Source organism: Streptomyces sp. NPDC050534, from assembly GCF_044457745.1.
Classification (GTDB): Bacteria; Actinomycetota; Actinomycetes; order Streptomycetales; family Streptomycetaceae; genus Streptomyces.
On record NZ_JBITHF010000012.1, the window covers coordinates 224792 to 279163 of the forward strand.

Below are 54372 nucleotides of genomic sequence, written 5' to 3' on the forward strand. Positions count from 1 at the left end.
AGGTCGTCCTGCCAGTGAGCGTCCCGGAAGGCGATGCCGGTCTCGTCCAGCAGCGTCAGCCGCGAGGCCCGTGAGACGACGAGGTCCACGCTCTCGCCGGCGTCGAGGAGTGCGCGCAGCACCGACGCGGCATATGGCGTGCCGGAGGCGCCGGAGACCCCTACGATCCAAGGCGTACGCAGCGTCTCTCCTGGCTTGACTGGGTTCACAACACCGAGCCTATCCGGCGTCGCAGCATGGGAACCGGCCAAGGGGGTCCGGTCGTTCCCCGGAGGGGACGAGCGAGCAGTGGGGGACGCCATGCCGGGTACGGAGCTCGAGTGGTCACGCACCGACCGTGCGAAGGCCGCGGCCAAGCTGATGGTGGGCTGGGTCGCGCTGCTGTGGCTGCTGGAAGTGGTCGACGTGGCGAGCGGCCACGCGCTGGACGGCCTGGGCATCACCCCGCGCGAACCGTCCGAGCTGGTCGACGTCGTACCCGCCGCGTTCATCCACTTCGGCTTCGCCCATGTGGCCGCCAACAGCGTGCCGCTGCTGGTCATGGGCTTCCTTGCGGCCCTGGGCGGCCTGCGCCGGTTCGCCGCCCTCTGCCTCGCGATCATCGTCGCCGACGGACTCGGTGTGTGGCTCATGGCTCCGGCGCACACCAACACCGCGGGCGCCTCCGGCCTCATCTTCGGCCTCTTCGGCTTCCTGCTGGTCAACGGCTTCGTGGAGCGCCGCCCGCTCGGCGTCGTGGTCGGCCTGCTCGTGGGGGCGGTCTGGGGCGGCTCGATCCTGCTGGGCCTGTCCCCGCTCCAGACGGGCGTGAGCTGGCAGGCCCATCTGATCGGCCTGGCGGCGGGCGTGGCGGCGGCGTTCTGGTTCGGCCGTCGCGGCACGCCCAGGGCGCTCATACGGTGAGTCCTGCGCACCCTGTCCGGTGATGTCCGGTGGGAAACGCGCCCTCCCGGTGGGGTGGCGCACCCCCTCCCGGTCACCGTGGCCCACTCAGCCGACGCCGCGAAGACGGTTCAGAAGGTCAGCCCGCGCACCAGCAGATCCAGCAGCGCGCACACGAACAGGGCGATCCCGATGAACCCGTTGACGCTGAAGAACGCCCTGTTGAGGCGGGACAGGTCGTGCGGGCGGACGATGTTGTGCTCGTAGACGAAGGCGCCGGCGACGATCATCAGGCCGATCCAGAAGAAGGCGCCGGCGTCCGTCGTCACCGCGTACGTGACGAGCAGGGCCATGACCGCGATGTGGCAGACGCGGGCGCCCCAGATGGCGGCCGGGATGCCGAAGCGGGCCGGGACCGACAGGACGCCGATGCTGCGGTCGGTCTCGACGTCCTGGCAGGCGTAGATCAGGTCGAAGCCGCCGATCCAGATGCCGACGGCGAGGCCGAGGATCGTGGCGTCCCAGGACCACTCGCCGGTGATCGCGAGCCAGCCGCCGATCGGGCCCATCGCCTGGGCGATGCCGAGGATGGCCTGCGGGAAGTTCGTGAACCGCTTGCCGTAGGGGTAGACCACCATCGGGATCACCGCGATGGGGGCCAGGGCGAAGCAGAGGGGGTTGAGCAGGGCCGCCGAGCCCAGGAAGATCACGACCGCGATCAGCGCGCCCGTCCAGGCGTGCTTGACCGACATCGCGCCGGTGACCAGCTCGCGTTGCGCGGTCCGCGGGTTACGGGCGTCGATCTCGCGGTCGATGATCCGGTTGACCGCCATCGCGAAGGTGCGCAGGCCCACCATGCAGACGGTGACCAGGAGCAGCCGCCCCCAGTGGATGTTCCGGTCCCACTCGAACATCGCGGTGAGAGCGGCGATGTAGGCGAAGGGCAGGGCGAACACCGAGTGCTCGATCATCACCAGCCGCAGGAACGCCTTGGTTCTTCCTGGCTGCGGGATCGCGGCAGAGGCGCTGCTCACAAGCCGTACTCCTTCCATCGGCGGTCGACCTTCGCCGCCGTCTGAGGATCGGACAGGACCATGTCGGGCCAGCCGCCGTCGCGCGTGTAGCCCTCCTCGGGCCACTTCTTCGTCGCGTCGATCCCGGCCTTCCCTCCCCAGAACTGCTGGTAGGAGGCGTGGTCGAGATGGTCGACGGGGCCTTCGACGACGCTGAGATCACGGGCGTAGTCCGTGTTGCCGAGGGCGCGCCAGGCGACCTCGTGCAGATCGTGGACGTCGCAGTCGGAGTCCACCACCACGATCAGCTTCGTCAGGGACATCATGTGTGCCCCCCATACAGCGTGCATCACCTTTTGGGCGTGCTTGGGGTATTTCTTGTCGATCGAGACGATCGCGCAGTTGTGGAAGCCGCCGGCTTCCGGCAGGTGGTAGTCCACGATGTCCGGCACGATGATCTTCAGCAGCGGGAGGAAGAACCGCTCCGTCGCACGCCCCAGCGGTCCGTCCTCCGTCGGAGGGCGGCCTACGACGATCGACTGAAGCAGCGGCCGCTTGCGCATCGTCACGCAGTCGATGGTCAGTGCGGGGAACGGCTCCTGCGGCGTGTAGAAGCCGGTGTGGTCGCCGAAGGGCCCCTCGGGCAGCATCTCGCCGGGCTCCAGCCAGCCCTCGATGACCACCTCGGCCTGCGCCGGGACCTGCAGCGGGACGGTCTTGCAGTCGACCATCTCGATCCGCCTGCCGGCGATGAACCCGGCGAAGAGGTACTCGTCGATGTCGCCGGGGAGCGGGGCCGTGGAGGCGTAGGTCACCGCGGGCGGGCAGCCGAAGGCGATCGCGACCGGCAGCCGCTCGCCCCTGCGCGCCGCCACCTGGTAGTGGTTGCGGCTGTCCTTGTGGATCTGCCAGTGCATGCCGATGGTGCGGCGGTCGTGGCGCTGGAGGCGGTACAGCCCGAGGTTGCGGATGCCGGTCTCGGGGTCCTTGGTGTGCGTGAGGCCGAGGTTGAAGAAGGAGCCGCCGTCCTGGGGCCAGGTGAACAGCGCGGGCAGGGCGTCGAGGTCGACGTCGTCGCCGGTGAGCACGACCTCCTGCACGGGGGCGTCCTTCACCTTCTTCGGCGGTACGTGCGTCATCGCGCCGAGCTTGCCGAAGGCCTCGCGCACGCCGACGAAGCCGTGCGGCAGTTCGGGGCGCAGCAGTCCGCCGATCCGGTCGGAGATCTCTCCGTACGACTTCAGGCCCAGCGCCTTCAGGAGCCGGCGGTCGGTGCCGAAGACGTTCATCGCGAGGGGCATGGACGAGCCCTTCACGTTCTCGAAGAGCAGCGCAGGGCCGCCCGCCTTCTGCACCCGGTCGACGATCTCCCCGACCTCCAGGTACGGATCGACCTCGGCCTTGACGCGCTTGAGGTCGCCCTCGCGTTCCAGTGCCCTGAGCAGGGAGCGAAGATCGTCGTAAGCCATGCGTCCCAGTATCGGCCACCCGCTACCCTGACCCCGTCACCGGGGCTGGAAAGCGCCTCGCCACCGTCTGTTGGGGGATCGCGCCACCATGCTCAGGTATCTGCCGTTCCTGCTGGTCCTGGCACTGTGGGTCTTCGCTTTCCTCGACTGCCTGAACACCCCCGAGGAGCAGGTGCGCGGGCTGCCCAAGGTGGTGTGGGTGCTCATCATCCTGTTCTTCGGCGAGGTGCTGGTCGGCCCGATCGCCTGGCTCGTGGCGGGCAAGGTCCGACACGCCCCCGCGGGCGGCGCCACGCCCTCCGAGTGGCACCGCAGCCACCGCACCCGGTTCGTCGCCCCGGACGACAACCCCGAGTTCCTGAAATCCCTCCGCGAGGTGACCGAGAAGGACGAGGCCCTCCTCAAGGACTGGGAGGCGGACCTGCGCCGCCGCGGGGAGGAGCTGCGGCGGCGGGAGCAGGGGAAGCAGGAGAACGGGGACAAGGAGCAGTAGTCCGCCGGCCGGCGGTCAGCGGCTCGGCGCCGTCGCCGTACTCGCCCCTGACGTATCCGCTGCCGGCTTCTCCGTCCCGCTCGGCGGGGTGCCGCCGCGAGTCCGGTGCGGGGCAGCGGACTTGCTGCCTCCGGGGTCCACCTTCAGCCCGCCGTCGGTGTGACCGGCGCTCAGGGCGTCGACATACATGCCCGTGGCCACCAGCAGGGCGACGGTCGCTCCGGCCGACGCGATCCAGGTGCGCTTGCTCATGTCCCCTCCGTCCGTTGCCTTCGGGACTGTGACGCCGGCGGGGGTGGAGACGTTCAGGCGGCCGGATCGTCCCGCAGCACCAGGGCCAGCAGTCCCGGGAACCGCGCGTCGAACTCCGCCCTGCGCAGCCGGTTGACCCGGCGGGCGCCCTCGTCGCGCTGCTCCACCAGCCCGGCGCCCCGCAGTACCGCGAAGTGGTGGCTGAGGGCCGCCTTGCCGACCGGTACGTCGAAGCTGCCGCAACTGCGGGTCCAGTCGGCCGAAGCCGCCAACTCCCTTACGAGGGTGATGCGTACGGGGTCGGCGAGGGCGGCGAGCGCGGTGAGGACGGGCACCTCGCCGGGGTGCGTGTGGCCGGGGGCGGCCCGATGACCGGTGGTGCGCTGCGCCACGCCCTGCTCCTTGCCGAGAATTCACTTGCCCGGGACTCGTTGGCCGGGGACTCACCGGCCCGGGATTCGTTCGCCGGGTTTCCGCTTGCCGAGTGTTCGATGAAAACCATACACTCACGAGTGTTCGCTTCACATCGAACACTCGTGAGGAGTGCTGTCATGCGCGCGGTGGAGTTCCAGGAGTACGGCGGACCCGAGGTGCTGAAGGTCGTGGAGGCGGAAATCCCTGAGCCCGGCCCCGGCCAGGTGAGCGTCGACGTGGCGTACACCGGCGTGAACTTCGCGGACCTCAAGGCGCGCAGCGAGGGGTATCGCGTGCCCCAACTCCCGTTCGTACCGGGCCTGGAGGCGTCCGGCCGGGTCCGTGCGGTCGGCGAGGGCGTCACCGGGCTGTCCGTCGGGCAGGAGGTGACGGCCCTGACGGAGGGCGGCGCCTACGCGGACGTCGTGCTCGCGCACGCCTCGACCGTGTTCCCGGTCCCGGCCGGGGTCGGCCTGCGTACGGCGGCGACGCTGCCCACCGTGCTGCCGACGGCGTACGCCCTCGTCCATTCCGTCGGCCGGCTCCAGCCCGGCGAGACGGTGCTCGTGCAGGGCGCGGCGGGTGGAGTCGGCACCGTGGCCGGGCAGTTGGCGAAGGCGGCGGGCGCTGGGGCGGTGTACGGAGTGGTGTCGGGCGCGGCCAAGGCGGACTACGCACGCGAGCAGGGGTACGACGAGGTGTTCGTCGGCGAGTTCGCCGAGGCGGTGCGGGCCGCCACCGGAGGCCGCGGCGTCGACCTCGCGCTGGATCCCGTCGGCGGCGAGACCCTCCGCCTCAGCCTCGCCTCGCTCGCGGTCTTCGGGCGCCTGGTCTCCTTCGGCAACGCGAGCTCGGCACCGGCCTGGACCGTGGGGCAGCCCGAGCTGTACCCCTCCGGCGTCTCGGTGGGCGGCTTCTCGATCCTGACCCTGGCGAAGACGGCCCCCGGCGAGCTGCGCACCCTCGCAGAGCGGGCCTTCGCCAAGGCCCTGGACGGCACGGTGTCGCTGCCGGTCACCGCCGAGTTCGGCCTGGAGGAGGCTGCGGAGGCGCATCGCCTGATGGGCACGCGCACCAGCACGGGCAAGCTCCTGCTCAGGGTGAACGGCCGGTAGCGGCGGTGAACGGCCGGTAGCGGCGGTGAACGGCCGGTAGCGGCTCAGCCCTCCGGGCCCGCCTCCAGCCAGGTCAGCTGGAGGTCGTCGAGCAGCGACTGCCCCGGCCGTCCCGAGGACTGCGCGTTGATCTCCACCTGGACCGTCGCCCAGCACGCGAGGCTCATGGCGAGGACCCGCAGTCCGTCCGTGCCGTACCGGTCCAGGACGTCGTCGGCGCAGTCCAGGGCCTCCTGGGCGACGCGTTCGGCGGGATAGGTGCCGACCGCACGGCGCAGAAGATCGATGGACAGGCGGGAGACCTCCGGAGCGATGGCGGACAGATGCTGGTCCTCTTCTTCGTCCACGTCGTCACACTAGGGGACGGAGTCGATCTCGTACGGTTTCCGCCATGAATCTGCCACTTGGTGAAGATCCGGCAACGGGCGAGGGCGGGCCCGGAGCGTGTCCGTAACGTTCGGACGGATGAGAAACGCCGACCGCCTCCGCCCCGTCGACCTGGCCCGGCTGGCCGGCGTCTCGACCCAGCAGGTCCGCAACTACGAGGACGCGGGCGTGCTTCCCCCGGCCGCCCGCACCGCGTCCGGCTACCGCACCTTCACGGACGTCCACCGGCGCGCCCTGCTGACGTACCGCGCACTGGTGAAGGGGTACGGCCCGACGGCGGCGGCCCACATCATGCGGACCGTGCACGCCGGCGACGTCCCCGGCGCCCTCGCCCTGGTGGACGCCACGCATGCCGCCCTGCACACGGAGCGGACCGATCTGGGCGCGGCGACCGCGGCGCTGGAGGCGCTGGCGCGTGCGGAACCCCAGCCGCTGCCCGCTCCCGGCGCGCTGCGCGTCGGGGAGGTCGCCGCGCTGCTCGGCGTACGGCCGTCCGCGCTCAGGGTGTGGGAGGCGGCCGGGCTGCTCACGCCCGGGCGGGAGCGCGGGACGCGGTATCGCACGTACGGCCCGGCGGACGTGCGCGACGCGCGGCTGATCCAGACGCTGCGCCGCAGCCGCTACCCCCTCGACCAGATCCGCCCGGTCCTGGAGGGACTGCGCCGCGAGGGCGGCAGCGAGGCGCTGCGGGCGGCGATCACCGCGCGCAGGCAGGCGCTGACGGAGCGGACGCGGGCGATGCTCGAAGGGGCGGGGGCGCTGTACGAGTACCTGACGGCCGGCGCCTGACCGCGGCGAAGCGGCTGGACAATTCGCGGGGAATTTTGGCACGGTGAGGCGCACCGGCCCGTAATCGAACACGTGGCCGATGATGCCGAAAGGGAGGCTTCGTGTCCCTCGCCTTCTACGCAGCGCAGAGCACCTTCTCCGACCCCGGCGAACTCGTGGCCCGTTACGCCGACTTGCCGCATGACCCGGCCCAACTCGCCCGTATCACACGCGACTTGCTAATCCACCGCCTGGAAGACGGCATCTTCGGCCACACCCACCCGGTCGACCGCCTGCACGACGACGCCGAGACCCGCTACGTCGACGACATCCTGCGCGTCCTCGTCTCGCGCGACGACGCCCCACTGACCCGACGGCGCGAGCCGGCCGACCGGTTCGTCGGGACCTGCCGGGACTTCGCGCTGCTGCACTGCTCGTTCCTGCGCCACGCCGGCGTCCCCGCCCGTACCCGGAGCGGCTTCGCCGACTACTTCGGGGACGGCGGCTTCCATGCCGACCACGTCGTCACCGAGTACTGGGACGGGGAACGCGGCTGGCTGCTCGCCGACCCCGAACTCGCCGACCCCTTCGTCACCGGCCACTGGAACGTGGACTTCGACCCGATGGACGTCCCGCGCGACCGCTTCCTCGTCGCGGGCGAGGCATGGCGGGCGATCCGGGAGGAGGGCGCGGACCCGGAGACCTTCGGACTGCACCCGCCGGAGCAGGGCCCGTTCTGGGGCGAGCGGTTCGTCTCGGGCAACATCCGGCTCGACCTGGCCGCGCTGAACAAGGTGGAGCCACTGCTCTGGGACGTCTGGGGCGAGGCCGAGGGTGAACCCGGAGAGCCCCTGCCCGAACCGGCCCGCCTCTTCTACGACCGCGTCGCCCCCGTCGTCAGCGGTGACGTCTCCTTCGACGCGGCACGCACGCTCTTCGCCGAGGACGACGTCCTGCGCACGCCGAAGACGGTGACGTGCTACGCGCCCTTCAACGGGCCCAGCCGGGTGACGCTGCGCTGACGCCCACCCGGGGCCGAAGCGCCCGGCGTTGCCCCGGCGCCCCGCCCACCGGACAGTGGGAGACATGGATCAGGCACAGGCACGCAGCTGGCTCACCACCGCCGTCGAGGAGGCCCGCGCCGGACGCGCGGAGGGCGGCATCCCGATCGGCGCCGCGCTCTACGGCGCCGACGGCACCCTCCTCGGCCGCGGCCGCAACCGGCGCGTCCAGGACGACGACCCCTCGACGCACGCGGAGACGGCCGCGTTCCGCGCGGCGGGACGGCAGCGCACGTACCGCGGGACGACCATGGTCACCACGCTCTCGCCGTGCTGGTACTGCTCCGGTCTGGTCCGCCAGTTCGGCATCTCGCGGGTCGTGGTCGGCGAGGCCGTGACCTTCCACGGCGGGCACGACTGGCTGGCCGGGCACGGCGTGGAGATCGTGCTGCTCGACGACCCCGAGTGCGTCGGGATGATGCGCGACTTCATCGAGAAGGAACCGGCACTGTGGAATGAGGACATCGGTGAGTGACACCCCCGCTCCGCGTATCCCGGCCGTCGACCTGCGGCACTGGACGTCCGGCGGCCCCGACGACCGCGCCCGGATCGCCCGCACCGTCGACGAGGGCCTGCAGACCGCCGGATTCCTGCTGGTCACCGGCCACGGTGTGGACCCGGGGCTGCGCTCACGCATCCGGGAGTCGGCCCGTGCCTTCTTCCGCATGCCGGCAAGGACGAAGAGGGCCTACGAGGCGAAGGTCGGCGGCCGCGGCTGGCTCGGACCAGGCGCGGAGGCCAACGGCCACGCGGAGGGTACCGAGACCCCGCCGGACCTGAAGGAGTCGCTGACCTTCGCCACCCACGAGCCCTTCGAGGACCCGGTCGTCAACGCGGAGTGGTACGCGCCCAACGTGTGGCCCGCCGAGGTGCCGGAACTGAAGGGGCTGTGCCAGGAGTACCTGGAGCGGATGGCCGGGCTGGAGAAGCAGCTGCTGGCCCTGCTCGGCGAGGCCCTCGGGGTCGGGCCGGACTTCTTCGCCCGGCACATGGACCACCCGACGTACGGCTTCAACATCAACTGGTACCCGGGCACGGAGGTCGTCGGCGAGCCGCAGCCGGGGCAGTTCCGCATCGGCCCGCACACCGACTTCGGCACGGTGACCATCCTCGACCGGCAGGCCGGCCGGGGCGGTCTTCAGGTCCACACGGACGCGGGCGGCTGGGAGGACGCGCCGTACGACCCCGCGGCCTTCACCGTCAACATCGGTGATCTGCTGGCCCGTTGGACCGGCGACCGCTGGCGCTCGGGGCGGCACCGGGTGCTGCCGCCGCCCGCGGACGCGCCCGCCGAAGAGCTGATGTCCCTGGTCTACTTCGGCGAGTGCACCCCGGGCACCCTGGTGGAGTCCCTGCCCGCGCCGGTGGGGCGGGTGGCGCACCCGCCCGTCGACTCGCACGTGTACCTGCGCGCGAAGCTGGACTCGATCACCGTGGGCTGAGCCCGACGGCTCGCCCGGCTCACACGCCCGCGTAGGAGTGCTTGCCGGAGACGAAGATGTTGACGCCGTAGTAGTTGAACAGCCAGCAGCCGAAGGCGATCAGGGCCAGGTAGGCGGCCTTGCGGCCCTTCCAGCCGGCGGTGGCGCGGGCGTGCAGGTAGCAGGCGTAGGCGACCCAGGTGATGAACGCCCAGGTCTCCTTCGGGTCCCAGCCCCAGTAGCGGCCCCAGGCCGACTCGGCCCAGATCGCGCCCGCGATGATCGTGAACGTCCACAGCGGGAAGACCGCGGCGTTCAGGCGGTAGGCGAACTTGTCCAGGGACGAGGACGCGGGCAGGCGCTCCAGGAACGACGTCGCGAAGCGGCCGGGCGTGCCGCCGTTCTCCAGCTTGGTCTCGTAGGAGTCCTTGAAGAGGTAGAGCAGCGTGCCCGCCGCGCCCACGTAGAAGACCGCGCCGCACAGGATGGCGGTGGAGACGTGGATGTAGAGCCAGTACGAGTGGAGGGCGGGAACCAACTGGTCACTGGCGGTGTACAAGACAGTGACGGCGATGCCGAGGTCGAGGAGGACCGTCGTGACCAGGAACAGGCCGAGCCAGCGGACGTTCTTCTTCAGCGCCAGCAGCGTGAGGTACACACCGACGGCGACGGTGGAGAAGGTGATGTTGAACTCGTACATGTTGCCCCACGGCGCCCGCTGCACCGAGGCCGCCCGGGCGATCACGCCGACGAGGTGGACGACGAAGGCGAGCACCGTGAGCGAGATGGCGATACGCCCGTAGAGGTCGCCCTGCTCGTCCCCGCCGTGCGCCCCGGGCCCGTCGGGCACGTCACGGGAGCCGGCCGAGGACCGTACGACGACCTTGGGCCGCTCGAGCACGGCCGTGCCGCCCGCCGTCTTCACGGTGACGGCCGGGGCGGCCCCCTTGCCCTTCCCCGTCGTGGTCAGCGCGGCCGCGGTGCGGGCGACCTTGCTGCGGCTGCCGAAGAGCCATTCGGCGATATAGGCGAAGAAGGCCAGGGTGTAGACGGCCATCGCGGAGTAGATCAGCGTGTTGCTGATGTTCGCGAGGTGTTCGTTGGCGGCCGTGGCCAACTCGGTCGGGGCGGCGAAAGTCACGTCGTCTCAGCCCTTTCGGCAGATGCGACTTGGGTGTCGGGGGTGGTGTCGTCCGGGTCTGGGAAGTCGTCGGGCTCGGGTGCGCCCGGCGCCTGGTCGTACAGGATTGCGGCGAGGTCGCCGAGTTCCTCGGGTACCTTGGCGGACTCGCTGCGGCCGAGTCCGGCCATCTCCACGACCGTCACGCCGTCGGCGCCCTCCACCGCCCGCACCCACACACGGCGGCGCTGGATGAACAGGGAGCCGGCGAGGCCGAAGATGGCGACGAGCGCGCCGCCGAGCGCCCAGGCGGTGCCGGGCTGCTGGACGACCTGGAAGTTCGCCCACTCCTTGGTGCCCTCGTAGGTGATCGTGCCCGCGCCGTTCGGGAGCGTCATGGTCTGGCCGGGCTTCAGGTTGTCCCTCAGCTGGGCGCCCTTGGCGTCCTTGAAGCCCTTCACGTGCGACTTGTCGAGCTGGTACACGCTCTGCGGGATACCGGAGTCGACGCCCAGGTCGCCGTAGTACGGCGTGAGGTTCAGGACCGGGTTCCGCAGCGCCGGGAAGGTGGAGGCGGTCTCGCTGCCCTTGGTGTAGGTCGGCAGCAGGAAGGCCGAGATGCCCAGCTGCTGGCTGAGGCCCTTGGCGTTCCGGTAGCCGTCGAGGACCTTGATCACGCCGGTGGAGGTGACGTTGGAGTCGAGCGGGAGGAGGGGGACGGCGTCGTGGTAGACGACCTTGCCCCTGCCGTCGCGGACGGTGATCAGCGGGGCGTAGCCGTGGGCGGTGAGATAGACGTTGGCGTCGCCGATCTGCAGCGGCTCGTTGACCTTGACGAGGTCCTTGTGGTCCTTGCCGTAGGCGCCCTTGCTGTAGGTGAGGGCGGCCTGGTAGGTGCGCGGGGTGCCCTTGTTGGGGCCGCTGGCCTCGTAGGTGCCGGTGAACTTGTCCAGGGTGAAGCTGAACGGCACCAGGTCGTCGGCGGTGAAGAGGTTGCCGGACTTGAAGTCGTCGTACTGCGTGGTGGTGTTGGAGAAGCCGTCGCCCTCGACGATCAGCTTGTTGCCCTCGGACTTGAAGAGCTGGCCCCAGGCGAAGGCGGTCAGCAGCACGATCAGCGCGATGTGGAAGGCGAGGTTGCCGATCTCGCGCAGATAGCCCTTCTCGGCGGCGACGGCGTCACCGGCGCGATGCGCGCGGAACCGGCGCTTCTTCAGCAGGGCGAGCGCGGCCTCGCGGACCTGCTCGGGCTCGGCCTCGGTCCGCCAGGTCGTGTACGCCGGCAGCCGGGTCAGCCGCTTGGGCGCGCCCGGCGGCCGGCCGCGCAGCTGCCCGGCGAACTGATAGGTGCGCGGGATGATGCAGCCGATGAGCGAGACGAACAGCAGGATGTAGATCGCGGAGAACCACACCGAGCTGTAGACGTGGAACAGGCCGAGCCGGTCGTAGACCGGCGCGAGGAAGGTGTGGGCCTTGCGGAAGTCGGCGACCTTGGTCTCGTCGGTGCCGGCCTGCGGGATCAGCGAGCCGGGGATCGCGCCGAGCGAGAGGAGCAGGAGCAGCAGCAGCGCGACCCGCATGGAGGTGAGCTGCCGCCAGAACCAGCGCGTCCAGCCGATCACGCCCAGGGAGGGCAGGTTCGGCAGCTCCTCCTTGGGTGCGGTGGACAGCTGCGAGCCGGCCGCGCCGAGGTCGTCGTCGGCCCGCTCGGCACTCGTGCCGGACGCGGTCTTAGGAGTGGTGCTCATCGGTCAGATCCCCACAGTGAAGCCGGCGGACCAGGACTGCATGTCCTGCACGAGGCGGTCCCAGGCGCCGGTGAGCAGCAGCAGACCGGTCACGATCATCATCGTGCCGCCGATCCGCATCACCCAGACGTAGTGGCGCTTGACCCAGCCGAAGGCGCCCAGCGCCTTGCGGAAGGCGACCGCGGCGAGCACGAACGGCACACCGAGGCCGAGGCAGTAGGCGACGGTCAGTATCGCACCGCGCCCTGCGCTGGACTGCTGGGAGGACAGGGCCAGCACGGAGGCGAGGGTGGGTCCGATGCACGGCGTCCAGCCGATGCCGAACAGCGCGCCGAGGAGCGGGGCGCCGGCGAGTCCGGCCACGGGCCGCCGGTGGAAGCGGAATTCACGCTGGCTCATCCAGGGCATCAGGCCCATGAAGAAGACGCCCATGGCGATCATGAGCGCGCCCAGCACCTTCGACAGGACGCCCTTGTTGTCCTGGAGCGTGTCGCCGAAGAAGCCGAAGAGGGCACCGCTGGAGACGAACACGGCGGTGAAGCCGAGCACGAAGAGCGAGGCGCCGGCGACCATCCGCCCGCGCCGGGCCTCGGCCAGGTCGGTGCCGGTGACGCCGGTCACGTACGACAGGTAGCCGGGCACCAGCGGCAGGACACACGGGGAGAAGAAGGAGACGAGGCCGCCGAGGAGCGCGACGGGCAGGGCGACCAGCAGGGCGCCGTTGAGCACCGTGCCGTTGTAGCCCGTGGCGGCGAGTGTGGTGACTGAGGTCACGTCACTTCTCCGCGAGGACCGGGGCGATCATCTTGCGCAGCTTCTCCTCGCTGAGCGCGGCCAGCGAGCGCGCGGCGATCTTCCCCTCCCGGTCGAGGATGAGCGTGGAGGGGACCGCCTGCGGGTTGAGGGTGCCCTTCTTGAAGCGGAGCATCAGCTTGCCCGTCGGGTCGTACAGGCTCGGGAAGGTGATGCCCTCGTCCTTTTCGAAGGAACGCGCGTTCTGGACGCTGGTGTCGCGGGTGTTGATGCCGACGAACTGCACGCCCTTGGCCTTGAGGTCCTTGTTGACCTTCTCGAGGTTGGGCGCCTCGGCCCGGCAGGGGGCGCACCAGGAGCCCCACACGTTCAGGACGACGATCTTGCCCTTGAAGGAGGCGACGTCGGCCGTGCTTCCGTCGACGGTCTTGCCGGACAGGTCGGGCGCCTCGGCGCGCTCGCCCTTCTTGGCGGTGGAGATGCCGTCCTTGCCCATGACGAAGTTGGTGTCACCGCCTCCGCCGGAGGTCCCTCCGGACGAGCAGGCGGACATCAGCAGCGCGGCGACCGCGGCACCGGCGGTGGTCAGGACGACACGGCGGTGTGCGCGGTTCGAGCGCATGGGGGCGCGGCTGGCGGCACTCATGTGAAAAGTTTCGCATGTCCGTTCCGGGGATCTTGCGCACCCCCCTCGCGAGGGGATTTCCGCCTCTCAGGCGGCCTGCCCGGAGGGCGAGGAGGAGGACGACGGGGCGGCCTGGAGGAAGGTCTTCCAGCCGCCGGCCGGCGCCTGTCCGACGTCGAGCGTCCGCAGCTTGCCGAGCACCTCCGGCTTCTGGACGTCCATCCAGTCGGCGAACTGCCGGAAGGAGACGAGGCGTACGTCCGCGCCCTTCTCCTTCTCCCGCGCGATGTGCTTGAAGGCCTCCTCGACGGCGTCCATGTAGATGCCGCCGTTCCAGTGCTCGAAGTGGTTGCCGATGAAGAAGGGTGCCCGGTTGGTCTCATATGCCCGCTTGAAGCCTGATATGTAGGCGTTCGCGGACTGGGTGCGCCAGCCGGGGTAGTTGTAGGCGGGCGCGTTCGTCGAGTTGACCGACTGGTTGGCGAGCATGTTGTAGTCCATCGAGAGCACCTCGAAGCTGCGCCCGGGGAACGGTATCTGCTGCAGCGGCAGGTCCCAGACGCCCTGCTTCTTGTCGGGCCAGGTCTGGCGGCCGCCGGGCGAGGAGGCGTCGTAGCGCCAGCCGAGCTCCTTGGCGGTGGGCAGCAGGTTGTTCTGGCCGAGCAGACAGGGCGTGCGGCCGCCGACGAGCTCCTTGTCGTAGTCGAAGGGCAGGGAGGGCAGTTCGCTCCAGCCGGTGTTGGTGCGCCACTCCTTCACGAAGGACTTGGCCTGCTGGATCTCGCTGCGCCACTGCGCGGGCGTCCAGTTGCCGACGGTGCCGTGGCCGGAGCAGAAGTGCCCGTTGAAGTGGGTGCCTATCTCGTGGCCCTCGAGCCAGGCGCGGCGGACGTTCGTGAGCGTGGCCTTGATGTGCTCGTCGGTGAGGTAGCCGATGTCGGAGGCGCCGCGCGGGTTGTTCGGCGGGTTGTAGAGGCGCTTCTTCGACTCGGGCAGCAGATACAGCCCGGAGAGGAAGAAGGTCATGGCCGCGCCGTGCTCCTTGGCCAGGTCGAGGAAGCGCGGGAAGAGGCCGTTGCCGACCTCGCCGGCCCCGTCCCAGGAGAAGATCACGAACTGGGGCGGGGTCTGGCCCGGCTCCAGCGGCTCGGCCTTCGCGGGCTGGTGGGGCTGCCTGCCGGTGAAGGACGTCGAGCCGTCGCCGATGGGCCGGGACGGGTGCGCCGAACTGCCGGACCCACCCGCGTGGGAACCCGATGCATGGCTCGAACCGTCTGACGACTTGAGGGCGCCGCAGGCCGAGAGTGAGGCGGCTGCCGCGGCGCCCGCGCCGAGACCGAGCATTCCCCTGCGAGAGAGCGTGCGCATTCCATCCCCGATTCGTCATGTGCTCTGGTGGTCACCCAGTCAGAGGACATGACGAACGGTGAGGTTCCTCGCGAATACGTTGACCTCGTAACAAAATGTCACGGACGCGTCATGGAACCCAAAGGGGATGAAACGCCTCTTAGTCTCAGGCGCCGAACGCCTTCCCCTGGCCCTTCACCGGCTTGGCACCGGCGAGCAGATGGGCCGGGACGAGATCGCGGGCCGGCTCGCTGTAACCCACGGAGACGAGCTTGTCGCCCTGGTAGGTGAAGCTCGTCAGCGAGGCGAGCGTGCACTGCCGCTTGCGCGGGTCGTGCCACAGCCGCCGCTTCTCGACGTACGACCGCACGATCCAGATCGGCAACTGGTGGCTGACGAGCACCGCCTCGTGCCCGCGCGCCCGGTCCTTGGCGGAGTCCAGCGCCTGCATCATCCGTACGACGATGTCGACGTACGGCTCGCCCCAGGAGGGCCGGAACGGGTTGACGAGGTGCTTCCAGTTGCCGGGCTTGCGCAGCGCGCCGTCGCCGACGCCGAAGGTCTTGCCCTGGAAGACGTTGTCGGCCTCGATCAGCCGCTCGTCGGTGGCGAGATCGAGCCCGTGCGCCTTGGCGATCGGGGTCGCCGTCTCCTGCGCCCGCTCCAGCGGGGAGGCGCAGACGTAGGTGACGTCGCGGGGGGCGAGGTGCTCGGCGACCCGGTCGGCCATCTGCCGCCCGAGCTCGGACAGGTGGTAGCCGGCGAGCCGCCCGTAGAGGACCCCGGACGGGTTGTCGACCTCGCCGTGCCGCATGACGTGGACGACGGTGATGTCGCTGCCCGCCGTGTTGTTGGTCTCGCTCATGCTGCCGTGGCCTCCGCCGCCGCTCGGGCCGCCGCCGGGAGGGCGTCGGCGATGCGCTGTACGGCCTGCTCGTCGTGGGCCGTGGACACGAACCAGGACTCGAAGGACGAGGGCGGCAGATAGACGCCCTGCGCCAGCATCGAGTGGAAGAAGGCGGTGAAGCGGAACGACTCCTGCCGCTTGGCGTCCTCGTAGTCCCGGACCTCGCGGTCCGTGAAGAAGACCGAGAACATGTTGGAGGCGTTCTGCAGCCGGTGCGCGACGCCCTCCTTGGCCAGCGCCTCGGTGACGAGCGCCCGGATCTGCTCCGAGACGGCGTCGACCTTGGTGTAGGCGGCGTCGTCGAGGAGGCGCAGCTGGGCGAGGCCGGCCGCGGTGGCGACCGGGTTCCCGGAGAGGGTGCCGGCCTGGTAGACGGGACCGGCGGGCGCGAGGTGCGCCATGACGTCGGCGCGGCCGCCGAAGGCCGCGGCGGGGAAGCCGCCGCCCATGACCTTGCCGAAGGTCATGAGGTCGGGCGTGACCCCGTCGATGCCGAACCAGCCGGCGCGGCTGGTGCGGAAGCCGGTCATGACCTCGTCGGAGATGAAAAGGGCGCCGTTCTTCGAGCAGGCGTCCTTCAGCCCCTGGTTGAAGCCGGGCTGCGGCGGCACGACGCCCATATTGCCGGGCGAGGCCTCGGTGATCACACAGGCGATCTCACCGGGGTGCCGGTGGAAGGCCTCCTGGACGGCCTCGAGGTCGTTGTAGGGAAGGACGATCGTGTCGCCCGCCTGGGCGCCGGTGACACCGGGGGTGTCGGGCAGGGCGAAGGTGGCCACACCGCTGCCCGCCGAGGCCAGCAGCGCATCGACGTGACCGTGGTAACACCCGGCGAACTTGATCACCTTCGTGCGCCGGGTGAACCCGCGGGCCAGCCGGATGGCGCTCATGGTCGCCTCGGTCCCGCTGGAGACGAGCCGTACCTGCTCCAGGGGCTCGATCCGTCCGACCATCTCCTCGGCCAGGGCGACCTCGGCCTCGCCGGGCGTACCGAACGACGTACCGCGCGCGACGGCCGCCTGGACGGCGTCGATCACGGCCGGGTGGGAGTGCCCGAGGATCATCGGACCCCAGGAACACACCAGGTCGACGTAGTCCCGCCCGTCCGCGTCCGTCAGATAGGGGCCCTTGCCGGACACCATGAACCGGGGCGTGCCGCCCACGGCCCGGAAGGCGCGCACCGGGGAGTTCACGCCGCCCGGCGTGACGGCCGCGGCCCGGTCGAACAGAGCCTGCGAGACAGGCGCTTCGTATGCATATGGCAGTTCACTCATGACCTGCGACTTCTCCGACCTTCTGCGAATCGTCCGGCTCCGGGTTGCCAGTGACCTCCTCAGGGTAGGCCAGGGTGTGACCACGGCCGCGGGGCACCGCTGCTGACCGGGGAGACAGCCGCCCGCCGGATCGATCTGCGAAACTGGGTCCTGATACACACAGCTCGAACCGCCCTCGCGTACGTATAGGAGTACGGAAGGGTGTACGGAGGCTTGTTCAGAGGCTGCGGAGATCCTGCGGGCAGGTGTCAGCACGTTTCGGCGGGCGGCCGTGGGGGAGGTCACTGACACGATGATCGGGTTGCGCGGCGGGGGCCACGCGTCCTAGAAAAGCACTCGGGTGGAGATATGCATCGCGGTGGCGGACTGGGCGAGGGGACTGATGACCTGGGTCCTCGACGTGCCCATCGGGGAAGGCACCGCCGCGAGGCGGAGGAGGCCGAGTCCCGGCAGGCTCAGGGTGTACCGAGTGAGTCCGAGCGGATCGACCGGCGGATCGACCGGCGGGGCGAGATGCTCCGGGCGGGGAGCAGGAATGGTGGTCGGGTGGGGGTGACCTACAAGTACTTCGGCGCGCCGGACGGTGCGACGGCGGCCCGTGTCCCGATCTCGATGCGCCCCGAGGAACTCGGCGGCGACGAGCTCGGGATGAACGGCATGTTCACCAAGATCAAGCCGGAGACGATGGCGGCGATGGTGCTCACCGGCATCGAAGGCGTCCCCCTGCACAAGGTCCCGCCGCTCGAACTGGTCGTCCTGCACCCCGACTACGCGGTGGTCAAGCTCCCCATGACGGTCGTCGACCCGCTGCGCGGCATAGGCGAGGAAGCGGTGGGCGCGGCGGCGTTCATCTGGTCGACGGTCCCGGACCGCGGCGGCCCGCGCGACGCGTTCAACGTCTACCAACTGCTGCACGAGTGGCAGGACTTCTCGCATCGGCTTCATGAGGCCGGGCATCAGCCGTACTGCCTGGTGTGGCCGTGATCTGAGGGTTTGTGAGAGGCGGGCGGGGCTTTCGGGTCCCGCCCTTGTCGTGTCCGCGCCGGTCAGGCCGGGCCCTGCGACGCGTTCCCCGGCACCCCCACCACCGTGAACCCGATGACCGACCCCCCGCCCTCCCGCCGGAAGGCGAACGGTGCGCCGCCGTGGGCCGTGGCGACCTCGCGGACGATCGACAGGCCGAGGCCGGAGCCGGGCAGGGAGCGGGCGTCGGCCGCGCGGTAGAAGCGGTCGAAGATACGGATCAGGTCGCAGTCGGCGACGCCGGGGCCGCGGTCGAGGACCTCGACGCGGACCGTGCCGGGCCGCGCGGGACCGGAGACGGAGATCTCGATGGGGCCGGTGACGTCGCGGTCGAACTTGGCCGCGTTCTCCACGAGGTTGGAGATCGCGCGCTGGAGCATGCCGGGGCGGCCGTCGGTCGTCGTGTCGCCGCTCGCCCGGACCCTGACCTCGTGGCCGGTGCGGCGCCGGGCGAGCCCCGCGACGTCCTCGGCGATGTCGGCGAGGTCCACCCGCTGCGGAGGCTCGGTGTCGGACTGCCCGGCGGCGAGGTCCACGAGTTCGTTGACCAGGTCGGTCAGCTCCCGGGCCTCCTGGCCGAGGTCGGCGACCAGCTCCTCGCGGGCGGCCGGAGGCAGTTCGTCGATACGGCGCAGCAGCGAGATGTTCGTACGCAGCGAGGTGAGCGGTGTGCGCAGTTCGTGGCCCGCGTCCTGGACCAGCCGGCGCTGGTCCTCCTCCGACTGCGCCAGCCGGCCCAGCATGCGGTCGAAGGCACGGCCCAGGCGGCCCACCTCGTCGTAGCCGGTGACGGGCACGTCGATGCCGAGCCGGCGGGTGCGGGCGACGTCCTCGGCGGCCGAGGTCAGGATGATCAGCCGGCGGGTGATGCGCCGGGCCAGCCACCAGCCGAACAGGCCCGCGGCGACCACCACCGCGCCCATCAGGATCAGCGTGCGCTGCTGAAGCGCCCGCAGCAGGTCCTCGGTGTCGCTGAACTCCTGCGCGACCTGCACGGCGCCCCGCCCGTCGCCCAGGGAGACGGTCGCGATGCGGTAGACGTCCGCGGCGACGTAGACGTCCTTGTGCTCGACGATCTTCCCGGCGGTCCGGCCGGCCGCGATCGCCCGGTCGTCCGCGCCGACCGGCAGCGCCGGACGGCCCCGGTCGACGACGTCCCCGGTGGGCCCCAGCACCTGCACGTCCGTCCGCGCGGGCCGCACCACGTCATGGCCGGGCGCGGACGAGGAGAAGTCCTCGGGCGTCATCCGGTGCTGCCGCACCTCGTCGCGCACGTCCTGCACGACCTGGTCGAACACCGACTCCTGGTCGACGCGGACCAGCCGGGCGGCCGCGCTGTACGACAGCACGCCGACCAGCACCGTCACGGCCGCGGTGACGGCCGCGAACGACACCGCGAACGTGGTGCGCAGCGAGACCAGCCCGGGCCGCCGTCTGTCCAGCAGCCGCCTGAGCCGGCCCACTCAGTCCTCCCGCAGCACGTAACCCACACCGCGGACCGTGTGGATCAGCGCGGGCGCCCCTGGTTCGTCGAGCTTGCGGCGCAGATAGCCGACGTAGACGGCGAGGTTCTTGGAGCCGGGCCCGAAGTCGTAGCCCCAGATGCGGTCGTAGATGGTGGAGTGGTCGAGGACGATCCCGGCGTTGCGGACCAGCAGTTCCAGCAGCTCGAACTCCGTGCGGGTCAGCTCCAGCTCACGCTCCCCGCGCCAGGCGCGCCGTGCCTGCACGTCCATGCGCAGCCCCGCGGCCTCGATCTGCCGGTCGGAGACCTGGGGCTGCTCCTTCGGCGCGTCCACCGGGGTGCCGTGCTCCGGGCTGGTACGGCGCAGCAGGGCGCGCAGCCGCGCGAAGACCTCGTCGACGTCGAACGGCTTGACCACGTAGTCGTCGGCGCCCGCGTCCAGGCCCGCGATGCGGTCCGCGGTCTCGACGAGCGCGGTGAGCATGAGGATCGGCGTGCGGTCGCCCTCGGCGCGCAGCACCCGGCAGACCTGGAGTCCGTCGATGCCGGGCATCATCACGTCCAGCAGGAGCACGTCCGGCGGCGACTTGTGGGCCTGCGCCAGCGCCTCGACGCCGTCGGCGACCGCGGTGACCTGGTACCCCTCCAGGCTCAGGGCCCGCTCCAGGGCATGACGGATGGCGCGATCGTCTTCGGCGAGCAGCACAGTCTGGGACACAGACCCAGTCTGCCTTGGCCTCCGGCGGTTCCGCCGAGCGCGCTTGCCTACGATCAGCCTTTTTACCGCGCTCTCACCGTCACAGAGGCAACCCGGACGCGATGCCTACCGTCTTCTCACCGAAGGCGGCCTGCCTCCGGGGGCGACAGCGCCGCCAGTTGGTCGGCGAAGGGGACCACGGTGAAGTCGTCCTTCACCGGCCGGCTCAGGCTCACGGACAGGCCTGTCATCAGCGCCGCCAGCTCGCCCGCGGCCCGTTCGATCCGGTCGTCCAGGCCCTCGGCGCCCCAGTCCTCCGAGGCGGCGTAGACACCGGTGGGCACGACCACCGCGCGCAGGTAGGCGAAGAGCGGGCGCAGCGCGTGCTCCAGCACCAGCGAGTGCCGGGCCGTGCCGCCGGTCGCGGCGATCAGCACCGGCTTGCCCGCCAGCGCGTCCTTGTCGAGCACGTCGAAGAAGGACTTGAACAGGCCGCTGTACGACGCCGAGAACACCGGCGTGACGACGATCAGCCCGTCGGCCCCGGTCACGGCGTCGAGCGCGGCGGACAGGTGCCGGCCCGGGAAACCGCTGGTGAAGTTGTGCGCGATCTCCACGGCGAGGTCGCGCAGTTCGACGACCTGGACCTCGGCCGGGGTCTGCCGGCCCACCGCGGCCGCGAGCCGGTCGCCCAGCAGCCGGGTGGAGGAGGGGACGCTCAGTCCCGCCGAGACGACGACGAGCTTCATACGGCGGCCTCCTCCTTCGAGTCCTGAGAGCCCTTCGAGTCCTGGGAGCCCTGCGAGTTCTTCGAGCCCTTCGGGTCCTGGGAGTCCTGGGCTGCGGCCAGCAGGGACGCGTGGGTCGGCGCCTCGGGCACGCCGGCCGGGCGCCCGGCGGCGAACTCCTTGCGCAGCACCGGCACGACCTCCTCGCCCAGCATGTCGAGCTGCTCCAGCACGGTCTTCAGCGGCAGCCCGGCGTGGTCCATCAGGAACAGCTGGCGCTGGTAGTCACCGGCGTACTCCCTGAAGGCCAGCGTCTTCTCGATCACCTGCTGCGGGGAGCCGACGGTCAGCGGGGTCTGCTCGGTGAAGTCCTCGAGCGAGGGCCCGTGGCCGTACACCGGCGCGTTGTCGAAGTAAGGGCGGAACTCGCGCACCGCGTCCTGCGAGTTCTTCCGCATGAAGACCTGACCGCCGAGACCGACGATCGCCTGCTCGGGCGTGCCGTGCCCGTAGTGGGCGTAGCGGGTCCGGTACAGCTCGATCATGCGCTTGGTGTGGTCGGCCGGCCAGAAGATGTTGTTGTGGAAGAAGCCGTCACCGTAGTACGCGGCCTGCTCGGCGATCTCTGGCGAGCGGATGGAGCCGTGCCAGACGAACGGCGGGACCCCGTCCAGGGGCCGCGGTGTGGACGTGAAGCCCTGCAGCGGCGTACGGAACTTGCCCTCCCAGTTCACCACGTCCTCGCGCCACAGCCGGTGCAGCAGCGCGTAGTTCTCGATCGCGAGGTTGATGCCCTGCCGGATGTCCTTGCCGAACCAGGGGTAGACCGGGCCGGTGTTGCCGCGCCCCATCATCAGGTCCATCCGACCGTCGGCCAGGTGCTGGAGCATGGCGAAGTCCTCGGCGATCTTCACCGGGTCGTTCGTGGTGATGAGGGTCGTGGAGGTGGAGAGGATCAGCCGCTCGGTCTGCGCCGCGATGTAGCCGAGCATCGTGGTGGGCGACGAGGGCACGAACGGCGGGTTGTGGTGCTCACCGGTCGCGAAGACGTCGAGCCCGACCTCCTCGGCCTTCAGCGCGATCGCGACCATGGCCTTGATGCGCTCACGCTCGGTCGGCGTACGGCCCGTCGTGGGATCCGGGGTGACGTCCCCGACGCTGAAGATCCCGAACTGCATGGTCGCTCAACCTCCACTTTGTTGACGCTTCAACTATACCGGCGAACGACGGCCGGTCCCCGCGTATTCCGCGGACTGTCAGTGCCTCGTCCTAGGCTCAGTGCATGGCCGACCCACGCCGTGACACCCGAGGCATCGTCCGCGCCGCGGACTTCCTCGCGCGCGTGGACTTCCGCCGCCCCGATCCCGCCGAGCCGCTGCGCCGCCATGTCGAGCACTACTGGCTGATCGACTGGGACCTCACCGAGCCGTACGTCTCCCACGTGGTGCCGCATCCCGCCGTCCACATCGTCTTCCAGCGGTTCGAGGGCCAGGAGGCCTTCGTCGAGGTCGCGGGCGTCCAGCAGGGCCTGTTCACGCAGAAGCTGGAGGGCCGCGGCCGGGTGTGCGGCATCAAGTTCCGGCCCGGCGCCTTCCGGCCCTTCGCGCCGGAGCGGGCGGTGAGCGAGTGGACGGGGCGGCGGATCCGCTCCCCCGAGGCCTTCCCGACGGCCGACCCGGCCGCCGTCCTCGCCCCGGACGACGAGGCCGCCCGGATCGCCGCCCTGGACACCTTCCTCCTCGCCCTCGACCCCCGCCCCGACCCGCAGGCCGAGCTCGCCATGACCCTGGCCGACCGCATCCGCACCGACCGCACGATCCGCCGCGTAGCCGACTTCGCCCGGTCCGAGGGGATGTCCGTACGGCTGCTCCAGCGCCTGTTCGCCGGGTACGTGGGGGTCGGCCCCAAGTGGGTCATCCTCCGTCACCGCATCCACGAGGCCCTGGAGCGCGCGGAGTCCGAGCAGGAGGTGGACTGGGCCGCCCTCGCGGCCGACCTCGGCTATGCCGACCAGGCGCATCTCGTACGGGACTTCACGGCGACGGTGGGGGTGCCGCCGACGGCGTACGCGGCGCAGGGCGTGGGCTGAACCCTCGTCGAGCACGTTAAGCAGTTGACCGCGGAGGGCTCACTGCGGATATTTATCTGCGTGACGCAGATTCTTCGTAACGCAATAGATACACCACCACTCCCCGCCCGCGCCCGCTGGGCCGTCCTCGCCGTCGTCCTCGCCGCCGACGTCATCGACCTCCTCGACGCCACGATCACCAACGTCGCCGCACCCACGATCACCCGCGACCTGGGCGGCGGCGCGAGCCTCGTGCAGTGGCTCGGCGCCTCCTACGCCCTCGCGCTCGGCGTGCTGCTGGTGCCCGGCGGGCGGCTCGGCGACAAGTACGGGCGCCGGCGGCTGTTCCTGACCGGGCTCGCCGGGTTCGTCGCGGCCTCGCTCGCGTGCGGGCTGGCCCCGGCGCCCGCTTTCCTGGTCGCCGCCCGGCTGGTCCAGGGCGCCTTCGGGGCCCTGCTCGTCCCGCAGGGCTTCGGCATCCTCGGCGCGACCTGGCCGAGGGAGGAGATCGGCAAGGCGTTCAGCCTCTTCGGGCCGGTGATGGGGCTGTCCGCCGTCGGCGGCCCGATCCTCGCCGGGTTCCTGGTCGACGCCGATCTCGCGGGCCTCGGCTGGCGCCCCATGTTCCTGATCAACCTGCTCCTCGGCGGCACCGCCCTGCTCGCCGCCGCCCGGCTGCTCCCGCGCGATGCGGGCGACCCGTCCGTCTCCGTCGACGGGCCGGGCTCCGCCCTCCTCGGCGGCGCCATGCTCGGTCTGCTCGGCGGCCTCATCGACGGATCGGCCGGCTGGACGGCCCGGCCGCTCGCCCTGCTCGTGCTGGGCCTCGCCCTGTTCGCCGCGTTCTGCCACCGCCAGCGCACCGCCGCCGAGCCCCTGATCCGCCCCACCCTGCTGCGCAACCGCGGCTTCACCTCGGGCCTGATCCTCGGCGTCCTCGCCTTCGCCGCGGTCGCCGGCCTCCTCTACGTCGTCTCGCTCCACTTCCAGCGGGGCCTGGGCCGCTCCCCCGCGGGCACGGCGCTCGGTCTGATCCCGCTGTCCGCGGGCATCGTCGTCGCGTCCATCGCCTGCTACCGGCTGATCCACGCCCACGGCCGCCGGCTGGTCGTCGCCGGGCTGCTGCTGATCCTCACCGGCTGCGGCGGCCTGGCCCTGCTCTCCGACCGCGACGGCCCGCTGCTGCTCCCGCCGCTGCTCCTGGTCGGCCTCGGCATGGGCGCCTGCTTCGGCACCGTCTACGACGTCACCATCGGCGACATCGCCCCCGAGGAGGCCGGGAGCGCGAGCGGGGCGCTGAACGCGGTGCAGCAGCTGGCCAATTCGGTCGGCGCCGCCGCGGTGACGACCGTGTACTTCAAGACGGCCGACGGCGGCGAGAGCCACGCCCTGCTGGCGAGTCTCGCCGCCGTCGCGGTGACCGTGCTCGTTTGCCTGCCTCTTGTAGTGCTGCTGCCGCGTCGTGCGCCGTCGCACTCCGTGGAGGCGGGATAGGCCGGGGGGCGGCCGCGGGTCCGATGTGGCTGGTCGCGCACTTCCCCGCGCCCCTTGGGAAGCACCCCCTGCAGGGGCTTCGACCGGACTGGTCAGGGGATCAGGACCAGGCGGCCTCGTACCCCGCCCTCCTCCAGGCGGGTGTGGGCCTTCGAGGCGTCGTCCAGGGGGTAGGTGTCGGCCACCCGCAGGGTGAGGACGCCCTCGTCGACCAGGGACGCCAGCTTCGCGAGACGGGCTCCGTCGGCGGTGACGGCGACCGCGGTGGTCCGTATGCCGCGGACCGGGTCCGGGTGGCCGCCGGGGCGGACGCCCACGTAGGCGCCGCCGTCGCGTACCCACTCCAGGGCCCCCTCGCCGAGGTTCGCGGCGTCCAGCACGCCGTCGAAGGCGCCCGCCTCGGCGGTCCCGGACGCGAAGTGGGCGGCCCCCAGGGACCGTACGAGCTCCTCGTCGCCCTCCCTGGCGAGCGCGGACACCGACAGGCCCCGGGCGACGGCGAGTTGGATCGCGAAGCCGCCCACCGCACCCGCCGCGCCCGTCACCAGCAGTGACTGCCCTTCCGTCAACTCCAGCAGGCCCAGGGCCTGTTCGGCGGTCAGGGCATTCAGCGGCAGCGTCGCCGCGTGCACGGCGTCGACCGTGGCCGGCGCCTTCGCCACCGCGTCCGCGTCGACGACGACGTACTCGGCGTGCGTGCCCAGCGGCCGCACCATCCCGGGATCCAGGGCCACCACCTCGTCGCCGGCGCTCCAGGCCGTCGCCACACCCGTGGCGTCCACGGTCCCGGCGACGTCCCAGCCGAACCCGATCTGCTTGCCCGCGCCCCCGAAGAACCCACCGCGCACACCCGCGTCCACCGGATTCAGCGTGGCCGCCGCGACCTTGATCCGCACCTGCCGCGCACCCGGCTCGGGCACCTCGGTCTCGACGATCTCCACGGCCTCGGGCCCGCCGAAGGTCTTCACCACTGCAGCACGCATGGCTGTTTCTCCTGTGATCGAGATGATTCGTAACGTTTCCTCTGTGCTGCAACAACCCTAGGAAGAGTTACTATCCAGGAGGAAGTAGTTACCTGAAGGTGCCTACCTCACCCGGAGGAGACCCATGGCGACCATGACCGCCGCCCAGAAGCGCGAGCAGGCCCGCGTCGAGTACGACGCCTTCCTGCGCGCCTGCCCGACCAACCAGCTGCTCGACCGCCTCAGCGACAAGTGGGTCAGCCTGGTCGTCGCGGCGCTCGCCGCCGGGCCCATGCGCTACAGCGACCTCGGCCGCAAGGTCGCCGGAGTGAGCCCCAAGATGCTGACGCAGACGCTGCGTTCACTGGAGCGCGACGGCATCCTCACCCGCACGGTCACCCCGTCCGTACCGGTCCGCGTGGACTACGAACTCACCGAACTCGGCAGCAGCCTCGCCCAGTTGATGATCGCGGTGAAGACCTGGGCCGAGACCAACTTCGACGAGGTGCACACGGCACGCGAGCGCTACGACGCCGGCCAGGAGAACGCGCGGGCCACGTCCTAGACCTCGCCCGCCCGCAAACGCGCGACCTGCGCCGCGCTGAACTCCACGGTCCGTCCCATGTGCCCGATCACCACGGCCAGTTCGGCGTCGTCCAGCTCGTCGAAGAGCGCGGACCATCCGCCGCTCAGCCGGTCCCACATCCGCCCGAACTCCGCGATCCGCTCCGGCACGGTCGCCACCAGCACCCGCCGCCGGTCCGCCGCGTCCCGCTGCCTTACGACGTAGCCCGCCTTCTCCAGCCGGTCCACCAGCCGTGTCGCCGACCCGGTCGTCAGCCCCGTCATCCCGGCGATCCGGCCGGTCGTCACCGGCCCGCCCTCCAGCGTCAGCAGATTCAGGCACTGCAGATCGGTGGGATGCAGCCCCAGATGGTCGGCGACGGCCTGGTTGAACAGGGCGTACGAGGCCATGTAGCGGCGCGAGACCACGGACAGCTCATCGAGCAGCCGCTCACGCGCGTCCCCGGCCATGCCTCGCTCCTCCTCGTCCCCGCCGTACAGAGATCGTACGGCCCACACGGTCGCGGTACGGCTGTCCGGAATCCCCGGAAGCAGTACTCGTCAAAGCAGTTCTCGCAGAAGCAGTACTCGTCAGAAGTAGTACTCGTCGCCGGTGTCGAGCACGAGCACCCGCTGCCGGTCGTTGACCCGGTTGCGGTCGAACGCGCCCCCGCTCCACACCGTGTCCGTCTGCAGCACCACCTCCGACGGCGCGCCCCGCAGCCGCACCCGCAGCCCGATCGGCCGGCCCACGTCGTCCGCGGCCAGCGCCCCCACCCGGCACAGCACCACCCGCGCGCCCGACCGCGCACACCCCTCCGGCAGCGCCTGCCCGTCCACCAGCGGCGCGGACCAGGTCAGCCGCACCGTCGCGTCCGGCACGGCCGACGGCCCGTGATTGCGCGGGACGAGCCGCAGGTCCACGCGGCCGCCGGTCATGGAGACGACGCCGTGATAGGCCAGATCGGCCTCGGGACCACCGCCGGCCACGGCGGGCGCCGCCCCCGCACCCATCGCCGCCAGCGCGACACCGCACCCCGCCAGGGTCCGCATCCTCTGCCGCATACCGCCTCCTCACTCCACAGGGCCGCCGGGACGCCTCGGACGTGTCCCACGTGACCGGATGTATCCCACGCGAAGCGCGGTGCGAGGCGCCTGCCATCAGGTGACAGCACCCGTGCGTGCGAAGCTGCCGTCATGCTCATCGCCCGCTCCGCAGCCCTGTTCGCCGTCGCCGCGGTCTTCGAGATCGGCGGCGCCTGGCTGATCTGGCAGGGCGTGCGAGAACACCGCGGCTGGCTGTGGATGGCCGGGGGCGTGCTGGCCCTCGGCGCCTACGGCTTCGTCGCCACCTTCCAGCCCGACGCCCACTTCGGCCGCATCCTCGCCGCGTACGGCGGGATCTTCGTGGCCGGCTCGATCCTGTGGGGCGTGGTGGCGGACGGCTACCGCCCGGACCGCTGGGACATCACCGGCGCGCTGGTGTGCCTGGCCGGGATGGCCGTGATCATGTGGGCCCCGCGTAACAGCGGCTGAGCCTCACTTACGCTGAACGGAGCCGACCGCACACCCCAGACCAGGAGCACCGCATGGCAACCGCACCGTCCGCCGCCTCCCGCATCGCGATCGTCACCGGTGCGAGCAGCGGCATCGGCGCCGCCACGGCCCGGCAGCTCGCCGCGGCCGGCTACCGCGTCGTCCTCACCGCCCGCCGCAAGGACCGCATCGAGGCCGTCGCGGAGGAGATCAACGCGGCGGGCCACTCGGCCGCGGCGTACCAGCTCGACGTCACGGACCGCGCGGCGGTGGACGAGTTCGCGAGCGCCTTCAAGACGGTCGGGGTCCTGGTCAACAACGCGGGCGGCGCGCTCGGCGCCGACCCGGTGGCGACCGGCGACCCGGCCGACTGGCGCGCGATGTACGAGACGAACGTGATCGGCACCCTGAACCTCACCCAGGCGCTCCTGCCCAAGCTCGTGGCGAGCGGCGACGGCACGGTGGTCGTCGTCTCCTCCACCGCCGGGCTCGGCACGTACGAGGGCGGCGGTGGCTACGTCGCCGCCAAGCACGGCGAGCACGTCCTCGCCGAGACCCTCCGCCTGGAGATCGTCGGCCAGCCGGTCCGCGTCATCGAGATCGCCCCGGGCATGGTCAAGACGGACGAGTTCGCCCTCACCCGCTTCGGCGGCGACCAGGACAAGGCCTCGAAGGTCTACGAGGGCGTGCCCGACCCCCTGACGGCCGACGACGTGGCGGAGACGATCACCTGGACGGTCACCCGCCCCAGCCACGTCAACGTCGACCTCCTGGTCCTCCGCCCCCGCGCCCAGGCGTCCAACACCAAGGTCCACCGGGCCCCGTGACCCCCGACAACACGGAACACCGACGCCTCGCCCTGGAGAAGAAGCGCGAACGGTACGTCTGGTACTACCTCGCGTACTTCCTCTTCGGCATCCACATCGTCGCGTTCGTGATGATCTACGCGGTGCTGCACGCCAAGTAGCCCGCGTCAGGTCAGCCCTTCACGCACACGACCTGCTTCAGCTTCGCCACGACCTCGACCAGGTCCCGCTGCTGGTCGATGACCTGCTCGATCGGCTTGTACGCGCTCGGGATCTCGTCGACGACGCCGGAGTCCTTGCGGCACTCCACGCCCTGCGTCTGCTCCTCCAGGTCCTTCGTCGAGAAGCGCCGCTTCGCCGCGTTGCGGCTCATGCGCCGACCCGCGCCGTGGGACGCCGAGTTGAAGGCCTTCTCGTTGCCGAGACCCTTCACGATGTACGAACCCGTGCCCATGGAGCCCGGGATGATCCCGTACTCGCCGGAGCCGGCCCGGATCGCGCCCTTGCGGGTCACGAGCAGGTCCATGCCCTCGTAGCGCTCCTCCGCCACGTAGTTGTGGTGCGCGCTGATCTCCGGCTCGAAGGTCGGCTTCGCCTTCTTGAACTCCCTGCGGATCACGTCCTTCAGGAGCGCCATCATCAGCGTGCGGTTGTACTTCGCGTACTCCTGCGCCCAGAACAGGTCGTTGCGGTACGCCGCCATCTGCGGGGTGTCTGCGACGAACACCGCGAGGTCGCGGTCGACCAGACCCTGGTTGTGCGGGAGCTTCTGGGCCACGCCGATGTGGTGCTCGGCCAGTTCCTTGCCGATGTTCCGCGAACCGGAGTGCAGCATGAGCCAGACGGCACCGGTCGTGTCCGTGCAGATCTCCACGAAGTGATTTCCGGACCCAAGTGTCCCCATCTGCTTCGCGGCCCGCTCCGCCCGGAACTTCACCGCCTCCGCGACCCCGTCGAACCGCCCCCAGAAGTCGTCCCACCCGGCCGTCGCCAGCGCGTGGAAGCGGCCCGGGGCGACCGGGTCGTCATGCATCCCCCGCCCCACCGGAATCGCCTGCTCGACCTTCGACCGCAACCGGGACAGATCGCCCGGCAGATCGTTCGCCGTCAGGGACGTCTTCACCGCCGACATGCCGCAGCCGATGTCGACGCCCACCGCCGCGGGGCACACCGCGCCCTGCATGGCGATGACGGAGCCGACCGTGGCGCCCTTGCCGTAGTGGACGTCCGGCATGACGGCGAGGCCCTTGATCCAGGGGAGGGTCGCGACGTTGCGGAGCTGCTGGAGCGCCGACTCCTCGACCGTCGCCGGATCGGTCCACAGACGGATCGGAACCTTCGCGCCCGGCATTTCCACGTACGACATTTCGTCCTCATTCCCCCGGAAAACAACAGAAGTAAGAAATCGCAAAACCGGTGCCAAGGTCGATGAAACAGGTCAACGGACCGGCGTCCACGGCAGTGCGTGCGATACACATTGTCTCCAGGGGACGCCCCCGCCCAGCAAGCGAATAACCAGCGGGGACACTGGAGCCGCGGCCCCAGCCCCACCGTCGAGAGGAGCCAGCCCGTGCAGCGGAAGGCCTACGTATCCGGCGTCGCCGCGCTCCTCGTGGCGTTGCTGGCCGGCTGCACCGGCGGCTCGAGCGGCGGCGGTTCGACCGACGACTCCAACCCCGACGACACCGGCACCGCGACCGCCGCGGCCCAGCCGGGCAAGTACCGCACGCTGCCCGAGCCGTGCAGCGCCCCCGGCCACAGCACCCTCGACTCGCTGCTGCCCGGCATCAAGGAGATCACCGACGAGCAGCAGCGCGAGAAGGCGTACGAGGGCGAGGCCACGCTCACGTACGACACCGACCGCAAGGTGGGCTGCCGTTGGAAGGTGCAGTCGTCGGACGCGACCGACCATCTCCTCGTCGACTTCGAGCGGGTCGTCTCCTACGACAACTCCGTGAGCGACGACGCCCAGGCGCAGGAGCTGTTCGCGCAGAAGCAGACGGCGGCCGACCTGCCCGAGCCCGAGGCGTCCAGCAGCGCCGGCAGCGCCTCCGGTGCGGATCCCTCTCCCAGCGCCACCGGGGCCGACAGCTCCCCCTCCGCGTCCGCCTCCGACCCGGCCTCCGCGTCCGCCTCCTCCTCCGTCGCGCCGTCCGATCTCCAGCCCCGTGTCCTCGCCGACCTCGGCGACGAGGCGTACCTGGACGACGCCCTCAGCGGCTCCGGGTCGACGGCCCAGCAGCGCACGGTGATTGTGGCGTTCCGCACGTCCAACGTCATTGTGACCATCCAGTACGAGGAGCAGCCGGCCGTCGTGGGCACGGCGCCGGACAGCAAGGAAATGCAGGACAGGGCCCGGAATCTGGCGGCTCAGCTGGCCGACACCCTGGGCGGCTGACGCCCTTTCGGCCGTCCCGGACGCCCGACTGCAATGCCTGTGAAGCAGAAGCACACAGTTTCCTCACCGCGTACCGTGGCCCCTCGGACCCGAACCGCCGACCGCAGGAACCACAGCGTCATGAGTGAAGGAACCATGCAGCGAGCAGCAGAGCGAGACCAGCGGAACCAGCGAGAGCGCCGGCCGAGGCGCACGGGGCGTGTCGCCGTCTGCGCACTCGCACTGCCCGTGATGGCGTTCGCGGCCGCCTGCTCGTCGGACTCCGGCTCCGGCGACGGGGGGAGCAAGAACGCGGGCAGTGACACGTCCTCGTCCGCGTCGGGCGCGAGCGCGTCGCCGACGGTGCAGGCGGCGGCGTACCGGAAGTTGCCGGGCTCGTGCGCGGTGCTGTCGAAGAAGACGCTGACCTCCCTGGTGCCGAAGGGTACGAAGTCCGGCAAGGAGGGCAAGTCGGACGACACCGGGACGCGGGCGAGCTGCTCCTGGAGCAGCCTGGACAACAACGGCGTGAAGGGCTCGCAGTTCCGCTGGCTCAACGTCTCGCTGCTGCGCTTCGATTCGGACGCCCAGCGCGGCGAGGGCAACCAGCTGGCGCACGCGTACTACGAGAAGCAGGTCAAGGACGCCCAGGGCGTCGCGGGCGCGAAGAACGCCAAGACGCAGCCGGTCGCCGGGACGGGCGACGAGGCGACGCTGGTGCACTACGACCTGAAGAAGAAGGAAGGCGCCTTCAAGCAGCAGACGATCGTGACGCGCGTCGAGAACGTCGTCGTCACGCTCGACTACAACGGCGCCGGCCTGGCCGGTGAGAAGACCCCGGACGCCGCCTCCCTGACGAAGGACGCGGAGCAGGCGGCCAAGGAGGTCGTCGCCTCCGTCGCGTCGGCGAACGGCGCCGGCGGCTCGGGCAGCGGCTCGGGCGCAGGCTCCGGTTCGGGGTCGGCGAAGCCCTCGCCCTCCAAGTCCGCCTCGAAGTCGGCGTCCCCGTCCCCGTCGAAGGCCGCGAAGTCCTCTTCGCCCGCCCCGTCCTCTTCAGCGTCCAAGAAGAGCTGACCGTCACATCTGGACGCCAACTCGCAGCTCAACACCGCTTTTTGACGGAGCCCGGCCCCCTGTGGGGACCGGGCTCCCGTCGTCCCGGCACCGCGTTCGCCGGACACTTGTGCCACTCTGTTGCGCGCAACAGCACGCAAGGGGAGGGAAGTACGGGTGGCCGCACCAATGCAGCTGACTCGGATGCACCGGATTCTCATCGGCGTGGTCGTGACCGGCGCCGTGATCATCGCCGGCATCGGTTTCGCCGGTTCGTATGCGGCGGTCCGCGAGTTGGCCCTCAAGAAGGGCTTCGGGAACTTCTCCTACGTCTTCCCGATCGGCATCGACGCGGGCATCTGCGTCCTGCTGGCCCTCGATCTCCTGCTCACCTGGATCCGTATCCCGTTCCCGCTGCTGCGGCAGACGGCGTGGCTGCTGACGGCGGCGACGATCGCCTTCAACGGCGCCGCCGCCTGGCCGGACCCGCTGGGCGTGGGCATGCACGCGGTGATCCCGATCCTCTTCGTGGTCTCCGTCGAGGCGGCCCGGCACGCGATCGGCCGCATCGCCGACATCACGGCCGACAAGCACATGGAGGGCGTCCGCCTCACCCGCTGGCTGCTCTCGCCCGTCCCGACCTTCCTGCTGTGGCGGCGCATGAAGCTGTGGGAGCTGCGCTCCTACGAGCAGGTGATCAAGCTGGAGCAGGAGCGGCTGGTGTACCAGGCCCGGCTGCGCTCCCGCTTCGGCCGCGCCTGGCGCCGCAAGGCGCCGGTGGAGTCCCTGATGCCCCTGCGCCTGGCCCGCTACGGCGTCCCGCTCGCGGAGACGGCTCCCTCGGGCCTGGCCGCCGCGGGGATAGAGCCGGCGGTCCTGCCGGCGGCGCCCCGGATCACGGCCCCCGCGGAGCACCGCGCCGCCGTGGCCCCGCCCGCCCCGCAGCAGCAGACGCAGCAGGCGGGCCCGCCGGAGGAGAGCCCGTGGCTGCACGCCCGGCATCCGCAGCAGATCCAGTACCACGGCGACTACGACCCGATGTTCGAGCCGGAGCAGTACCCGGAGCAGTACTTCGAGCCCGAGCAGTACCCGGAGCAGTACTCCGAGCAGTACTCGGAGCAGTTCCCGGTGGAGGAAGAGCCTCGGTACGAGGAGATGTCCGGGGAGGAGACGGGCAGCTTTCCCATTCCGGTGAGCCCGGGCCGCACCCGTGAACTGGGCGAGGGCGGTGGCCCTCCGGAACCGGACGAGGAGTCCTACTACCAGGTCTTCAAGCAGTCGATCAACGGCAGCTACCCGACCCCGCGGGAGTTCAGTGACAACGCCGAGGCCACGTTCGGCGCCGCCGTCCCGGACGCCGAGGCCAAGCGCATGGTGCTGCGCTTCCAGAACCGCCACACGGCGGAACTGGAAGACGATCACATCGCGTAGAGCCCGGTCCTACCTGGCCGGGTCCTACTCGCCGAGCAGGCGCCGCACCCGCTCCTGCCCCACGGCCAGCAGCAGCGTGGGCAGGCGCGGTCCCGTGTCCCGCCCGACCAGCAGGTGGTACAGCAGCGCGAAGAAGGTCCGCTGGGCGGTCTTGATCTCCGGCGGCAGTTCCTTGGGCGTGGCGTCCGCGGGGAAACCGGCCTGGACCTTGGGCACGCCGTAGACGTGGTGGGTCAGCCCGTCGAGCGACCAGTGCTCGGCGAGCCCGTCGAGCAGCAGCCGCAGGGACTGCCGGGACGGCTCGTCGAGGGACTTCAGCAGCTCGGCGTCCGGCTCGTCGCGCACGATGGTCCGCTGGTCGGCGGGCACCTGCGTGTTGATCCAGGCCTCGGCCCTGTCGTAGCGCGGCCGCACCTCGTCGAGCGTGCCGAGCGGGTTGGCGGGGTCCAGCTCGCCGAGGATGCGCAGCGCCTGGTCCTCGTGCCCGGCGGTGATGTCCGCGACCGAGGCCAGCGTCCGGTACGGCAGCGGGCGCGGGGTCTTCGGCAGCTCACCGGCGGCCGTGCCGACCGCACGCGCGTGCGCGGCGATGTCCGCCGGGAGCGCGGAGCCGTCGGCGACCTTGGCGTCGAGCTTGTCCCACTCGTCGTAGAGGCGCTGGATCTCCTGGTCGAAGGCGATCTTGAAGGACTGGTTGGGGCGGCGGCGGGCGTAGAGCCAGCGCAGCAGCTGGGGCTCCATGATCTTCAGCGCGTCGGCGGGCGTGGGCACACCGCCGCGCGAGGACGACATCTTCGCCATGCCGGAGATGCCGACGAAGGCGTACATCGGCCCGATCGGCTGCTTGCCGCCGAAGATCCCGACGATCTGCCCGCCCACCTGGAAGGAGGACCCCGGGGAGGAGTGGTCGACGCCGCTGGGCTCGAAGACGACGCCCTCGTACGCCCACCGCATCGGCCAGTCGACCTTCCAGACCAGCTTGCCGCGGTTGAACTCGTTGAGCCGGACGGTCTCGGAGAAGCCGCAGGCCGTGCAGGCGTACGTCAGCTCGGTCGTCGCGTCGTCGTAGGAGGTGACCGTCGTCAGGTCCTTCTCGCAGTTGCCGCAGTACGGCTTGTACGGGAAGTACCCGGCCGAGCCGGAGCCGTCGTCCTCGGCGGCCGCGCCGGAGCCCTCCGCGGCCTCCATCTCGGCCTCGTCGACGGGCTTCTGCTGCTGCTTCTTGGCGGGGGCCTTCTTCGTCCGGTACTGCGCGAGGACGGCGTCGATGTCCTGCCGGTGCTTCATGGCGTGCAGGATCTGCTCACGGTAGACGCCCGAGGTGTACTGCGCGGTCTGGCTGATCCCGTCGAACTCCACGCCGAGTTCGGCCAGCGAGGCGACCATCGCGGCCTTGAAGTGCTCGGCCCAGTTCGGGTACGGCGAGCCCTTGGGCGCCGGGACCGAGGTCAGCGGCTTGCCGATGTGCTCCGCCCACGTCTCGTCGACCCCGGCGACACCGGCCGGCACCTTGCGGTAGCGGTCGTAGTCGTCCCAGGAGATGAGGTGGCGCACCTGGCGCCCGCGGCGCCGCACCTCGTCGGCGACGAGGTGCGGGGTCATGACCTCGCGCAGGTTGCCCAGGTGGATCGGTCCCGACGGGGAGAGACCGGACGCGACGACGACCGGTTTGCCCGGGGCCCGGCGCTCCGACTCCTCGATGACCTCATCCGCGAAACGGGAGACCCAGTCGGCTGTCTCGGTGCTCTGAGCCACGATCGGCACGTCCTTCTTTCTGAACGGGGTGACGCTCCATTCTCACAGACGGGCATGCGACGGAGAAAACCGCTTTACCCCCCGTGGGATACTTGCTGGGTCTATCCATCCCCACGAGGAGAACGGCACCCATACCTATGGCCTCGGTCACGTCCCTCAGCGACTCCGTCCAGCAGCAGCTCGCGTCCGCCCTCTCGGCCACCCTGCCGGAGGCCGCCGGTGCGGACCCGCTGCTGCGACGAAGCGACCGGGCCGACTTCCAGGCGAACGGCATCCTCGCCCTCGCCAAGAAGGCCAAGGCCAACCCGCGGGAGCTGGCGACGCAGGTCGTCGGCAACCTCGTCACCGGTGACGTGATCAAGGACGTCGAGGTCTCCGGCCCCGGCTTCCTGAACGTCACGCTCTCGGACCGGGCGATCACGGAGAACCTCGCGGCGCGGTACGCCGACGACACCGGCCGCCTCGGTGTGCCCCTGCGGGAGAACGCCGGCGTCACGGTCGTCGACTACGCCCAGCCGAACGTGGCGAAGGAGATGCACGTCGGCCATCTGCGCTCGGCGGTCATCGGCGACGCCCTGCGCGGCATGCTCGACTTCACCGGCGAGAAGACGATCGGCCGGCACCACATCGGCGACTGGGGCACCCAGTTCGGCATGCTCATCCAGTACCTGTTCGAGAACCCCGGCGAGCTGGCCCCGGCGGACGACGTCGACGGCGAGCAGGCGATGAGCAACCTCAACCGGGTCTACAAGGCGTCGCGTGCGGTCTTCGACACGGACGAGGAGTTCAAGGAGCGGGCCCGCAAGCGGGTCGTCGCCCTGCAGTCCGGCGACAAGGAGACGCTCGAGCTGTGGCAGCAGTTCGTGGACGAGTCGAAGGTCTACTTCAACTCGGTCTTCGAGAAGCTCGACATGCGCATCCGCGACGAGGAGATCGTCGGCGAGTCCGCGTACAACGACATGATGGCCGAGACCGCGCGGCTGCTGGAGGAGAAGGGCGTCGCCGTCCGCTCCGAGGGCGCGCTGGTCGTCTTCTTCGACGAGATCCGCGGCAAGGACGACCAGCCGGTGCCGCTGATCGTGCAGAAGGCGGACGGCGGCTTCGGCTACGCGGCGTCCGACCTGTCGGCGATCCGCAACCGTGTCTTCGAACTGCACGCGACGACGCTGCTCTACGTCGTGGACGTGCGCCAGTCCCTGCACTTCAAGATGGTCTTCGAGACGGCCCGGCGGGCCGGTTGGCTGAGCGACGGCGTCACCGCGCACAACATGGGCTACGGCACGGTGCTGGGCGCGGACGGCAAGCCGTTCAAGACGCGTGAGGGCGAGACGGTCCGGCTGGAGGACCTGCTGGACGAGGCGGTCGAGCGCGCCACGGCGGTCGTGCGGGAGAAGGCCGAGAAGGTGGGCCTGACCGAGGAGGAGATCGTCGAGAACGGCCGGTACGTCGGCATCGGCGCCGTGAAGTACGCGGACCTGTCGACCTCGCCGAACCGTGACTACAAGTTCGACCTGGACCAGATGGTGTCGCTGAACGGCGACACGAGCGTGTACCTGCAGTACGCGTACGCCCGTATCCGGTCCATCTTCGGCAAGGCCGGCGACCGCGCCCCGATCGCCCACCCGGAGCTCGAACTCGCCCCGGCGGAGCGGGCGCTGGCCCTGCACCTGGACGCGTTCGGCGAGACGGTCTTCGAGTCGGCGGCGGAGTACGCACCGCACAGGGTGGCCGCGTACCTCTACCAACTGGCGTCCCTGTACACGACGTTCTACGACCAGTGCCCGGTGGTGAAGCCCGCTCCCGCCCAGGACGTCGCGGAGAACCGCCTCTTCCTCTGCGACGTGACGGCGCGGACGCTGCACCAGGGCATGGCCCTGCTGGGCATCCGGACGCCCGAGCGGCTCTGAGCGCCCGATCGCACGCGCGCGGCCCGTCCTCCCCCGATGCGGGGAGGGCGGGCCGCGGCCGTCGGCGTCAGCTGCAGGGGTAGAAGACGCTCATGTCGTTGGCGAACCGCTTGAACGCGGCCTGGGTGTTGGGGCCGGGGTCGCCGTCGATCTTGTCGGTGTAGTTCCAGCCGAAGGCCAGCATGCGCTGGAGCGCCTTGACCGTGTTGGGGCCGGGGTCGCCGTCGATGGAGTCGGTGTAGTTCCAGTACGCCTTCAGGTGGCGCTGCATCGCCTTCCAGCTGTTGGTGCCCAGCTGTCCGTCGATGGAGCCGGTGTAGCTCGCCGGGGCCCCTCGCATGAAGCACTGCACGTTCTTCGCCTGCTGGCTGCTCAGGCCGAAGTTGTGCGTGGCGAGGATGGAGACGGATCCGGTCTGCGCGGTCTGTGCGGGCGCCGCGATGCTGGTGCCGGCCGTCGCCAGACCGCCGGCGGCGAGCCCGATCACGGCGGCGGCGCCGACCAGAGTCGGGCGGACGTGTGCGCGCCGCCGAGGTCGAGAACGGCGTGGACACGGACTCGTTCGTCTACACCCCGATGACGGTGACGCCTGCCGGGACCGTGCTGCGGATCTGCTTCGACCCGGCGAAGGGCGCCGGCGAGGAGTGCTTCAGCTCCGTCGCGCGGTGACGGCCGGCGCAGGTGTGCGATGCTGCGGACGCAGTTGCGCACGACCGAGGACTCCAGAAGCCCGCTGGAGCGTCTGCCAGGAGAGCGATGAGCACCATACTTCAGGGGTTCGGGCCGAGCCACGACAGCAGCAGTGAAGGCGTTCGGTGCACCGTGGTTGCCGTCTCCTCCCACGCGACCACGCGCTGACATGGCCGCGCTTCCCAACCCGCTGCCGCGGCTCGCGGAGCTCGGGCTGCAGCTCCCTCCCGGCACCCTGATCGACACGCACCTGTGGCTGGCGGACGGCCGGGCCGCCCCCGGCGGATGGGCCGCCCTCCAGCAGACGGCACCCCGTGCCGGCCTCCTCCCCCTCCTCGTCGACGTCGGCTCAGGTCCCGGCGGGCCGGAGCTGTGGGAGTTGACGCCCGAAGAGATGTCGTACCCGGGGGATCACGACGCGGAGGAGGTGCTGGAGGAGTTCTGGGACGCGTACCGGGACGAGGAATGGCCCGGCCTCGCAGAGGCACCGCACACCCCGGACGCGCAGCATGCCGCGGAGCCCGAGGTCGTCGCCGCCGGCATCGCGGACTCCTTGGTCGACGGCGTCGACGGCGGCGGCCCGCTCGAGGAGCCCCGCCTCGCCCTCGTCCCGGCCCGTCGCAGTGCCGACATCCCCACCGCCATCGGCTGGATGGGCCCGGCGAACCACGAGAACGACACCGCACGCCTGTCCGCGGTCCTCCGCTCCTGGGAGGACCGCTTCGGCATCCGGGTGGTGGCGCTCGGCTTCGACACCCTGCTGGTGTCGGTCGCCGCGCCGCCCACCACCCTCGCCGAGGCGGAGGCGCTGGCCGCGGAGCACTACGCGTTCTGTCCCGACACCATCGACCAGGGCAGCGATCCGGCGTTCACCGCCCATGCCGGGCGTCAGCTCCTCAACAGACCTGCCTGGCGCTTCTGGTGGGACTGACGGACCGCGCGGCCGTCGGCTCGGAGCGCGATCCCGTCCGGTGCCTCGGTCCCGAACTCCTCCTGCGGCAACCGCCGTAGGTCCGCCTCCCGCGCCAAGTCCCTTTCAGAGGATGCCGAGCACCCCGTGCAGAAGGGCGACGACAGCGGCGAGCAGACCGGGGACGAGCGTGGCGAGCATGAGAGACCTCCGTGAGCGGAATGTGTGTTTTCTACCGCTCTCGATAACGCTCCATGATCGTCCGCGTTACGGTCCTGCCCGCGGCCTCCCCCGACCGCTCCGTTCAGGCCTTGTTGCCGACCCCCGCATACACGTTGATGTCGGCGTCCGTGACGTCGTTGATGTCGGCGTACCGCACCTTCTCGATGTCGTCGAGCCCCGCCAGGTACGACTCCTCGGGCTGGTCCGGGACGGGTGCGGCGTGGTCCGCGCGCCAGTGGTGGACGGGCACGACGCCCGGCTCCACCACCTCCAGGGAGCTCTCCGTGAAGAAGCGCTCGACCTCCGCCCGGGTGCGCAGCACGAAGGTGAAACCCCGCTCGGTGTACGTCCGCTGGACCGCGCGGATGTTCTCGGCGTTGAGGTCCTCGGTGAGGTGGCTGAGCACCAGCCGGCTGCCGGCCGGCAGCGCGTCGACGAGCTCGCGCACGATCGGGTACGCCTCCTCGTCCTCGACGAAGTGCAGGATCGCCACCAGGCAGAGCACGATCGGCTGGTCGAAGTCGAGTGTCTTCGCGGCCTGTTCGAGGATCTGCGCCGGGCTCTTGAAGTCGGCGTCGACGTAGTCCGTGCGTCCCTCGGGACCACTGGTGAGCAGCGCCTGCGCGTGGGCCAGCACGACGGGGTCGTTGTCGACGTACACCACCCGCGCGTCGGGGATGGTCCGCTGGGCGATCTGGTGGACGTTCTCCGCGGTGGGCAGGCCGGTGCCGACGTCGAGGAACTGACGAATGCCGTCCTCCTGGACCAGCGCGGTCACCGCCCGGCGCAGGAAGTCGCGGTTGTGCCGTACGTCGAGGTAGCCGCGCGGGTTGGCGGCGAGGGCGGCGGCGGCCGCCGCACGGTCGACCGGGTAGTTGTCCTTGCCGCCGAGGAAGACGTCGTAGACGCGGGCCGGGTGCGCCTTGGTGGTGTCGATCCTCCTTCTCAGCTCGGCGGGATCCTGGCTGAGGGCGTCACCGGACATGGGCGTCTCCCTGGAGAGTCGGCGGGTCATTCAACAGGCAACGAGCAGTCGCCAACAACCTAACTCCCGGCGGAACTTGATGGTGCCCGTACTGTGATCCCGCCGCGGAGCGTCCCGTACCGGCGTCCCGCGGCAGGACGTCCCCGCAGGTCAGCGGTGCTCCGGGGACCTCGGCGTCCCGAATCCCCAAAGGAGAGTGGCGGGTCGGGCGGATCACCGAGCAGGCTGGTGTCCCGACCCCGAGTTCACCATCGAGAGGGCCGAGCCATGTCCGCACCCCCCACCCGCACCAGGGCCCGCCTGCTCCTCGCCGCGACGGCCGCACTCGCCGCGCTCGTGCTGACGGCGTGCAGGGACGGCCAGGGTCTGCGCGACGAGGGACCGTCGTCCTTGACCACACCGGCCGCGCGGTCTGCCCCCGCCGCGGCGCCCTCGCCCGCTGCCCCCTGAGACAGCCCGCGCCGCGCTCAGCGCAGCTTCTGCGCGACCTCGACGGCCCAGTACGTGAGGATGTTCTGCGCGCCGGCCCGCCTGATGCCGGTCAGCGTCTCCAGGATCGCCCGGTCCCGGTCGATCCAGCCCTTCTCGGCGGCGGCCTCGATCATCGAGTACTCGCCGGAGATCTGGTAGGCCGCGACCGGCACGTCCACGGCGTCGGCGACCCGCGCCAGGATGTCGAGGTAGGGCCCGGCCGGCTTGACCATCACCATGTCGGCGCCCTCCTCCAGGTCGAGCGCCAGCTCCCGCAGGGACTCGCGCGCGTTCGCCGGGTCCTGCTGGTAGGTCTTGCGGTCGCCCTGCAGCGACGAGGCGACGGCCTCGCGGAAGGGACCGTAGAAGGCGGAGGCGTACTTCGCGGTGTAGGCGAGGATCGCGACGTCCTCGCGCCCGATCTGGTCGAGCGCGTCACGGACGACGCCGATCTGGCCGTCCATCATCCCGCTGGGGCCCACCACATGGGCGCCCGCGTCCGCCTGCACCTGGGCCATCTCGGCGTACCGCTCCAGGGTGGCGTCGTTGTCGACCCGCCCCTCGGCGTCGAGCACACCGCAGTGCCCGTGGTCGACGGTCTCGTCGAGACACAGGTCGGACATCACCAGCAGGTCGTCGCCGACCTCGGCCCGCACATCGCGGATCGCGACCTGCAGGATGCCGTCCGGATCGGTACCCGGTGTCCCGACGGCGTCCTTCTTCGCGTCCTCGGGCACCCCGAACAGCATGATCCCGGAGATCCCCGCCGCCACCGCCTCCGCGGCCGCCTTCTTCAGGCTGTCGCGCGTGTGCTGCACGACCCCGGGCATCGCCGAGATCGGCACGGGCTCGCTGATGCCCTCACGGATGAAGGCAGGCAGGATGAAGTCGGCGGGGTGCAGTCGCGTCTCGGCGACCATCCGCCGCATGACGGGCGAGGTCCGCAGTCGCCGGGGACGCGTACCGGGAAAGGATCCGTACTTCGTCATACCGTCTACGCTACGCCCGCCCCAGGGGCACCTTTGCCGACGCGTCGTCGGCGCCCGGGCCGTCGGCGACCGGGGCACCGCGCCCATCAGCGCAGGCGTGCGCCGGCGTCGCCGAGCCAGGTGTGCCAGGCGCGCATCCGCGCCGCGGCACCGCCGTTCAGGAGCAGATCGACCGCGCCACCGTCGGTCACGGCGGGCGGCGGCCGGACGGCGCTCACGGCCGCCTGCTGTCCGGCGCTGGGCGCGGGCGACAGGTCAGCGCCCCGTCCGACCAGGGCGTAGCGCTTCCCGCCGACCGTGACCAGCAGAGTGCCGAGCCGGGTCAGCCGGCCGTCGACCTGCCGGGGATCGCCCTGGAAGACGACCTTCCCGTCCCGGTCCTGAGCGCGCAGCTCACCCGGCAGCAGGCTCAGGACCACGGGCACGCAGCGCGCCCCGTTCCACAGACTGCGCCGCCAGTAGACGATCCCCGCGTATCCGGCGTGCTCACTCATGCGCCCGATCATGGCATGCACACAACGCGCCAGGCAGTGCGCGGACACGGCGACGGGACGCACCCGCACGGTGCGTCCCGTCGCCTCACTGCTTCCCCGCTCAGGTCGTGGAGCGGCGCCTCCGGGCGCCCGGACGGCGCTCGCTCGGGCGGGTCACCGGATCGCCGGACTCCAGGGCGGCTGCGCGGCGCTTCAGGCCGAAGTCGGCCAGGGCCTCCGCCAGCTTGTGCACCGACGGCTCCGGGGCCATGACGTCGACCCGCAGCCCGTGCTCCTCGGCGGTCTTCGCCGTTGCGGGGCCGATGCACGCGATGACGGTCACGTTGTGCGGCTTCCCGGCGATACCCACCAGGTTCCGCACGGTGGACGACGACGTGAACAGCACCGCGTCGAACCCGCCGCCCTTGATCGCCTCCCGCGTCTCCGCCGGCGGCGGCGACGCCCGCACGGTCCGGTACGCCGTGACGTCGTCGACCTCCCAGCCCAGCTCGATGAGCCCGGCGACCAGGGTCTCGGTGGCGATGTCGGCACGCGGCAGGAAGACCCGGTCGATCGGGTCGAAAACGGGGTCGTACGGCGGCCAGTCCTCCAGCAGACCCGCGGCCGACTGCTCCCCGCTCGGCACCAGGTCCGGCTTCACGCCGAACGCGACGAGCGCCTTCGCGGTCTGCTCGCCGACCGCAGCAACCTTTATGCCGGCGAAGGCACGGGCGTCGAGCCCGTACTCCTCGAACTTCTCCCGCACCGCCTTGACCGCGTTGACCGAGGTGAAGGCGATCCACTCGTACCGCCCGGTGACGAGCCCCTTCACGGCCCGCTCCATCTGCTGGGGGGTCCGCGGCGGCTCGACGGCGATGGTCGGCACCTCGTGCGGCACGGCCCCGTACGACCGCAGTTGGTCGGAGAGCGACGCCGCCTGCTCCTTCGTCCGCGGCACGAGCACCTTCCAGCCGAACAGCGGCTTGGACTCGAACCACGACAACTGGTCGCGCTGGGCGGCGGAGGAACGCTCACCGACCACGGCTATCACCGGCCGGCCGCCCTCCGGCGAGGGCAGCACCTTGGCCTGCTTCAGGGTCTGCGCGATGGTGCCGAGCGTCGCCGTCCAGGTCCGCTGGCGCGTGGTGGTGCCCGCGACCGTCACCGTCATCGGCGTATCGGGCTTGCGGCCCGCCGACACCAGCTCCCCGGCCGCCGCACCGACGGAGTCGAGCGTCGTCGACACGACCACGGTCCCGTCGGAGACCCCCACCTCCGTCCAGCACCGGTCGGAGGCGGTACGGGCGTCCACGAACCGGACGTCCGCGCCTTCGGCGTCCCGCAGCGGAACACCGGCGTACGCGGGCACGCCGACCGCGGACGCGACACCGGGGACGACCTCGAAGGGCACACCGGCGGCGGCGCAGGCGAGCATCTCCTCGGCGGCGTAAGCGTCCAGGCCAGGGTCCCCGGACACCGCTCGGACGACCCGCCTGCCGCCCCGCGCGGCCTCCATGACAAGATGTGCCGCATCCCGTACCGCGGGGACCCCAGCGGTTGTTGACGAGCCGTCAACAACCGCCAGCTGAGGTGCGCCCGTGCCCGGGTGGGAGTCCGAGGAAGGACTCCCGTCCGTGTGCACCTCGGCGGCGCCTTGCCTGGCGTGCTTGCGCACCACGTCGAGCACGTCGTGCTCGGCGACGAGAACGTCCGCGTTCGCCAGCGCCTCGACGGCGCGCAGAGTCAGCAGTCCCGGATCCCCGGGTCCGGCACCCAGGAAGGTGACGTGCCCGTGTTCGAGGCCGGTGGGAAGGGTGGTGGGGCTCAATGTGCTCGCTCCCCCATCAGACCGGCCGCGCCCTGGGCAAGCATCTCGGCCGCGAGTTCACGTCCGAGCGCCATTGCTTGGTCGTACGTCTCGGGCACGGGACCGGTGGTGGACAGCTGCACCGTGCGCGAGCCGTCGGTCGTGCCGACTATCCCGCGCAGGCGCATTTCCTTGACGACCTGCCCGTCGCCCACAAGGTCGGCCAGCGCGCCCACAGGGGCGCTGCAACCGGCCTCAAGGGCGGCGAGCAGTGACCTCTCGGCGGTCACGGCGGCCCGGGTGAGCGGGTCGTCGAGCTCTCCGAGCGCGGCGATCAGGTCCGCACGGTCCGCGGCACACTCGATCGCCAGTGCCCCCTGGCCGGGGGCGGGCAGAACCGTGTCGACCGACAGGAAGTCGGTCACCTCGTCGCTCCGGCCGATCCGGTTGAGGCCGGCGGCGGCCAGGACGACCGCGTCCAGCTCGCCTTCCCGCACGTACCGGATCCGGGTGTCGACGTTGCCCCGTATCGGGACCGTGCGTATGTCCAGCCCGTGGCTGCGCGCGTACGAGTTCAGCTGCGCCATGCGGCGCGGCGAGCCCGTACCGATGCGCGCGCCGCGCGGCAGGTCGGTGAACTTCAGCGCGTCCCGGGCGACGATCACGTCGCGCGGGTCCTCACGCAGCGGGACGGCGGCCAGCGCCAGGCCCTCGGGCTGCGCGGTGGGCAGGTCCTTGAGCGAATGAACCGCGAAGTCGACCTCGCCCCGCAGCAGCGCGTCACGCAGCGCCGTGACGAACACGCCTGTGCCGCCGATCTGCGCGAGATGCTCGCGGGAGGTGTCGCCGTAGGTCGTGATCTCGACGAGCTCGACGGGCCGTCCTGTCACCCGGCTCACGGCGTCCGCCACTTGCCGGGACTGGGACATGGCGAGTTTGCTCCGCCTCGTTCCCAGTCTCAATGCCTTGCTGTTCATGCCGGCCCTCGGTTCTTGCTGTTCTCTGAGTCGTCGTCGGCGCGGGAGACCGCGGCCACCGCCTCCTGGTCGAGGTCGAAAAGGGTCCGCAGGGCATCCGCGTACCCCGCTCCACCCGGTTCGGCCGCGAGCTGCTTGACCCGCACGGTCGGCGCGTGGAGCAGCTTGTCCACGACGCGCTTGACGGTCTGTGTGATCTCGCTGCGGTGCTTGTCGTCGAGCGCGGGCAGCCGCCCCTCGAGGCGCGCGATCTCGGTCGCGACGACATCGGCGGCCATCGTGCGCAGCGCGACCACGGTCGGCGTGATGTGCGCGGCCCTGAGCGCGGCCCCGAAGGCCGCGACCTCGTCGGAGACGATCCGGCGGACCTGGTCGACGTCGGCGGCCATCGGCGCGTCGGCGGAGGCCTCGGCCAGCGACTCGATGTCGACGAGCCGGACGCCGGCCAGCCGGTGCACGGCCGCGTCGATGTCGCGCGGCATCGCGAGGTCGAGCAGGAAGAGCACGGGCGCGGGCCGCGGGGCCTCGGCGGCCGGCTCGGGCCTGCGGCGCTCGGGGATCCGGCCGACGGTCGCGGCGGTGGCGGCGAGCGCGGTGATCAGCTCGGCGTCGGCCTCGAGCGCGCGGCGGGCTGCCTCTCGGCGGTCGACGGTGCCGTTGTCCACCCAGGCCGCGTGCTGCTCCAGCGTCGCGGCGTCCATCCCGGCGACGGCGGCCTCCCCCATCACGGAGAAGCCGGACTGCGCGGCGGACAGGTCGAGCGGGCAGTTCTCGTCGTTGCCCACGGAGGTGGGCGGCAGCGGACGTACGCCGGTGCCCGCGTCCGGGCCGGCGCTCTCCGAGACGGCGGCAGAGGCGCCGACACGGCCCTCGACCGCTGCCGCGACCGCGTCGGCCGGCAGGACCAGGCTCGTCGCACCGGTACAGGACACGACCACGTCGGCACGTGTCAGCTCGAACGGCACCGATTCCATCGGTACCGCGCGGGCGGTCACGTCCGTTCCGTCGGCCTCGATCAGTAGCTGCGCCAGGCGCTCGGCCCGCTCCGCGGTGCGGTTGGCGACGACGAGCTCGGCGACACCGGCCCGCGCGAGCGTGGCGGCGGCCAGGGAGGACATCGAACCGGCGCCCACGACCAGCGCCTTCTTGCCGCGGGCCCAGTCCTCGACGTCGCCCCCGGCGGCCAGCTGCTCCAGGCCGAAGGTGACCAGGGACTGCCCGGCGCGGTCGATGCCGGTCTCGGAGTGGGCGCGCTTGCCGACCCGCAGCGCCTGCTGGAACAGGTCGTTCAGCAGCCTGCCCGCGGTGTGCAGGTCCTGCGCCTTCGCCAGCGAGTCCTTGATCTGCCCGAGGATCTGCCCCTCGCCCACGACCATCGAGTCGAGGCCGCAGGCCACCGAGAACAGATGGTGGACGGCGCGGTCCTCGTAGTGGACGTAGAGATAGGGCGTGAGCTCCTCGAGGCCGACCCCGCTGTGCTGGGCGAGCAGCGTGGACAGCTCGGCGACACCGGCGTGGAACTTGTCCACGTCGGCGTAGAGCTCGATGCGGTTGCAGGTGGCGAGGACCGCGGCCTCGGCGGCGGGCTCCGCGGCCACCGTGTCCTGCAGCAGCTTGATCTGGGCGTCCGGGTTCAGCGCGGCCCGCTCCAGCACACTGACCGGGGCGCTGCGGTGACTCAGCCCGACGACGAGGAGACTCATGCCGGCATCACGGCGGGTACGTCCCCGTCCGGGCCCTTGTCGGCGGAGTTCTTGCGCGCGGCGGCGACCGGTCCCGTGCCATCGGCCAGGGCGGCGGCCTCCTCCCCGGCCTTGCGCTGCTCGTGGAAGGCGAGGATCTGCAGCTCGATGGAGAGGTCGACCTTGCGTACGTCGACCCCTTCGGGGACGGACAGCACGGTCGGCGCGAAGTTCAGGATGGAGGTGACCCCGGCGGCCACGAGCCGGTCGCAGACCTGCTGGGCGGCGCCGGCGGGGGTGGCGATGACGCCGATGCTCACCCCGTTGTCGTCGATGATCTTTTCCAGGTCGTCCGTGTGCTGTACCGGGATGCCCGCGACGGGCTTGCCGGCCATCGCCGGGTCGGCGTCTATCAGGGCGGCGACACGGAACCCACGGGAGGCGAACCCGCCGTAGTTGGCGAGGGCGGCGCCGAGGTTGCCGATACCGACGATCACAACCGGCCAGTCCTGGGTGAGCCCGAGCTCGCGGGAGATCTGGTAGACGAGATACTCGACGTCGTAGCCCACACCACGGGTGCCGTAGGAGCCCAGGTAGGAGAAGTCCTTGCGCAGCTTCGCGGAGTTGACCCCCGCCGCGGCCGCGAGCTCCTCGGACGAGACCGTGGGGACCGAGCGCTCCGACAACGCGGTCAGAGCGCGGAGGTACAGCGGAAGCCTGGCGACGGTGGCCTCGGGAATCCCTCGGCTGCGGGTCGCCGGTCGGTGAGTTCGGCCAGTTGCCACGGTGCTCCTGCGGGTAGAGCGGGGCTGTGGGCGGTCACATGTACCCAGACCGCCCCGTCGACAGCAGGCTATGTCTTTGTGAACGCGTGCACAAAGATGGTGTCCGATTTGCCCGGCCAACGTGACCGGGGTCACGCGCCCCCGGCGCACTGATGCGGAACCGGCGCACGCGCACCACCGTTCCTTTTCTTCTGGGGGCAAAACCGCACACTCTCCTCAACGATCCCCGCCCCCGAGACCAGACACCATCGATCCTAAGCGACATGCCGGCCGGTTTGGACTACTCGGTCAGTGCCTTGCGCAGCCGCTGCTCGTCCACGCGCCAGAAGGTGTGCTGCCTGCCGTCGACGAGGACCACGGGGATCTGCTCCCAGTACTGCTCATGGAGCTGCTGGTCCCGTGAGATGTCCTTGCTCTCCCACGGCACGCCCACCTCACCGCACACCCTCTCCACCACGGACTGTGCGTCATCACACAGATGACACCCGGGCTTGCGGATGAGGGTGACGGTGCGGCCCTGCGGAGCCTTGCGACGGAAGAGGGAACTCATGTCAGCCATTCTCGCCCGACGCCCCCTCACCCGGACACCCGCGAAAACGCCAAGGAACGTACGGATGAGATGAGTTCTTTAACGACACGGTCGCGGAGAGTTCACAGGCTTCAAACCTCGCGCGTATGGAGGCACCGAACAAACTGGCTATGCTCACGGACATGGCCGCTCTCGGATGGCTCACTCCCCGTAGGCGTTCCGCCACGGCGCGGAGCGTGTTGGCAGGCGAGGCCTCTGCGGAGGCAGCCCGCAAGTCCTCGCAGGACGTCCCCCCGGAGGAACAGGAGTTCCCCGTACTCGGCGACGACAAGGCTGCCGCGTTCTTCGACCTCGACAACACCGTGATGCAGGGCGCCGCCCTCTTCCACTTCGGCCGGGGCCTGTACAAGCGGAAGTTCTTCGAGACCCGCGACCTCGCCAAGTTCGCCTGGCAGCAGGCCTGGTTCCGGCTGGCCGGCGTCGAGGACCCCGAGCACATGCAGGAGGCCCGCGACTCGGCGCTGTCGATCGTGAAGGGCCACCGCGTCGCCGAACTCCGGTCGATCGGCGAGGAGATCTACGACGAGTACATGGCCGAGCGGATCTGGCCGGGCACCCGCGCCCTCGCACAGGCCCACCTGGACGCGGGCCAGCGGGTGTGGCTGGTCACCGCGGCGCCGGTGGAGATCGCGACCGTGATCGCCCGCCGCCTGGGCCTGACCGGCGCACTGGGCACGGTCGCGGAGTCCGTGGACGGCGTCTACACCGGCAAGTTGGTGGGCGAGCCGCTGCACGGCCCGGCCAAGGCGGAGGCCGTACGCGCCCTCGCCGCCGCGGAGGGCCTGGACCTTTTCCGCTGCGCGGCCTACAGCGACTCCCACAACGACATCCCGATGCTCTCGCTGGTCGGCCACCCCTACGCCATCAACCCCGACGCCAAACTCCGCAAGCACGCCCGCAAGCTCGACTGGCGGCTGCGCGACTACCGCACGGGCCGCAAGGCGGCGAAGGTGGGCATCCCGGCGGCGGCCGGCGTGGGCGCGGTCGCGGGAGGGACCGCGGCGGCGATCGCCCTGCACAAGCGGCGGCGCTGACGCCGTGAACATCGCGCGACACGACGGGCCGGGCCATGTTTCCCGGCCCGTTCCGCGTTTGTGCAGTCCAGTTGGCTGAACACCGCCACAACACGCCCTGTTCCGACTCGTAATCCGAACCGATTCGATCAACAAGCGGTCACTCAGAGGTACTTGATCGGGCATCAATCGGTTACAGAAGCGACGGAATCGGTGATTTGAGCAACTGGGTGTAGCAGCGCCTGCACGAAGCGTTATTCTCCTCAGACGCAAACCGGTACCACTCCGTCGCTACGACGGGTGAACGGTCCCGCACTGCACGTGATGGAAGCTCTGCCTCTGGGAGTCCCGTGTACCCACACGTCGGGGTTGACGCCTCGGGCCTGGCTACGCTGCGCGCAACGGTCCTAGACCTGTTGCGCGGCTTCGTCCCCACCGCGTACGCCGTCCCTGCCCTCGCCGTTGCCTCCACCCCCGTCGGTCCGTGCTACGCGCTCGCCGACGGCAGCGCCGCCGTCGGCAGACGCGGCCGGGTGGCCGGCACCACCACCACCCGCCGACCGGCCGCGGACAGCGACAGCGCCCGGATGATGGACCTGGTCGAACGCGCCCAGGCCGGAGAGGCCGATGCCTTCGGGCGGCTCTACGACCAGTACAGCGACACCGTCTACCGGTACATCTACTACCGCGTGGGCGGCAAGGCCACCGCCGAGGACCTCACCAGCGAGACGTTCCTGCGCGCCCTGCGCCGCATCGGCACCTTCACCTGGCAGGGCCGGGACTTCGGCGCCTGGCTGGTCACCATCGCCCGCAACCTCGTCGCGGACCACTTCAAGTCGAGCCGCTTCCGGCTCGAGGTGACGACCGGCGAGATGCTCGACGCCAACGAGGTCGAACGCTCGCCCGAGGACTCCGTCCTGGAGTCCCTCTCCAACGCCGCACTGCTCGAGGCCGTACGACGCCTCAATCCACAGCAGCAGGAGTGCGTGACGCTCCGCTTCCTCCAGGGCCTGTCCGTCGCCGAGACCGCCCGGGTGATGGGCAAGAACGAGGGCGCCATCAAGACGCTCCAGTACCGCGCGGTGCGCACTTTGGCCCGGCTCCTCCCGGACGACGCCCGCTGACGCTCGGTGACACTCAACTAGCGGTCAGTGATAGTGGGTTGACTTCTCGTTCCGATCATCCGTCGTCCGTAACCCAAGTGCCGAGACGCTCGTTGTGCGGGATGCAGGCTCCCTGTGGTCACTCCCTGGCCGTCTACGATCACCCGATCGTGTGGACGTGGTCAGAGGGTGCAACCCTCAGGACCCCCTGGGGAGTCGACCGTCATGATGAGAGGAGGTGCCGCCAGTGATCGCGAACGTATCGGCACACCGGCGGGCGAACGCCTTCGCCCAGGCCCTGGAGGAGCAGCCGGACCGGGGCACGGCGGCCGGGCAGTCCGAGGGATCGTCCCCGGACCCGGCTGCTGCGGAACAGACCGAGCAGGGCCGTCTGCTGGCCCTCGCGGAGTGTCTCGGCGAGGTGCCCGGGCCGAAGCTGGATCCCGAGGTCAAGGTCGTCCAGCGGGCCCAGTTGGTGGCCGCGTTCGAGGCCATGATGCAGGAGGGAGCCGGAGGCGAGGCGGCCGAAACCGCGGTCCCCGTGCAGCGTTCCCGCGGCGCCCACCGCGCGAGCCCGCTCGGCAAGCTGCGGCCACGGTCACGGCTGACCAAGGGCCTGGCCGCGGGCGGACTGAGCGTCGGCGTCGCGGCGGGGGCCTTCGGCGGAGTCGCCGCGGCCAGCCAGGACGCGCTGCCCGGTGACTCGCTCTACGGGCTCAAGCGCGGCATCGAGGACTTCAAGCTCAACTACATGTCCGAGGGCGACGACCAGCGCGGTGTGGCCTATCTCGACCAGGCCTCCACCCGGCTGAGCGAGGCGCGCCGCCTGATGGAGCGCGGCCGCGGCAACGCCCCGATCGACCACGAGTCCCTCGGCGAGATCCGGCGCACCCTGGCCGGCGTCACGCACGACGCGTCGGAGGGCCACCGGCTGCTGCACGAGGCGTACGAGCGGGACCCCGACTCGCTCGGCCCCATCCAGGCCCTGTCCACCTTCTCCCGGTCGCACCGCGACGCCTGGGGCGCCCTGCGCGAGCGGCTCCCGCTCCAGCTCGGGGACGTCAGTCAGCAGGTGTCGTCGGTGTTCGACGCCATAGACGAAGAGGTCGCGCCACTGCAGTCCCTGCTGCCCCCGTCCCCGGCCCAGGGCGGCGGCGACGGCAAGCGGCACGGCTCGGGCAAGGCATCGAAGGGCACGTCCGGCTCCGGTCGGAAGCAAGCGTCGCCCAGCGCCGGCGGCAGCTCCTCCGAGCACAGCCGTCCCAGCAGCCCCAGTCAGTCGGCCGGCTCCACCGGCGAGGGCCTGCTCGGCGGCAACACCGGCGGCCTGCTCGACCCGCCGAAGGACAGCGGCAGCGCCTCCCCGTCCGCGAGCAAGTCCCCGAGCAGCGAGCCGGACGTGACGATCCCACCGCTGCTCCCGGGCCTCCTCCCCGGCCTCGGCATCGACAGCGAGAACACCGGCCAGTAGGAGACCTACGAGTGTGGGGGCGCCCTTCGCAGGAAGGGCGCCCCCACACTCGTACCGGAATCAGAAGAACACCGACCGCCGCTGCACCAGCAGCTTGGCCCCTCTCATCTGCTGCACGCGGCCGGAATCGCGCCCGCGTACCGGCGCGCCCAGGATGAAGCGGCCGGCCCAGAAGAGCGCCCCCTCAGAAGAACACCGACCGCCGCTGCACGAGCAGCTTGTACAGCGTGTGCTGGATCTGCTCCCTGACCTGGTCGGTCAGGTTGAACATCAGCATCGGGTCCTCGGCGGCCTCCGGCGGATAGCCGTCCGTCAGGATCGGCTCGCCGAACTGGATGGTCCACTTCGTGGGCAACGGCACCGCACCGAGCGGACCGAGCCACGGGAAGGTCGGTGTCAGCGGGAAGTACGGGAAGCCCAGCAGCCGTGCCAGGGTCTTCGCGTTGCCGATCATCGGGAAGATCTCCTCCGCGCCCACGATCGAGCACGGGATGATCGGGGTGCCGTGGCGCAGCGCCGTGGAGACGAAGCCGCCCCGGCCGAACCGCTGCAGCTTGTAGCGCTCGCTGAAGGGCTTGCCGATGCCCTTGAAACCCTCAGGCATCACCCCGACCAGCTCGCCCTGGCCCAGCAGCCGTTCGGCGTCCTCCGCGCAGGCCAGGGTGTGGCCCAGCTTGCGGGCCAGCTCGTTGACCACCGGCAGCACGAAGACCAGATCGGCGGCGAGCAGCCGCAGATGACGGTTGGCCGGATGGTGGTCGTGCACGGCGACCTGCATCATCAGGCCGTCCAGCGGCAGCGTCCCGGAGTGGTTCGCGACGATCAGCGCGCCGCCGTCGGACGGGATGTTCTCGACGCCCTTCACCTCGACCCGGAAGTACTTCTCGTACACCGGCCTCAGCAGGGACATCAGGACGTGGTCGGTCAACTCCTCGTCGTAGCCGAAGTCGTCGACCTCGTAGTCGCCGGTGAGTCGGCGGCGCAGGAAGGACAGGCCGCTCGCGACGCGCCGCTCCCAGCCGCCGTCCTGCCGCGGCTTCTCGAGCGGCTCTTCCTCGTGCGTCACGGGAACATCATCCTGCGCAGACACCCTGCTGGGCAGGGGCTGGACCTCACCGACCAGCGCGGGTTCCGTGGTCTTGCGTCGGCTCCCCGCGCCCCGGCGCCGCGACGGCCGCTGAACGGCGCTCCCGCGGGACCGGTCGTCGTCGAACGGAATGACCTTGGCATCCGCCATCGTTGATGCGCTCCTCAGTTGGCGCTCTGCGTCGGGGGGTGGCCGCTGCCCAGGACGGGCAGCGCGGCGATCCGGTCGACGGCCCCCGCAAGGGCCTCCGGCGGCAGGAGCCCGGGTCCGTGACTGCGCGCGAAGTCGGCGAAGGTCTCCGCCGTGGTGTACTTCGGCCTGAATCCGAGCGTCTCCCGCATCTGGTCCGTCGCCACGACCCGGCCGTGGGTCAGCAGTCGGATCTGCTCGGGCGAGAAGTCCGTCATCCCCAGCGTACGCACCAGCGAACCGGCCCAGGTGACCGCGGGCAGCAGCAGCGGCACCGTGGGGCGGCCGAGCCGCCTGGAGCACTGGGAGAGCAGCAGAACCCCGTCGCCGGCGATGTTGAAGGTGCCGCTGTTGAGGGTGCCCCGCACCGGCTCCTTCGAGGCGATCCGCAGCACTTCCATCACGTCGTCCTCGTGCACGAACTGCAGCCGCGGGTCGTAGCCGAACACCGTGGGCAGGACCGGCAGCGCAAAGTAGGAAGCGAGCGGCGTGTCCGCCGTGGGCCCCAGGATGTTGGCGAAGCGCAGCACGCACACGGCCACGTCGGGCCGGCGCCGCGCGAAGCCCCGTACGTACCCCTCGACCTCGACGGTGTCCTTGGCGAAGCCGCCGCTGGGCAGCGACTTGGGCGGGGTGGTCTCGGTGAACACCCCGGGGTCGCGGGACGCGGAGCCGTACACGTTCGTACTGGACTTCACCACGAGCCGCTTGACGGTCGGCGACTTCTGGCAGGCACCGAGCAGCTGCATCGTGCCGATGACGTTGGTCTCCTTGATCGCCGCCCGGCTGGCGCTGCCCAGCGCGGTGGCGCTCACGTCCATGTGCACGACGGTGTCGGCGCCCGTCTCGGCGAGCACCCGCCCGATGGTGGGCTGCCGGATGTCGGCCTGGATGAAGTCCGCGCCGCCCAGGTGGTGCTCGGGCGTCACCGCGTCCACGGCGATGACCCGGTCGACCCCCGGGTCACGCTGGATGCGTCGGACGAACCGGCCCCCCAGCCAGCGGGCCACTCCGGTCACGAGCACGACCTTGCCCAAGATCTGCGCCTTCCTTCCAGCCCGACATGTACTCGTAGCCTGTCGCGTTCCCCGCTTGCGGCCAACTTAGCGGGTCGATGTTGCGCTGTGATGACCACCCAATGCACGAAGTGACGACATCCACAGGCGTACGAACAGACCAGGCCATGTGAAACTCATGCGTAGGCACAGGACGAGCGCATGATCCCGTGTGCTTCCGGTGGTCTCTGTGAAGCCCAAACGCGTGTGGCCCCCCACCGGTTGCGGTGGGGGGCCACAGAACACGCTCCTAGAGCATCGCTTACTTCTTGTTGCGACGCTGAACGCGCGTGCGCTTGAGCAGCTTGCGGTGCTTCTTCTTCGCCATCCGCTTGCGCCGCTTCTTGATAACAGAGCCCACGACTACCCTCGCTCACTTCTCATCACTCGGCGTTGGGCGCCATGGGCCCATACGACCTACAAGGGGCCAGCCTACCCGCCCGAGCGCTGAGGTCGTAATCGAGGCTTCCCGGGGAGATCCCTGTGATGCCCTGAGGATCCCCCCGGGATGTCCGTCAGGCGGTTTCCACCCCCACGTAGCTCTCGCGAAGGTACTCATGAACCGCGTTCTCGGGGACGCGGAAGGACCGCCCCACCCTGATCGCGGGCAGATGACCGCTGTGCACCAGCCGGTACACAGTCATCTTCGACACTCGCATCACCGAGGCGACCTCCGCCACGGTAAGGAACTGAACCTCACTCAGAGGCCTCTGCTCAGCAGCCATGACACACCTGAACCTTCCGCACTCGACGGCCACCGGCTTCCCCTTCCGGTGACGCTTCGTCGCTGCGTGCTCACTCCCCAATGTAGGGGCGGGTGATGCGAGTGGGGAAGAGGTGCACCCATCGGCGGCCTACTGTGACAGACACGCTCGATTGAGTACGTAGCGGGTAAGCGGCCGGTAGTAATCAGACCGCACAGCGTCATCAAGTGGAACGACGACGGACACGGACCCCTC

Annotated in this window: 60 protein-coding genes (2 of these 60 only partly in view); 24 read left to right on the forward strand and 36 right to left on the reverse strand. The window is 70.7% G+C overall.

The annotated features are described in order from the left end of the window. Positions 1-209 carry the 5' end (the start) of a UbiX family flavin prenyltransferase gene (locus ACIBN2_RS35040; protein WP_399140555.1) on the reverse strand. It extends 472 nt beyond the left edge of the window, so 209 of the gene's 681 nt are visible here — the first part of the coding sequence; its start codon is at positions 207-209; the stop codon falls past the left edge of the window. Positions 210-300: 91 nt separating this feature from the next. Here ACIBN2_RS35040 and ACIBN2_RS35045 point away from each other — a divergent pair, with 91 nt between their 5' ends. Then, entirely contained in the window at positions 301-903 is a 603-nt protein-coding gene (locus tag ACIBN2_RS35045) for a rhomboid family intramembrane serine protease (RefSeq protein ID WP_399140557.1), read from the forward strand. A 110-nt stretch (positions 904-1013) separates the two neighbouring features. Here ACIBN2_RS35045 and mqnP read toward each other — a convergent pair whose 3' ends face one another. Together mqnP and ACIBN2_RS35055 are read right to left on the reverse strand one after the other, a co-directional pair. Then, positions 1014-1916 carry a menaquinone biosynthesis prenyltransferase MqnP gene (gene mqnP, locus ACIBN2_RS35050; protein ID WP_399140559.1) on the reverse strand — a complete coding sequence of 301 codons (903 nt, stop codon included), beginning with the start codon at positions 1914-1916 and terminating at the stop codon, positions 1014-1016. Continuing rightward, positions 1913-3364, reverse strand: a complete 1452-nt coding sequence (locus tag ACIBN2_RS35055) for a menaquinone biosynthesis decarboxylase (RefSeq protein WP_399140560.1) — start codon at positions 3362-3364, stop codon at positions 1913-1915. The genes mqnP and ACIBN2_RS35055 overlap by 4 nt, the downstream gene beginning before the upstream one ends. Positions 3365-3452: 88 nt before the next feature. Here ACIBN2_RS35055 and ACIBN2_RS35060 point away from each other — a divergent pair, with 88 nt between their 5' ends. Continuing rightward, a complete protein-coding gene (locus ACIBN2_RS35060) occupies positions 3453-3857 on the forward strand; it encodes a PLD nuclease N-terminal domain-containing protein (RefSeq protein ID WP_399140561.1) in 405 nt (134 codons plus the stop codon). Positions 3858-3872: 15 nt separating this feature from the next. Here the strand turns inward: ACIBN2_RS35060 and ACIBN2_RS35065 are convergent, their stop codons facing one another. Both ACIBN2_RS35065 and ACIBN2_RS35070 read right to left on the reverse strand, forming a co-directional pair. After that, positions 3873-4109 (reverse strand): hypothetical protein, encoded by a 237-nt coding sequence (locus tag ACIBN2_RS35065; protein ID WP_399140563.1) that lies wholly within the window; start codon positions 4107-4109, stop codon positions 3873-3875. A 53-nt stretch (positions 4110-4162) separates the two neighbouring features. Beyond that, positions 4163-4501, reverse strand: a complete 339-nt coding sequence (locus ACIBN2_RS35070; protein WP_399140565.1) for an ArsR/SmtB family transcription factor — start codon at positions 4499-4501, stop codon at positions 4163-4165. A gap of 159 nt (positions 4502-4660) precedes the next feature. On the opposite strand from ACIBN2_RS35070, the gene ACIBN2_RS35075 reads away from it, so the two are divergent. After that, positions 4661-5638 carry a zinc-binding alcohol dehydrogenase family protein gene (locus ACIBN2_RS35075; RefSeq protein WP_399140567.1) on the forward strand — a complete coding sequence of 326 codons (978 nt, stop codon included), beginning with the start codon at positions 4661-4663 and terminating at the stop codon, positions 5636-5638. Positions 5639-5682: 44 nt separating this feature from the next. Here ACIBN2_RS35075 and ACIBN2_RS35080 read toward each other — a convergent pair whose 3' ends face one another. Next, the gene (locus tag ACIBN2_RS35080) at positions 5683-5985 is read right to left on the reverse strand and encodes a hypothetical protein (protein WP_399140569.1); all 303 of its coding nucleotides are present in this window, start codon (positions 5983-5985) and stop codon (positions 5683-5685) included. Between the two features lie 118 nt (positions 5986-6103). Between ACIBN2_RS35080 and ACIBN2_RS35085 the strand changes: the two genes are divergently transcribed. The 4 genes from ACIBN2_RS35085 to ACIBN2_RS35100 all read left to right on the forward strand — a co-directional run bounded on the left by ACIBN2_RS35085 (position 6104) and on the right by ACIBN2_RS35100 (position 9296). Next, the gene (locus tag ACIBN2_RS35085; protein ID WP_399140570.1) at positions 6104-6814 is read left to right on the forward strand and encodes a MerR family transcriptional regulator; all 711 of its coding nucleotides are present in this window, start codon (positions 6104-6106) and stop codon (positions 6812-6814) included. A gap of 101 nt (positions 6815-6915) precedes the next feature. After that, positions 6916-7815 (forward strand): transglutaminase-like domain-containing protein, encoded by a 900-nt coding sequence (locus ACIBN2_RS35090; protein ID WP_399140571.1) that lies wholly within the window; start codon positions 6916-6918, stop codon positions 7813-7815. A gap of 64 nt (positions 7816-7879) precedes the next feature. Next, on the forward strand, positions 7880-8329 hold the full coding sequence (locus ACIBN2_RS35095) for a nucleoside deaminase (RefSeq protein ID WP_399140572.1): 450 nt from the start codon (positions 7880-7882) through the stop codon (positions 8327-8329). Continuing rightward, positions 8322-9296, forward strand: coding sequence for an isopenicillin N synthase family dioxygenase (locus ACIBN2_RS35100; RefSeq protein ID WP_399140574.1), 975 nt, complete (start codon positions 8322-8324; stop codon positions 9294-9296). Before ACIBN2_RS35095 ends, ACIBN2_RS35100 begins: the two co-directional genes overlap by 8 nt. Positions 9297-9315: 19 nt before the next feature. Here the strand turns inward: ACIBN2_RS35100 and ccsB are convergent, their stop codons facing one another. From ccsB to hemL, 7 genes are all read right to left on the reverse strand, one after another. Then, entirely contained in the window at positions 9316-10416 is a 1101-nt protein-coding gene (gene ccsB / locus ACIBN2_RS35105; RefSeq protein WP_399140576.1) for a c-type cytochrome biogenesis protein CcsB, read from the reverse strand. Then, positions 10413-12143, reverse strand: coding sequence for a cytochrome c biogenesis protein ResB (locus ACIBN2_RS35110; RefSeq protein WP_399140577.1), 1731 nt, complete (start codon positions 12141-12143; stop codon positions 10413-10415). Before ACIBN2_RS35110 ends, ccsB begins: the two co-directional genes overlap by 4 nt. A gap of 3 nt (positions 12144-12146) precedes the next feature. Continuing rightward, entirely contained in the window at positions 12147-12917 is a 771-nt protein-coding gene (locus tag ACIBN2_RS35115) for a cytochrome c biogenesis CcdA family protein (protein WP_399140579.1), read from the reverse strand. 1 nt (position 12918) lies between these two features. Then, a complete protein-coding gene (locus ACIBN2_RS35120) occupies positions 12919-13542 on the reverse strand; it encodes a TlpA family protein disulfide reductase (protein WP_399140581.1) in 624 nt (207 codons plus the stop codon). A 66-nt stretch (positions 13543-13608) separates the two neighbouring features. Next, positions 13609-14889: a hypothetical protein gene (locus ACIBN2_RS35125; RefSeq protein ID WP_399140582.1), complete on the reverse strand. Its 1281-nt coding sequence runs from the start codon at positions 14887-14889 to the stop codon at positions 13609-13611. A 145-nt stretch (positions 14890-15034) separates the two neighbouring features. Next, a complete protein-coding gene (locus ACIBN2_RS35130) occupies positions 15035-15733 on the reverse strand; it encodes a histidine phosphatase family protein (RefSeq protein ID WP_399140584.1) in 699 nt (232 codons plus the stop codon). After that, the gene (hemL, locus tag ACIBN2_RS35135) at positions 15730-17049 is read right to left on the reverse strand and encodes a glutamate-1-semialdehyde 2,1-aminomutase (RefSeq protein WP_399140585.1); all 1320 of its coding nucleotides are present in this window, start codon (positions 17047-17049) and stop codon (positions 15730-15732) included. Before hemL ends, ACIBN2_RS35130 begins: the two co-directional genes overlap by 4 nt. A gap of 348 nt (positions 17050-17397) precedes the next feature. Here hemL and ACIBN2_RS35140 point away from each other — a divergent pair, with 348 nt between their 5' ends. Further along, on the forward strand, positions 17398-18033 hold the full coding sequence (locus tag ACIBN2_RS35140; RefSeq protein WP_399140587.1) for a hypothetical protein: 636 nt from the start codon (positions 17398-17400) through the stop codon (positions 18031-18033). Positions 18034-18095: 62 nt separating this feature from the next. Here the strand turns inward: ACIBN2_RS35140 and ACIBN2_RS35145 are convergent, their stop codons facing one another. From ACIBN2_RS35145 to ACIBN2_RS35160, 4 genes are all read right to left on the reverse strand, one after another. Continuing rightward, positions 18096-19535: an ATP-binding protein gene (locus tag ACIBN2_RS35145; protein ID WP_399140588.1), complete on the reverse strand. Its 1440-nt coding sequence runs from the start codon at positions 19533-19535 to the stop codon at positions 18096-18098. Continuing rightward, positions 19536-20243: a response regulator transcription factor gene (locus tag ACIBN2_RS35150; RefSeq protein ID WP_399140671.1), complete on the reverse strand. Its 708-nt coding sequence runs from the start codon at positions 20241-20243 to the stop codon at positions 19536-19538. It abuts the gene before it with no gap. Between the two features lie 128 nt (positions 20244-20371). Continuing rightward, entirely contained in the window at positions 20372-20983 is a 612-nt protein-coding gene (locus ACIBN2_RS35155) for an FMN reductase (protein WP_399140590.1), read from the reverse strand. Next, positions 20980-22140, reverse strand: a complete 1161-nt coding sequence (locus ACIBN2_RS35160) for an LLM class flavin-dependent oxidoreductase (RefSeq protein ID WP_399140591.1) — start codon at positions 22138-22140, stop codon at positions 20980-20982. Before ACIBN2_RS35160 ends, ACIBN2_RS35155 begins: the two co-directional genes overlap by 4 nt. A gap of 104 nt (positions 22141-22244) precedes the next feature. On the opposite strand from ACIBN2_RS35160, the gene ACIBN2_RS35165 reads away from it, so the two are divergent. Then, a complete protein-coding gene (locus ACIBN2_RS35165; RefSeq protein WP_399140593.1) occupies positions 22245-23051 on the forward strand; it encodes a DUF6597 domain-containing transcriptional factor in 807 nt (268 codons plus the stop codon). Between the two features lie 60 nt (positions 23052-23111). Then, complete coding sequence (locus ACIBN2_RS35170; protein WP_399140594.1) at positions 23112-24524, forward strand: MFS transporter; 1413 nt, start codon at positions 23112-23114, stop codon at positions 24522-24524. 92 nt (positions 24525-24616) lie between these two features. On the opposite strand, the gene ACIBN2_RS35175 is transcribed toward ACIBN2_RS35170, so the two are convergent. After that, positions 24617-25507 carry an NADP-dependent oxidoreductase gene (locus tag ACIBN2_RS35175; RefSeq protein WP_399140596.1) on the reverse strand — a complete coding sequence of 297 codons (891 nt, stop codon included), beginning with the start codon at positions 25505-25507 and terminating at the stop codon, positions 24617-24619. A gap of 124 nt (positions 25508-25631) precedes the next feature. Between ACIBN2_RS35175 and ACIBN2_RS35180 the strand changes: the two genes are divergently transcribed. Further along, positions 25632-26051: a winged helix-turn-helix transcriptional regulator gene (locus tag ACIBN2_RS35180; RefSeq protein ID WP_399140598.1), complete on the forward strand. Its 420-nt coding sequence runs from the start codon at positions 25632-25634 to the stop codon at positions 26049-26051. Here ACIBN2_RS35180 and ACIBN2_RS35185 read toward each other — a convergent pair. Together ACIBN2_RS35185 and ACIBN2_RS35190 are read right to left on the reverse strand one after the other, a co-directional pair. Then, positions 26048-26521 (reverse strand): MarR family winged helix-turn-helix transcriptional regulator, encoded by a 474-nt coding sequence (locus ACIBN2_RS35185; RefSeq protein ID WP_399140600.1) that lies wholly within the window; start codon positions 26519-26521, stop codon positions 26048-26050. The genes ACIBN2_RS35180 and ACIBN2_RS35185 overlap by 4 nt on opposite strands. Before the next feature lie 120 nt (positions 26522-26641). Then, on the reverse strand, positions 26642-27115 hold the full coding sequence (locus ACIBN2_RS35190; RefSeq protein ID WP_399140601.1) for a hypothetical protein: 474 nt from the start codon (positions 27113-27115) through the stop codon (positions 26642-26644). A gap of 132 nt (positions 27116-27247) precedes the next feature. On the opposite strand from ACIBN2_RS35190, the gene ACIBN2_RS35195 reads away from it, so the two are divergent. From ACIBN2_RS35195 to ACIBN2_RS35205, 3 genes are read left to right on the forward strand one after another with little or no spacing between them, the layout of a single operon-like run. Next, the gene (locus ACIBN2_RS35195) at positions 27248-27586 is read left to right on the forward strand and encodes a YnfA family protein (protein WP_399140603.1); all 339 of its coding nucleotides are present in this window, start codon (positions 27248-27250) and stop codon (positions 27584-27586) included. Positions 27587-27639: 53 nt separating this feature from the next. Next, entirely contained in the window at positions 27640-28413 is a 774-nt protein-coding gene (locus ACIBN2_RS35200; RefSeq protein WP_399140605.1) for an SDR family NAD(P)-dependent oxidoreductase, read from the forward strand. Then, positions 28410-28553 carry a hypothetical protein gene (locus ACIBN2_RS35205; RefSeq protein WP_399140606.1) on the forward strand — a complete coding sequence of 48 codons (144 nt, stop codon included), beginning with the start codon at positions 28410-28412 and terminating at the stop codon, positions 28551-28553. Before ACIBN2_RS35200 ends, ACIBN2_RS35205 begins: the two co-directional genes overlap by 4 nt. Before the next feature lie 11 nt (positions 28554-28564). Here the strand turns inward: ACIBN2_RS35205 and ACIBN2_RS35210 are convergent, their stop codons facing one another. Next, entirely contained in the window at positions 28565-29758 is a 1194-nt protein-coding gene (locus tag ACIBN2_RS35210) for an RtcB family protein (RefSeq protein WP_399140608.1), read from the reverse strand. 204 nt (positions 29759-29962) lie between these two features. On the opposite strand from ACIBN2_RS35210, the gene ACIBN2_RS35215 reads away from it, so the two are divergent. The 3 genes from ACIBN2_RS35215 to ACIBN2_RS35225 all read left to right on the forward strand — a co-directional run bounded on the left by ACIBN2_RS35215 (position 29963) and on the right by ACIBN2_RS35225 (position 33253). Further along, positions 29963-30790, forward strand: coding sequence for a DUF3558 domain-containing protein (locus ACIBN2_RS35215; RefSeq protein ID WP_399140609.1), 828 nt, complete (start codon positions 29963-29965; stop codon positions 30788-30790). A gap of 135 nt (positions 30791-30925) precedes the next feature. Next, on the forward strand, positions 30926-31843 hold the full coding sequence (locus ACIBN2_RS35220) for a DUF3558 domain-containing protein (protein ID WP_399140611.1): 918 nt from the start codon (positions 30926-30928) through the stop codon (positions 31841-31843). A 183-nt stretch (positions 31844-32026) separates the two neighbouring features. Continuing rightward, the gene (locus ACIBN2_RS35225; protein WP_399140673.1) at positions 32027-33253 is read left to right on the forward strand and encodes a DUF2637 domain-containing protein; all 1227 of its coding nucleotides are present in this window, start codon (positions 32027-32029) and stop codon (positions 33251-33253) included. 24 nt (positions 33254-33277) lie between these two features. Here ACIBN2_RS35225 and lysS read toward each other — a convergent pair whose 3' ends face one another. Continuing rightward, positions 33278-35017 carry a lysine--tRNA ligase gene (gene lysS / locus ACIBN2_RS35230; RefSeq protein ID WP_399140613.1) on the reverse strand — a complete coding sequence of 580 codons (1740 nt, stop codon included), beginning with the start codon at positions 35015-35017 and terminating at the stop codon, positions 33278-33280. 128 nt (positions 35018-35145) lie between these two features. Between lysS and argS the strand changes: the two genes are divergently transcribed. Then, positions 35146-36915, forward strand: a complete 1770-nt coding sequence (gene argS, locus ACIBN2_RS35235; RefSeq protein WP_399140615.1) for an arginine--tRNA ligase — start codon at positions 35146-35148, stop codon at positions 36913-36915. A 67-nt stretch (positions 36916-36982) separates the two neighbouring features. On the opposite strand, the gene ACIBN2_RS35240 is transcribed toward argS, so the two are convergent. Further along, entirely contained in the window at positions 36983-37402 is a 420-nt protein-coding gene (locus ACIBN2_RS35240) for a peptidoglycan-binding protein (protein WP_399140617.1), read from the reverse strand. A gap of 32 nt (positions 37403-37434) precedes the next feature. Here ACIBN2_RS35240 and ACIBN2_RS35245 point away from each other — a divergent pair, with 32 nt between their 5' ends. Next, positions 37435-37584, forward strand: coding sequence for a hypothetical protein (locus tag ACIBN2_RS35245; RefSeq protein WP_399140619.1), 150 nt, complete (start codon positions 37435-37437; stop codon positions 37582-37584). Positions 37585-37774: 190 nt separating this feature from the next. After that, positions 37775-38536: a DUF4253 domain-containing protein gene (locus tag ACIBN2_RS35250; protein ID WP_399140620.1), complete on the forward strand. Its 762-nt coding sequence runs from the start codon at positions 37775-37777 to the stop codon at positions 38534-38536. Between the two features lie 283 nt (positions 38537-38819). Here ACIBN2_RS35250 and ACIBN2_RS35255 read toward each other — a convergent pair whose 3' ends face one another. After that, positions 38820-39722: an SAM-dependent methyltransferase gene (locus ACIBN2_RS35255; RefSeq protein WP_399140621.1), complete on the reverse strand. Its 903-nt coding sequence runs from the start codon at positions 39720-39722 to the stop codon at positions 38820-38822. Between the two features lie 267 nt (positions 39723-39989). Here ACIBN2_RS35255 and ACIBN2_RS35260 point away from each other — a divergent pair, with 267 nt between their 5' ends. Further along, positions 39990-40172, forward strand: coding sequence for a hypothetical protein (locus ACIBN2_RS35260; RefSeq protein WP_399140623.1), 183 nt, complete (start codon positions 39990-39992; stop codon positions 40170-40172). A gap of 17 nt (positions 40173-40189) precedes the next feature. Here ACIBN2_RS35260 and hemB read toward each other — a convergent pair whose 3' ends face one another. From hemB to ACIBN2_RS35295, 7 genes are all read right to left on the reverse strand, one after another. Continuing rightward, positions 40190-41182 (reverse strand): porphobilinogen synthase, encoded by a 993-nt coding sequence (hemB, locus tag ACIBN2_RS35265; RefSeq protein WP_399140624.1) that lies wholly within the window; start codon positions 41180-41182, stop codon positions 40190-40192. Between the two features lie 86 nt (positions 41183-41268). Continuing rightward, the gene (locus tag ACIBN2_RS35270; RefSeq protein WP_399140626.1) at positions 41269-41676 is read right to left on the reverse strand and encodes a hypothetical protein; all 408 of its coding nucleotides are present in this window, start codon (positions 41674-41676) and stop codon (positions 41269-41271) included. A 100-nt stretch (positions 41677-41776) separates the two neighbouring features. Continuing rightward, positions 41777-43483, reverse strand: a complete 1707-nt coding sequence (locus ACIBN2_RS35275; protein ID WP_399140628.1) for a uroporphyrinogen-III synthase — start codon at positions 43481-43483, stop codon at positions 41777-41779. Beyond that, a complete protein-coding gene (gene hemC / locus ACIBN2_RS35280) occupies positions 43480-44439 on the reverse strand; it encodes a hydroxymethylbilane synthase (RefSeq protein ID WP_399140630.1) in 960 nt (319 codons plus the stop codon). The genes ACIBN2_RS35275 and hemC overlap by 4 nt, the downstream gene beginning before the upstream one ends. Then, on the reverse strand, positions 44436-46142 hold the full coding sequence (locus ACIBN2_RS35285) for a glutamyl-tRNA reductase (protein WP_399140632.1): 1707 nt from the start codon (positions 46140-46142) through the stop codon (positions 44436-44438). The genes hemC and ACIBN2_RS35285 overlap by 4 nt, the downstream gene beginning before the upstream one ends. Further along, entirely contained in the window at positions 46139-46906 is a 768-nt protein-coding gene (locus tag ACIBN2_RS35290) for a redox-sensing transcriptional repressor Rex (RefSeq protein WP_399140633.1), read from the reverse strand. The genes ACIBN2_RS35285 and ACIBN2_RS35290 overlap by 4 nt, the downstream gene beginning before the upstream one ends. Positions 46907-47186: 280 nt before the next feature. Next, positions 47187-47465: a glutaredoxin family protein gene (locus ACIBN2_RS35295; RefSeq protein WP_399140635.1), complete on the reverse strand. Its 279-nt coding sequence runs from the start codon at positions 47463-47465 to the stop codon at positions 47187-47189. A gap of 152 nt (positions 47466-47617) precedes the next feature. On the opposite strand from ACIBN2_RS35295, the gene ACIBN2_RS35300 reads away from it, so the two are divergent. From ACIBN2_RS35300 to ACIBN2_RS35310, 3 genes are all read left to right on the forward strand, one after another. Continuing rightward, a complete protein-coding gene (locus ACIBN2_RS35300) occupies positions 47618-48529 on the forward strand; it encodes an HAD family hydrolase (RefSeq protein WP_399140636.1) in 912 nt (303 codons plus the stop codon). Positions 48530-48858: 329 nt separating this feature from the next. Continuing rightward, a complete protein-coding gene (locus tag ACIBN2_RS35305; protein ID WP_399140638.1) occupies positions 48859-49632 on the forward strand; it encodes an ECF subfamily RNA polymerase sigma factor, BldN family in 774 nt (257 codons plus the stop codon). Between the two features lie 226 nt (positions 49633-49858). Further along, on the forward strand, positions 49859-51082 hold the full coding sequence (locus tag ACIBN2_RS35310) for a DUF5667 domain-containing protein (protein WP_399140640.1): 1224 nt from the start codon (positions 49859-49861) through the stop codon (positions 51080-51082). A gap of 184 nt (positions 51083-51266) precedes the next feature. On the opposite strand, the gene ACIBN2_RS35315 is transcribed toward ACIBN2_RS35310, so the two are convergent. From ACIBN2_RS35315 to ACIBN2_RS35335, 5 genes are all read right to left on the reverse strand, one after another. Next, positions 51267-52319, reverse strand: a complete 1053-nt coding sequence (locus ACIBN2_RS35315) for a lysophospholipid acyltransferase family protein (protein WP_399140642.1) — start codon at positions 52317-52319, stop codon at positions 51267-51269. Positions 52320-52333: 14 nt separating this feature from the next. Continuing rightward, complete coding sequence (locus ACIBN2_RS35320) at positions 52334-53395, reverse strand: NAD-dependent epimerase/dehydratase family protein (protein ID WP_399140644.1); 1062 nt, start codon at positions 53393-53395, stop codon at positions 52334-52336. A 280-nt stretch (positions 53396-53675) separates the two neighbouring features. After that, a complete protein-coding gene (locus ACIBN2_RS35325) occupies positions 53676-53774 on the reverse strand; it encodes a 30S ribosomal protein bS22 (protein WP_003948845.1) in 99 nt (32 codons plus the stop codon). A 154-nt stretch (positions 53775-53928) separates the two neighbouring features. Further along, positions 53929-54138: a helix-turn-helix domain-containing protein gene (locus ACIBN2_RS35330; protein WP_016437488.1), complete on the reverse strand. Its 210-nt coding sequence runs from the start codon at positions 54136-54138 to the stop codon at positions 53929-53931. Positions 54139-54267: 129 nt separating this feature from the next. Next, on the reverse strand, positions 54268-54372 hold the final stretch of the coding sequence (locus tag ACIBN2_RS35335) for a phosphatase (protein ID WP_399140646.1). The gene runs 711 nt beyond the window's last position; the window shows 105 of its 816 coding nt (coding positions 712-816); its start codon lies off the right edge, out of view — the gene reads right to left on this strand; the stop codon is at positions 54268-54270.

Excerpts from the sequence above, each read along its gene's own strand:
- ACIBN2_RS35255 (WP_399140621.1), bottom strand. The coding sequence starts at position 39,722 with ATGTCCGGTGACGCCCTCAGCCAGGATCCCGCCGAGCTGAGAAGGAGG.
- hemB (WP_399140624.1), bottom strand. The coding sequence starts at position 41,182 with ATGACGAAGTACGGATCCTTTCCCGGTACGCGTCCCCGGCGACTGCGG.
- ACIBN2_RS35140 (WP_399140587.1), top strand. The coding sequence starts at position 17,398 with ATGCATCGCGGTGGCGGACTGGGCGAGGGGACTGATGACCTGGGTCCT.
- ACIBN2_RS35300 (WP_399140636.1), top strand. The coding sequence starts at position 47,618 with ATGGCCGCTCTCGGATGGCTCACTCCCCGTAGGCGTTCCGCCACGGCG.
- ACIBN2_RS35160 (WP_399140591.1), bottom strand. The coding sequence starts at position 22,140 with ATGCAGTTCGGGATCTTCAGCGTCGGGGACGTCACCCCGGATCCCACG.
- ACIBN2_RS35175 (WP_399140596.1), bottom strand. The coding sequence starts at position 25,507 with ATGCGTGCTGCAGTGGTGAAGACCTTCGGCGGGCCCGAGGCCGTGGAG.
- ACIBN2_RS35125 (WP_399140582.1), bottom strand. The coding sequence starts at position 14,889 with ATGCGCACGCTCTCTCGCAGGGGAATGCTCGGTCTCGGCGCGGGCGCC.
- ACIBN2_RS35120 (WP_399140581.1), bottom strand. The coding sequence starts at position 13,542 with ATGAGTGCCGCCAGCCGCGCCCCCATGCGCTCGAACCGCGCACACCGC.
- ACIBN2_RS35130 (WP_399140584.1), bottom strand. The coding sequence starts at position 15,733 with ATGAGCGAGACCAACAACACGGCGGGCAGCGACATCACCGTCGTCCAC.
- ACIBN2_RS35250 (WP_399140620.1), top strand. The coding sequence starts at position 37,775 with ATGGCCGCGCTTCCCAACCCGCTGCCGCGGCTCGCGGAGCTCGGGCTG.
- ACIBN2_RS35095 (WP_399140572.1), top strand. The coding sequence starts at position 7,880 with ATGGATCAGGCACAGGCACGCAGCTGGCTCACCACCGCCGTCGAGGAG.
- ACIBN2_RS35195 (WP_399140603.1), top strand. The coding sequence starts at position 27,248 with ATGCTCATCGCCCGCTCCGCAGCCCTGTTCGCCGTCGCCGCGGTCTTC.
- ACIBN2_RS35330 (WP_016437488.1), bottom strand. The coding sequence starts at position 54,138 with ATGGCTGCTGAGCAGAGGCCTCTGAGTGAGGTTCAGTTCCTTACCGTG.
- ACIBN2_RS35055 (WP_399140560.1), bottom strand. The coding sequence starts at position 3,364 with ATGGCTTACGACGATCTTCGCTCCCTGCTCAGGGCACTGGAACGCGAG.
- ACIBN2_RS35270 (WP_399140626.1), bottom strand. The coding sequence starts at position 41,676 with ATGAGTGAGCACGCCGGATACGCGGGGATCGTCTACTGGCGGCGCAGT.
- ACIBN2_RS35155 (WP_399140590.1), bottom strand. The coding sequence starts at position 20,983 with ATGAAGCTCGTCGTCGTCTCGGCGGGACTGAGCGTCCCCTCCTCCACC.
- ACIBN2_RS35225 (WP_399140673.1), top strand. The coding sequence starts at position 32,027 with ATGCACCGGATTCTCATCGGCGTGGTCGTGACCGGCGCCGTGATCATC.
- ACIBN2_RS35190 (WP_399140601.1), bottom strand. The coding sequence starts at position 27,115 with ATGCGGCAGAGGATGCGGACCCTGGCGGGGTGCGGTGTCGCGCTGGCG.
- ACIBN2_RS35110 (WP_399140577.1), bottom strand. The coding sequence starts at position 12,143 with ATGAGCACCACTCCTAAGACCGCGTCCGGCACGAGTGCCGAGCGGGCC.
- ACIBN2_RS35185 (WP_399140600.1), bottom strand. The coding sequence starts at position 26,521 with ATGGCCGGGGACGCGCGTGAGCGGCTGCTCGATGAGCTGTCCGTGGTC.
- ACIBN2_RS35045 (WP_399140557.1), top strand. The coding sequence starts at position 301 with ATGCCGGGTACGGAGCTCGAGTGGTCACGCACCGACCGTGCGAAGGCC.
- ACIBN2_RS35165 (WP_399140593.1), top strand. The coding sequence starts at position 22,245 with ATGGCCGACCCACGCCGTGACACCCGAGGCATCGTCCGCGCCGCGGAC.
- ACIBN2_RS35315 (WP_399140642.1), bottom strand. The coding sequence starts at position 52,319 with ATGGCGGATGCCAAGGTCATTCCGTTCGACGACGACCGGTCCCGCGGG.
- ACIBN2_RS35220 (WP_399140611.1), top strand. The coding sequence starts at position 30,926 with ATGCAGCGAGCAGCAGAGCGAGACCAGCGGAACCAGCGAGAGCGCCGG.
- ACIBN2_RS35200 (WP_399140605.1), top strand. The coding sequence starts at position 27,640 with ATGGCAACCGCACCGTCCGCCGCCTCCCGCATCGCGATCGTCACCGGT.
- ACIBN2_RS35180 (WP_399140598.1), top strand. The coding sequence starts at position 25,632 with ATGGCGACCATGACCGCCGCCCAGAAGCGCGAGCAGGCCCGCGTCGAG.
- ACIBN2_RS35285 (WP_399140632.1), bottom strand. The coding sequence starts at position 46,142 with ATGAGTCTCCTCGTCGTCGGGCTGAGTCACCGCAGCGCCCCGGTCAGT.
- ACIBN2_RS35065 (WP_399140563.1), bottom strand. The coding sequence starts at position 4,109 with ATGAGCAAGCGCACCTGGATCGCGTCGGCCGGAGCGACCGTCGCCCTG.
- ACIBN2_RS35260 (WP_399140623.1), top strand. The coding sequence starts at position 39,990 with ATGTCCGCACCCCCCACCCGCACCAGGGCCCGCCTGCTCCTCGCCGCG.
- ACIBN2_RS35210 (WP_399140608.1), bottom strand. The coding sequence starts at position 29,758 with ATGTCGTACGTGGAAATGCCGGGCGCGAAGGTTCCGATCCGTCTGTGG.
- ACIBN2_RS35075 (WP_399140567.1), top strand. The coding sequence starts at position 4,661 with ATGCGCGCGGTGGAGTTCCAGGAGTACGGCGGACCCGAGGTGCTGAAG.
- argS (WP_399140615.1), top strand. The coding sequence starts at position 35,146 with ATGGCCTCGGTCACGTCCCTCAGCGACTCCGTCCAGCAGCAGCTCGCG.
- ACIBN2_RS35060 (WP_399140561.1), top strand. The coding sequence starts at position 3,453 with ATGCTCAGGTATCTGCCGTTCCTGCTGGTCCTGGCACTGTGGGTCTTC.
- hemL (WP_399140585.1), bottom strand. The coding sequence starts at position 17,049 with ATGAGTGAACTGCCATATGCATACGAAGCGCCTGTCTCGCAGGCTCTG.
- ACIBN2_RS35085 (WP_399140570.1), top strand. The coding sequence starts at position 6,104 with ATGAGAAACGCCGACCGCCTCCGCCCCGTCGACCTGGCCCGGCTGGCC.
- ACIBN2_RS35295 (WP_399140635.1), bottom strand. The coding sequence starts at position 47,465 with ATGGCTGACATGAGTTCCCTCTTCCGTCGCAAGGCTCCGCAGGGCCGC.
- hemC (WP_399140630.1), bottom strand. The coding sequence starts at position 44,439 with ATGAACAGCAAGGCATTGAGACTGGGAACGAGGCGGAGCAAACTCGCC.